Genomic DNA, 57,671 nt, shown 5'->3' with positions numbered 1-57,671 from the left:
GTGGCGGTTGCGCTGGCGATATACACCTGTTCTTCGTTGTGTAACTCAACGCGCGCCACGGCAACTTTATTCCCCGCGCGCAGCAGGCTGCTGGAACAGGTAAAGCGATTTCCGCGCCCCGGGCGAAGGTAGTCGACGCGCAAATCAATGGTGCCCATGCGCGCCAGACGCTGGCGGAGTTCGTCTTCGTTGATGGTGTCATGGCGGGTCAGCGTACTGCCCACGCAGACCAGACCTGCCGCCACATCCAGCGCGGAGGCGATCACGCCGCCGTGCAAAATACTTTGCGCCCAGTTACCCACCATCATCGGCTGGTTGTTGAAGCTCAGTTGGGCGAAGTCTTTCTCGTAACGCTCCAGCTCCAGTCCCAGCGCACGGTTAAACGGCATATGGTAAACAAAAATCTCGCCCACGAGTTTTAACACTTCTTCGGCGGTAAGCATGGCTGACATGAGGCATCACATCCTTATTGTTAACAAAATGTTGATTTTATGCCTCGGCAACAAGGAATTCCACTTTCAGAAACGAGGATGCAGCAGTTGTCGCAGAAGTCTGTAGAATGTCCGCCACATAACTATTCAGCTAATTTTACTCTTTTGCAGGAGAACACCACCGATGCGGACGTATCTGGCCTGGTTACTGGCGGCGGTTGCGCTGCCCCTCACAGCATATGCGCAGGAAGCGACGATCAAAGAGGTGCATGATAAACCTGCCGTTCACGGTAGCATTATCGCGAACCTTCTTCAGGAGCATGACAATCCGTTCACGCTCTACCCGTATGACACCAACTACGTGATTTATACCCAGACCAGCGATCTCAACAAAGAGGCGATAAGCTCCTATAACTGGTCTGATAATGCGCGTAAAGATGAGGTGAAGTTCCAGCTCAGCCTCGCGTTCCCGTTCTGGCGCGGCATTCTGGGGCCGAACTCGGTGCTCGGGGCGTCTTACACGCAGAAATCCTGGTGGCAGCTCTCTAACAGCGGCGAGTCCTCACCGTTTCGTGAAACCAACTATGAGCCGCAGCTGTTCCTCGGTTTTGCAACGGATTATGAGTTTGCGGGCTGGACGCTGCGTGACGTCGAAGTGGGCTTTAACCACGATTCCAACGGTCGCTCTGACCCCACCTCGCGCAGCTGGAACCGTGCCTATACGCGTCTGATGGCGCAGAACGGTAACTGGATGGTGGAAGTGAAGCCGTGGTATGTGGTCGGCAGCACTGACGACAACCCGGATATCACCAAATATATGGGCTACTACCAGCTCAAAGTCGGCTACCAGTTAGGTGATGCCGTGCTCAGCGCCAAAGGTCAGTACAACTGGAACACCGGCTACGGCGGTGCGGAAGTGGGCTTAAGCTATCCAATGACGAAGCATGTTCGTATCTATACTCAGGTGTATAGCGGTTACGGCGAGTCGCTTATCGATTACAACTTCAACCAGACCCGCGTCGGCGTGGGCGTGATGCTGAACGATATTCTCTAGGCTGCTCGAATGTTTTTGCGTTAAACGTTGAAGTTTCTCTCTCAGGCGCTGAAAATAGCGCCTGTTTCATTTCAGGCATATGGGGTTAACGTGGCGCAGGCGGAAGTATTGAATCAGGAGTCGCTGGCTAAACAGGTTTTGCATGAAACCTTTGGCTACCAGCAGTTCCGCCCCGGCCAGGAAACCATCATTGAAACGGTGCTGGAAGGTCGTGATTGCCTGGTGGTGATGCCGACCGGCGGCGGTAAGTCCCTCTGTTATCAGGTGCCCGCGCTGGTGCTTAACGGCCTGACGGTCGTGGTATCCCCTCTCATTTCTCTGATGAAAGACCAGGTTGACCAACTGCTCGCCAACGGCGTGGCGGCAGCCTGTCTTAACTCCACGCAAACCCGGGAGCAGCAGCAAGAGGTGATGGCCGGGTGCCGCACCGGGCAGATCCGCCTGCTGTATATCGCCCCGGAACGCCTGATGCTGGATAACTTCCTCGACCATCTTGCGCACTGGAACCCGGTGCTGCTGGCGGTGGATGAAGCGCACTGTATTTCCCAGTGGGGACACGATTTCCGCCCGGAATACGCCGCCCTCGGCCAGCTGCGTCAGCGCTTCCCCGAGCTGCCGTTTATGGCGCTCACCGCCACCGCAGATGACACCACGCGGCTGGATATCGTTCGTCTGCTGGGGCTGAACGACCCCTATATTCAGGTCAGCAGCTTCGACCGCCCTAACATCCGCTATATGCTGATGGAAAAGTTCAAGCCGCTGGATCAGCTCCTGCGCTACGTCCAGGAGCAGCGCGGCAAGTCCGGCATCATTTACTGCAACAGCCGCGCGAAGGTGGAAGACACCGCCGCGCGTCTGCAAAACCGCGGCTTTAGCGCCGCCGCGTATCATGCCGGGTTAGAGAACCACATCCGCGCCGACGTGCAGGAAAAATTCCAGCGTGACGACCTGCAAATCGTCGTCGCGACGGTGGCGTTCGGAATGGGCATTAACAAGCCGAACGTGCGCTTTGTGGTGCATTTCGACATCCCGCGCAATATCGAATCCTACTATCAGGAAACCGGCCGCGCAGGGCGTGACGGGCTGCCTGCGGAAGCGATGCTGTTTTACGATCCGGCCGATATGGCGTGGCTGCGCCGCTGCCTGGAGGAAAAACCGCAGGGACAGCTGCAGGATATCGAGCGCCACAAGCTCAACGCGATGGGCGCGTTTGCCGAAGCGCAAACCTGCCGCCGTCTGGTGCTGCTCAACTACTTTGGTGAAGGGCGACAGGAGCCGTGCGGCAACTGCGATATCTGCCTGGATCCGCCGAAACAGTACGATGGCCTGATGGACGCGCGTAAGGCGCTCTCGACCATTTACCGTGTGAACCAGCGCTTCGGGATGGGCTACGTGGTGGAAGTGCTGCGCGGCGCGAATAACCAGCGTATCCGCGATATGGGGCATGACAAGCTGCCGGTCTACGGTATTGGCAAGGAGCAGAGCCACGAGCACTGGGTGAGCATTATTCGCCAGCTCATTCACCTCGGCTTCGCCACGCAAAATATTGCCCAGCACTCCGCGCTTCAGCTTACGGAGGCCGCTCGCCCCGTTCTGCGTGGTGAAATTGAACTGAAGCTCGCCGTGCCGCGCGTCATCGCCCTGAAGCCACGCGTGATGCAGAAATCCTACGGCGGCAACTACGACCGCAAGCTGTTTGCCAAACTGCGCAAGCTGCGTAAAGCCATCGCCGACGAAGAAAACATCCCGCCTTACGTGGTGTTCAACGACGCGACGCTGATTGAGATGGCCGAGCAGATGCCGCTCAGCGCCAGCGAGATGCTCAGCGTCAACGGCGTGGGGACGCGCAAGCTGGAGCGCTTCGGTAAAGAGTTTATGGCACTCATCCGCTCTCACGCCGATGGTGATGATGAGGAGTAGTCAGCCGGGCGAAAAAGTGCCAGGATGATGACTCACTGAATTATTTCCCCGCGAGTTAATTATGTTGATGCTATTTCTCACCGTGGCGTTAGTGCACATCGTTGCGCTGATGAGCCCCGGCCCAGACTTTTTCTTCGTATCACAAACGGCCGTTAGCCGCTCCCGCAAAGAGGCGATGATGGGCGTGCTCGGTATCACCATGGGCGTTATGGTCTGGGCGGCCGTTGCGTTGCTCGGTCTGAACCTTATCCTGGCGAAGATGGCCTGGCTGCATAACATCATCATGGTCGGCGGCGGGCTGTACCTGTGCTGGATGGGCTACCAGATGCTGCGCGGGGCGCTGAAGAAAGAAGAGAAAAAGCCGGAAGAGCCAAAGGTTGAGCTGGCAACGGGCGGCCGCAGCTTTGTAAAAGGGCTGCTGACCAATCTGGCAAACCCAAAAGCGATTATCTATTTCGGCTCCGTGTTCTCGCTGTTTGTCGGCGATAGCGTCGGTGCGGGCGCGCGCTGGGGCATCTTCCTGCTGATCGTTGTTGAAACCTTTGCCTGGTTTACCATCGTGGCCAGCCTGTTCGCCTTACCGGCGATGCGCCGCGGCTACCAGCGTATCGCGAAGTGGATTGACGGCTTCGCCGGCGCGCTGTTCGCCGGCTTCGGCATTCATCTCATCATTTCTCGCTAAGCGTGACGCGCTGACGCAAGCAGCGCGCCAACCAGCATAAACAGCGAGCCAAAGACTTTATTCAGGGCCTTCATCTGCTTAGGCCCTTTAATCCACGCCGCAATTCGCTGCGCCAGCGTCGCGTAGCCAATCATCACGATGATATCGACGATAATGGTGGTCGCGCCCAGCACCACGTACTGCATCACCTGGGGCTGGTGCGGCACGATAAACTGCGGGAACAGCGCGGCGAGGAAAACGATGCTCTTCGGGTTGGTCAGGTTGACGAACACCGCGCGCTTAAACAGATGGCCGCGGTTTTGCGTCTGAGCGAGCGTATTCAGGTTGATGGAGCCTGCCGCGCGCCACTGCTGGATACCGAGCCAAATCAGATACGCTGCCCCGGCCCATTTCAGCACCTCAAAGGCCAGCACGGAGCGGGAGAACAGGGTCCCCAGACCAATCCCGACCAGCACAATATGAATGCCCAGCCCGGTCTGCAAACCGGCAATCGACGCCGCCGCACCGCGATAGCCGTGGTTGATGGAGGTGGTCATGGTGTTAATGGCGCCCGAGCCCGGTGAAAGACTAAGGATGATGGATGTCAGCAGGTAAGCGAACCACCACTCGAAGGTCATTTGAAACTCCCGAATCGTCTGTTTTTATGCCACAATACGCTATTGTTGAGTCATTTTGTGACCGGTTACGAAAAAACGATATTCCTTGGCTTAGGTGAGTAGAAACCCGATGTTTCAGCAGAAAAAGGACTGGGAAACACGAGAAAACGCATTTGCTGCTTTCTCCATGGGGCCGCTGACCGATTTCTGGCGCCAGCGTGAGGAAGATGAGTTTACGGGCGTCGGTGAAATTCCGGTACGCTTTGTGCGTTTTCACGATAAGAAAAATGACCGGGTCATTGTGGTCTGCCCCGGGCGTATTGAGAGCTATATCAAATACGCCGAACTGGCCTATGACCTGTTCCATCTGGGCTTCGATGTGTTGATTATCGATCACCGCGGGCAGGGGCTTTCTGGCCGCCTGCTATCGGATACGCATCGCGGCCACGTGGATAACTTCAGCGATTACGTCGACGATCTCGCCGCGTTCTGGCAGCAGGAGGTCGAGCCTGGCCCCTGGCGGAAGCGCTATATTCTGGCGCACTCAATGGGCGGCGCGATTTCAACGCTGTTTTTACAGCGCCACGCGCACCAGTGCGACGCCATTGCGCTCACCGCGCCGATGTATGGCATCGTCATGCGTTTTCCTGACTGGATGGTGCGTCATATTCTTGACTGGGCTGAGGGCCATCAGCGCATTCGAGAAGGCTATGCCATCGGGACGGGGCGCTGGCGTGCACTGCCGTTTGCGATGAACGTGCTGACCCACAGCCGACAGCGCTATCGTCGTAACCTGCGTTTTTATGCCGATGAACCGCGCCTGCGCGTGGGCGGCCCGACCTATCACTGGGTGCGGGAAGGTATTCTTGCCGGTGAGCAGGTGCTGGCTGGCGTCGGCAATGACGACACGCCAACGCTCCTGATTCAGGCTGAAGAAGAGCGTGTGGTGGATAACCGCATGCATGACCGTTATTGCGAACTGCGCGCTGCCGCCGGTCACCCTTGTGAAGGGGGAAAACCGCTGGTCATTAACGGCGCGTACCATGAGATCCTTTTTGAAAAGGACGCTATGCGCTCAGTCGCGCTCAACGCCATTGTTGAATTTTTCAACAGGCATAATTGATTCTTGTTTTCCACCAGAGGTTGAAATCCCTATGTACCAGGTTGTTGCATCTGATTTAGATGGCACGCTGCTTTCCCCCGACCACACCCTCTCGCCTTACGCGAAAGAGACCTTAAAACTCCTGACCGCCCGTGGCGTGAACTTCGTGTTTGCCACCGGTCGCCACCACGTGGACGTGGGGCAGATCCGCGATAATCTGGAAATCAAATCGTACATGATCACCTCCAACGGTGCCCGCGTGCACGATACTGACGGCAACCTGATCTTTACCCACAACCTGGATCGCGATATTGCCGCCGATCTGTTCGGCGTGGTGCACAATAACCCGGATATCGTCACCAACGTCTACCGCGACGACGACTGGTTTATGAACCGCCACCGCCCGGAAGAGATGCGTTTCTTCAAGGAAGCCGTATTCCAGTACTCACTGTACGAGCCGGGTCTGCTGGAGCCGGAAGGGATCAGTAAGGTGTTCTTCACCAGTGTAAACCATGAGGAATTGCTGCCGCTTGAGCAGGCGATCAACGCCCGCTGGGGCGATCGCGTCAACGTGAGCTTCTCAACCCTGACCTGCCTGGAAGTGATGGCAGGGGGCGTCTCTAAAGGTCACGCGCTGGAAGCCGTCGCGAAACGTCTGGGCTTCGAGCTGAAAGACTGTATCGCCTTTGGTGACGGCATGAACGATGCCGAAATGCTTTCGATGGCAGGCAAGGGCTGCATTATGGAAAATGCGCACCAGCGTCTGAAAGACCTGCACCCGGAGCTGGAAGTGATCGGCACCAACGCAGACAACGCGGTGCCGAAGTATCTGCGCAAACTGTTCCTTGAATAATCTTCATTTGGTTGTTTATTGCTCAGATGTCAACTAAAGAGTTCGCTACAATGCCTCTCCTTCTTTTTGAGAGACAAGCATTGTGGCGCTACTCATTATCACCACTATCCTGTGGGCCTTCTCCTTTAGCCTGATTGGCGAATACCTTGCCGGTTCGGTCGACAGCTACTTCTCGGTGCTGATGCGCGTGGGGCTGGCGGCGCTGGTATTCCTGCCGTTTCTGCGCACGCGCGGGCAATCGCTGAAAACGATTGTGCTGTACATGCTGGTGGGGGCGATGCAGCTCGGCATCATGTATCTGTTTAGCTTCCGGGCCTACGTCTACCTGTCTGTCTCCGAGTTCCTGCTCTTTACCGTGCTGACGCCGCTCTATATCACGCTGATTTACGACCTGCTCAGCAGGCGCCGCCTGCGTTGGGGATACCTGCTGAGCGCGGCGCTGGCGGTGATCGGCGCGGCGATTATTCGCTATGACAAAGTCAGCGATCACTTCTGGACCGGGCTGATGTTCGTCCAGCTCGCCAACATCAGTTTTGCCATCGGCATGGTGGGCTACAAACGCCTGATGGAAACCCGTCCGATGCCGCAGCATAACGCATTCGCCTGGTTTTATATGGGCGCCGCGATTGTCGCGGTGGCGGCGTGGTTTATGCTCGGTAACCCGCAAAAACTGCCGACCACCACCGTGCAGTGGGGCGTTCTGGTCTGGCTGGGCGTGGTGGCGTCAGGGCTGGGGTACTTCATGTGGAACTACGGCGCTACGCAGGTAGACGCCGGTACGCTGGGGATCATGAACAACGTGCACGTCCCGGCAGGGCTGCTGGTCAACCTCGCCATCTGGCAGCAACAGCCGCACTGGCCGAGCTTCATTATTGGGGGAGCGGTGATCCTGGCTTCGCTGTGGGTCCATCGCCGATGGGTCGCTCCGCGCTCCGCACAAACGGAAGATGGTCGCACGCGTGGTTCCGCGCTGAGCGAATAAACGCCTCCGTAATCGGCTGACGCTGCTCGCCATCGCGCACGGCGGCGTACAGTCGGCTCCACAGTCCTTCACCCAGGGTTTTGGTCTGCACCAGACCCTGGCGTTCAAAGCTCTCCACCACCCAGTGCGGCAGCGCCGCGATACCCATTCTGGCCGCCACCATCTGAATCAGCAGCAGCGTGTTATCCACGCTTTTCAGCTGCGGGCTAACGCCTGCGGGCTGCAGGAAGTGGCGCCAGATATCCAGACGACTGCGCTGGACCGGATAAATCAGCAGCGTTTCCGTCGCCAGGTCTTCCGGCGTGATGCGCGTTTTGGTCGCCAGCGGATGGTCCGGCGCCAGCACCAGGCGCACTTCATAATCAAACATCGGCGAATAGTGCAGGCCGCTGCGCGGTAGGATGTCAGAGGTCATCACCAGGTCCAGCTCGCCCTGCTGCAGCGACGGCTGCGGGTCAAAGGTCACGCCGGATTTGAAGTCCATCTCCACCTGCGGCCACTTCTGACGGAAGTTCTCAAGCGCGGGGGTCAGCCACTGAATACAGCTGTGGCACTCAATGGCGATACGCAGCTTGGTCTGCTGCGGTTCGTTACACGCCTGCAGCGCGCTGGCGATTTGCGGCAGTACCTGATTAGCCAGCTGAAGAAGAATTTCACCCTGCGGCGTAAAGCGCAGGGGCTGGCTCTTACGCACAAAAAGACGGAAGCCGAGGCGTTGTTCCAGATCGCTGAACTGGTGAGAAAGGGCGGACTGGGTCTGGTGCAGCGTGGCCGCAGCCGCCGCGAGCGAGCCGCAGTTCCGCAACGCTTGTAGCGTTTTCAGGTGTTTTATCTCGATCATGAAAGTCCTTCACTTCGCCATGAACATTTTGCGCTTGAGGAATATACAGTACCTGCCAATTATAGAAGTGTAAACATCTGGACGTCTAAATAACGAATTTCACAAGGGGCATACCATGACAATCCGCAATCACACTCTCGGTTTCCCTCGCGTTGGCCTGCGTCGCGAGCTGAAAAAAGCGCAAGAAAGCTACTGGGCGGGGAACGCCACCCGTGAAGAGCTGCTGGCGGTGGGGCGCGAACTGCGCGCCCGCCACTGGGAGCAGCAAAAACAGGCGGGTATTGACCTGCAGCCGGTGGGCGATTTCGCCTGGTACGACCATGTTCTGACGACCAGCCTGCTGCTTGGCAACGTGCCGGCTCGTCATCAGAACAAAGATGGATCGGTAGATATCGATACCCTGTTCCGCATCGGCCGCGGCCGCGCGCCAACGGGTGAGCCAGCGGCAGCGGCGGAAATGACCAAGTGGTTCAACACCAACTATCACTATATGGTGCCGGAGTTCGTGAAAGGTCAGCAGTTCAGGCTGACCTGGACGCAGCTGCTGGACGAGGTGGACGAAGCGCTGGCGCTGGGCCACCAGGTGAAACCGGTGCTGCTCGGGCCGGTAACCTACCTGTGGCTGGGCAAAGTGAAAGGTGAGCCGTTTGACCGACTCAGCCTGCTGAAGGATATCCTGCCGGTCTACAAACAGGTGCTGATTGAGCTGGGCAAGCGCGGCATTCAGTGGGTACAAATCGACGAACCGGCGCTGGTGCTCGAGCTGCCCCAGGTTTGGCTCGATGCCTTCAAACCGGCGTATGACGCGCTCACCGGGCAGGTGAAGCTGCTGCTCACCACCTATTTCGAAGGCGTGACGCCAAACCTGAAGACCATTAGCGCGCTGCCGGTGCAGGGCCTGCACGTTGACCTCGTACACGGTAAAGATGATGTGGCGGAGCTGCACAAGCGCCTGCCTGCGGACTGGCTGCTCTCCGCCGGGTTGATTAACGGTCGTAACGTCTGGCGCGCCGATCTGACCGAGAAATATGCACAAATCAAAGACATCGTCGGCAAACGTGAGCTTTGGGTGGCCTCTTCCTGTTCCCTGCTGCACAGCCCGATCGATCTGAGCGTGGAGACCCACCTGGATGTCGAGGTGAAAAGCTGGTTTGCCTTTGCCCTGCAAAAATGTGAAGAGCTGACGCTGCTGCGCGACGCGCTCAACAGCGGCGACACGGCGGCGATTACCGAATGGAGCGCCCCGATCCAGGCGCGTCGGCACTCTGCGCGCGTGCACAACCCGGCGGTGGAAAAACGTCTGGCGGCCATCACCGCCCAGGACAGCCAGCGCCAGAGCCCGTACGAGGTGCGCGCCGAAGCCCAGCGCGCCCGTTTCAACCTGCCCGCCTGGCCGACCACGACTATCGGCTCTTTCCCGCAAACCACGGAGATCCGCGGTCTGCGTCTGGACTTCAAAAAGGGCAATCTGGATGCGAATCACTACCGCACCGGCATCGCGGAACACATCAAGCAGGCGATTATCGAGCAGGAACGCCTGGGGCTGGACGTGCTGGTGCACGGCGAGGCCGAGCGTAACGACATGGTGGAATACTTTGGTGAGCATCTGGACGGCTTTGTCTTTACCCAGAACGGCTGGGTGCAGAGCTATGGCTCCCGCTGCGTGAAGCCGCCGGTGGTCATTGGTGACGTCAGCCGCCCGGAAGCGATCACCGTGGAGTGGGCGAAGTATGCCCAGTCCCTGACCGACAAGCCGGTGAAAGGGATGCTCACCGGTCCGGTGACCATTCTCTGCTGGTCGTTCCCGCGTGAAGACGTGACCCGTGAAACCATCGCCAAACAGATTGCCCTGGCGCTGCGTGATGAAGTGGCGGATCTGGAAGCGGCAGGTATTGGCATTATCCAGATTGACGAACCGGCGCTGCGCGAAGGTCTGCCGCTGCGCCGCAGCGACTGGGATGCCTACCTGCAGTGGGGCGTGGAGGCGTTCCGCATCAACGCCGCGGTGGCGAAGGACGACACCCAGATCCACACCCACATGTGCTACTGCGAATTTAACGACATCATGGATTCGATTGCCGCGCTGGACGCCGACGTGATCACCATCGAGACCTCTCGATCGGACATGGAGCTGCTGGAGTCGTTTGAAGAGTTCGACTACCCGAATGAAATCGGGCCGGGCGTGTACGACATTCACTCCCCGAACGTGCCGAGCGTGGAGTGGATAGAAGCCCTGCTGAAAAAAGCGGCCCAGCGGATTCCGGCAGAGCGCCTGTGGGTGAATCCGGACTGCGGACTGAAAACCCGCGGCTGGCCGGAGACGCGTGCGGCGCTCGCCAACATGGTGAAGGCGGCGCAGAATTTGCGTCAGGGTTGATTTATCCCTCTCCCTTTGGAGTGAGGGATCCCCGCAAAACAATGCCAATGTCTGCACCGATGGCCCCCTCTCCCTTGAGGGAGAGGGCTGGGGTGAGGGGGAACATACGGCTCTGGTGGTCATTCCGTTCACTTTATGTTCCTTGTAACTCTGTAACAACATGACCGGTGAACGTGCCAGGGCGGCTCAATCTGCACTGAACCCCGTTTCCTGGACACCTTTATTCTTTTGTTTTTTCTGCCTGAGTCCGGTACGCCACCGGGCTCAGGCCGCCAGTTTTCAGGCTGATTCGTTCAGTGTTGAAGTAACGAATATAAGCCTTAATATCCCGCTCCAGCTCTTTCACGCAACCATACCTCTTGCGGTAGTACATCTCCACTTTCAGATGGCTGAAGAAGTTTTCCATCACTGCATTATCCAGGCAGTTTCCCTTTCGCGACATACTCTGGACTATACCGGCTTTTTCCAGCATTAACCGCCATGCCGGTGTCCTGTAAGCCCAGCCCTGATCGCTGTGTAAGACCAGACCTTCACTATGTCTGTGTGCTTTCAGGGCCTTATGCAGCATCCTGCAGACCAGAGGCTGTGAAGCACTGGTCGACATATTCCAGGCCACGATTTCGTTATTGAACAGATCCTGCAGGGCTGACAGGTAAAGTTTCTGTCCCCCGGCCCGGAACTCCGTCACATCCGTACACCACTTGATCCCGCTTCGTTCAGCGCTAAAGTCCCGGGCCAGCAGATTGGCGGATGACAGACCCGCATCAGGCATATATGAGCGATATCTTTTCCGGCGTAGCTGACAGGTGAGTCCATGCTCCTTCATCAGCCTGCGCACGGTTTTGTGATTAAGCACGAAGCCCTTATCCCGTAGTGCTCTCGTCATTCTCCGGTAGCCATAGCGCTGCGCATGCCGCTGGCTGATGGCCTTCATTGCACCGACTGCATCCGCATAACGCTCAGTCCCGTGCTCAGGGTGCGAGACATGATAATAATATGTGCTGCGTGACAACCGCGCGGCATACAGCAGGCAGGGTAGCCTGTGTGCCGTCAGCAACGACTGCACTAATCTGGTTTTTTCTGCTGCTCCCTGAGTGCATTTTCTTCTCTCAGGGCTTTCAGCTTTTTTAAGTAAGCATTTTCCGCGCGCAGATATTCCAGCTCCCTCTGCAGTTCTTTGGGTGTCATTTCACTGAAGGGCTTGGCGCCGGGAACATATTTTTTCTGTGACATAGCGGGTCCGGGTCTGGCAGTGTGAAGCGCTTTTTCACCTCCCCTCCGGTAACGCTGCGTCCAGTCGAGAATAGGGACTCATTGGGGATGGCGAAGCGCGATGAAGCCTCCGCATAGCTGCACCTGTTTTCAGCGACGTAGCGGACAACGCGGAGCCTGAATTCTGCAGTATAGGTCCGCGCAGGACGGTCCTCCAGACCGGCTTTACCCTGACGACGGTAAGCCCGCAGCCAGCGGGTCAGTGGGGTTCTGCCCACACTGAACAGATGGGCTGTTTCTTTGATACTCGACTGTCCGGCCATGTAATGCAGTACAGCTGCAAGCCTAATATGGAAAGGATATTTCATTGTTCTGAACCTCCAGATTTGGAATCTGGTGTCCAGGATCCGGGGTTCAGTGCAATCGCCGCCGCCCTGGCGACCCGTGCTCCCGGCGGTAAATCGCCGCTTCGCGGTTCCCTCAGCTTATTCCTTCAGGCTATCGGGTCGGGCATGAGCCGGCATCCCTGCAGGCCATGCCCTCTCGGCGCATTCCTGCGCCTCGCCCCGGCCTTACGGAAACGCTTCGGCGATTTACAGCCGGACTAGGGCATCGCTGAAAAACTTCAATAATTCAGAAAGCAGTATTATCGCTTCTGATTACAAATTTATTGCAGATTGCTAAGTGATAAGGGAGAGGAAAATGTCTTGTCATCTTTAGTTTTCTTGATTAGTTTTATTAATTATATTTACGCCATAAATTTTTGATTTAGAACAGTAAACTTCCTTTGCTGATTGCAGGACAGCGCATTGATTGTAATTTTTTAAATGTTCTAAATTATCATCGTAAATAACTAATTGAACTATTTTATCTTTGCTTTTATATGCATCTATAAATTGTTCAGAAATGCCAGGCGGTAATAAGGAAGATAAGCTAACATTGAAAAATCGCAAAAACATCCTTTCATTTATATTTATATCAAAGCCAAATTTTTCTGGTTCGTTTGAAATACTCAACATTCCTCTATCAGATACAGCAATTCCATGATTCTGAGTATAACGAAATAGAGCCATTCCAGTTTGACTTTCTTTATCTTTGAGTAAGTTTATTAGCATGTCATCAAGCATATTTACATTTTTTTGAATATCCACTGCCAATAGCATAAACAGACATCTAAGCCAACGGAAATACTCATCTTCAGTTATTTCAAGTATGGGTAAAATTCTTGCAAGATGTGGCTTAATCCCATCTCTAATGAGTAAATACTCTTTTTTAAGGTCATCAGAGGTTGGATAGTGATCTGCCAGCATCCCGATAGTGTTCAATGTTTTTTTTATAGAAAAGGGGTTTCTGAATGAATTTAGAATCTTCAATGATAATATTTTAAATAGTTCCTCGGAAATATCATCATCATTATTTTCAATTTTTGTCAAAAGCAAAAGAGTAGCTTCTGATAGAGAAGACTCATATTTATGGAAAAGCTTCTCAAAATTCTGTCTGGTTTTATCTGTATTATTTATGGTAAACAAATCATGAAGAAAAAGACTGTTTGCGATTTTTCTATTTTGGGGAGGGGAAACATTTTCTCCATTTGATTGTTTATCAATTTCGAAAACAAAGATTTTTTTGTTTTTATTATGGCAGTCAGGTGTGCTTGTATTAAGTCTAAGTTCTGTTTGAGATATAAAATGTTGTATGATGGTTTTGTCTTCTAGCATTTTCTTCTCTATTTATTAACATTTTTTTAATGAAACAATACTGTTTTTTATACGTAGTACCAATTTTACGTCAGGCTCGCAAGAATCACTATAATTATACTGAAACATCTTAAATTGCTTTTCTCTTCATCAACCGGGGCATATTGTGATGCCGTTACGATCAATTCCGTAACCGGGCGTGGAAACCCGAATAAGCGTATGGCGGCACAGAAGAGATGCCCTGACATCTTTTTTGTGTCGAGCCAGTGGTTATCCTTGTAAAATCAATGATGACACTGGCGGGGCAGCCGCAAGGTTGGCCGGGATCCATACGTCCGGTTTCCACCCTCGCCAGTGTCATCGCCAGATGAGCGTGGAAACTCAGGCGATGACTCCAGTTTAAACGTATGGAGGCTGCCTTATGGCTACGATCCCAACCTTAACTCGTTCCAAAAATGACTCACTACAAGTTGAAGCCGTACTCGCTTCCCCCTTGCCAGGTTCAGCCGATCTTTTCACCGTGGTTGATCATTGCGCTATGTTCGTTTGTGTCCTGGTTGAATGTGAGGAAATCTATTACAGACATGCATTGTGTGGGCGTTTGTCCCATGCACTCACGTTGCTGAGTCAGCGCTGTGAAGAAGATCTTCCTGATTATCTTATCGGTCAACTAACTGCTGAGGCGATACCCGTTTCAAGTGCCCCAGATTGCTGGCAAGACACATGCACGTTACTGGCTCACGCACAGGCATTAACTTTGGCACTGTCTGGCAATACATTGATGGAGAAGAATAGCAAGGAACTTGCCGAGCTATTACATGACATTGTTTATCTTCTCGTGGATCAACTCAAAACACCATTCATTTTGAAATCATAAAGGCCAGAAAATAAGCCGGGCGGCGTCAGCGGCAGCCCGGTCTTATGACTCTCAGCTCAGGTCTGCGCCGTTGCTGGCAATCACTTTTTGGTACCACCAGAAGGAGTCTTTTTTCAGCCGTTTCAACGTACCGCTGCCTTCATCGTCCTGATCGACATAGATAAAACCGTAGCGTTTGGACATCTGCGAGGTGCCCGCGCTGATGATGTCGATACAGCCCCACGTGGTGAACCCCATCACCTCCACGCCTTCATTAATCGCGGCCAGCGTTTGCGCGAAGTGCGCACGGAAATAGTCGATTCGATAGCTATCGTGGATCTTGCCGTTTTCGACCACATCCTTCGCGCCTAGACCGTTTTCAACGATAAACAGCGGCTTCCGGTAACGGTCATACAGCTCCAGCAGCGAGATTTTCAACCCAAGCGGATCAATCTGCCATCCCCATTCGGACGCAGGCAAATACGGGTTTTTCACACCGAGAACGGTATTCCCGGGAATGCGTTCGGCGTCAGGCTGAGTGGATTCGGTCATCGACATGTAATAGCTGAAGGAGACGAAATCGACGGTATGCGCCTTTAAAATACGTCGATCGTCAGGGTGCATTTCAATATGGATATTTCGACGTTCCAGATCGCGCAGGATCAGCGGCGAATAGTCGCCAAATACCTGCACGTCGGCATAAAAATAGTTTTCCAGGTTTTTCTTCAGCGTGGCTTCAACGTCTTCCGGACGGCAGCTGCGCGGATAGGTTGTCAATTTCGTCAGCATGCACCCGACCTGGCTGCCCGGGATTTTGGCGTGGCAGTCTCGGATGACCAGTGCAGACGCGACAAACTGATGGTGCATACCCTGAAAGATATCCTGTTTCGCGTTGCCCGGCGCGCTTTTCTCTTCGCGAATGCCCGCGGTCGTAAAGGGATGGCGGTGAATACTGTCTATTTCATTGAAGGTTAGCCAGTAACGCACCAGCTCTTTGTAGCGGTCGAAACAAACATTGCTGAAGCGAACAAAGGCATCAACCACATTACGATGCACCCAGCCGTTATATTTTTCGCTCAGCGCCAGCGGCATTTCGTAGTGGGAAAGGGTGACCAGCGGCTCGATGTTATGACGACGCAGTTCGCGAAACAGTTCTTCATAAAACTGCAGCCCGGCCTCGTTTGGCGCGGCGTCCTCTCCGGTCGGTAAAATGCGTGACCAGGCAATAGATACGCGCAGCACCTTAAAACCCATCTCAGCAAACAGCGCGACGTCGTCTTTATAGTGGTGATAAAAATCGATGCCGCGGCGTTTCGGATACAGCGCATCATTTTTACCTTCAAACGCGTCGCGGATATTCTCGTCCGTCAGGGCCATATGGCCGCTGTAATCTTTCACGGAGAGGTTGGGTTTCCAGGCGACTGCGTCGGCAACGGACGGCCCTTTGCCGTCCACGTTCCATGCGCCTTCTGCCTGATTTGCGGCAATCGCGCCGCCCCATAAAAAACCGTGTGGAAACGCGAGGAAAGTGTCCATAACACGCACTCCTTATGCGTCATGATGATGGGAAAGGCTTATCCTTTTTTACCACCGTACTGACGGAACCACGTCAGCATCCGCTGCCAGCCATCTTTGGCTGATTCTGCGTGATAGCTCGGACGATAATCGGCATTAAACGCATGCCCGGCATCCGGGTAGACCACAATCTCCGCCTTCGCATTTGCCGCACGGAGCGCATGGCGCATGGTCTCTACCGAATCAAGCGAAATACCGGTGTCCTGACCGCCGTAAAGCCCTAACACGGGGGCATTTAACTCGGTGGCGATATCGACGGGATGTTTCGGTGAATTCAGCGTTTTTTCACCCACCAGTTTGCCGTACCAGGCGACAGCGGCTTTGAGCTGCGGGTTATGCGCGGCATACAGCCAGCTAATGCGTCCGCCCCAGCAGAAACCGGTGACCAGCAGACGATGTGGATCCCCGCCGTTGCGCGCCGCCCAGCTGGCGACGTGGTCGAGATCGGCCAGCACCTGCGCGTCCGGGACTTTGCTGACCAGGTTGCTGAGCAATGTTGGAATATCGCTGTAGTCGTTCGGATCGCCCTGACGGAAGTAGAGCTCTGGCGCAACGGCCAGATACCCTTCCAGCGCCAGCCGACGGCAGAGGTCGCGAATGTGTTCGTGAACACCAAATATCTCCTGAATCACAATCACGATGGGCAGCGGGCCGTCTGCCGATTTTGGCCGTGCGTGATAAGCAGGCATATTCTCCCCCTGCGAGGGAATGGAGGTCTCACCCGCGGTAATTGCCGCTTCTGGCGTCGACACGATGGTTGAAGCATGTGGGGCCGCAGCAGGTGCAAAACCGATTTTTTCAGTCATGGCATTCTCCGTACCAATGAGTTAGCGCAAAGGTAAATATAGACACCAGGTTAACAACTCACAGTGCCTTAAACGGTCTATCTTTTGTGCAGCACCTGGCGATATAACTTGTTAATGTGATTTGAATCACCTTTTTATGGAAATTCAATGTAATCATTTTCATTCATGGTGAGGTGCGTCACGAAAATATGCTTACTGCTTCTGTAAAGTACCGTTTTACTTCTTCTGACTAACCGACCCACAGAGGAGTCACCTATGTCTAAGTCTGATGTTTTTCATCTCGGCCTCACTAAAAACGATTTACAAGGGGCTACGCTCGCTATCGTCCCCGGCGATCCTGAGCGTGTGGAAAAGATCGCCGCGCTGATGGATAAGCCGGTCAAGCTGGCTGCCCATCGTGAGTTCACCACCTGGCGCGCAGAGCTGGATGGCAAAGCGGTGATCGTGTGCTCTACCGGTATCGGTGGTCCGTCTACCTCTATTGCTGTTGAAGAGCTGGCGCAGCTGGGCATTCGTACTTTCCTGCGTATCGGTACCACCGGCGCTATCCAGCCGCACATCAGCGTCGGCGACGTGCTGGTCACGACCGCCTCCGTCCGTCTGGACGGTGCAAGCCTGCACTTTGCGCCGATGGAATTCCCGGCAGTGGCTGATTTCGAATGCACCACCGCGCTGGTTGAAGCCGCGAAGTCCGTAGGCGCAACCACCCACGTGGGCGTAACCGCCTCTTCCGACACCTTCTACCCGGGCCAGGAGCGTTACGACACCTTCTCAGGCCGCGTGGTAAGCCGTTTCAAAGGCTCAATGGAAGAGTGGCAGTCCATGGGCGTGATGAACTACGAAATGGAATCCGCAACGCTGTTGACCATGTGTGCAAGCCAGGGTCTGCGTGCCGGTATGGTGGCGGGCGTTATCGTCAACCGTACCCAGCAGGAGATCCCGAACGCCGAAACCATGAAGCAGACCGAAAGTCATGCAGTGAAAATCGTGGTTGAAGCCGCGCGTCGCCTGATCTAGTCCTCTCCTTTCGAAATCAAAGGCCGACACGTTCGGCCTTTATTTTTTGCGTAGCGCCTCGCAGGAAAACCCTTTCAAACTGGACGTTTGTACAGCACAATCTTATTTTGTGCGGGTAATACGTTGATGCAGGGGGCATTGTGGATATCTCAATCCTGATTTACGCGGTGATTGCGCTGGCGGGCGTGGCGATAGGCTGGCTCATTTCCAGCTATCAGCATGCACAGCAGAAGGCCGACCAGTTGGCAGAGCGCGAAGAGATAGTCGCTGAATTAAGTGCGGCAAAGCAGCAGCTTGCGCTGAGTGACCACTGGCGAGAGGAGTGCGAGCTGCTCAATAACGAGCTGCGCAACCTGCGAGATATCAACACCTCGCTGGAGGCCGATCTCCGCGAAGTGACCACCCGCCTTGAATCCACCCAGCTGCACGCGGAAGACAAAATCCGCCAGATGATCAACAGCGAGCAGCGCCTCAGCGAACAGTTTGAGAACCTCGCCAACCGTATTTTCGAGCACAGCAACCGCCGCGTTGATGAACAGAACCGCCAGAGCTTGAACAGCCTGTTGACGCCCCTGCGCGAACAGCTTGACGGTTTTCGTCGTCAGGTGCAGGACAGCTTTGGGCAGGAGGCGCGCGAGCGTCACACCCTGGCGCATGAGATTCGCAATCTCCAGCAGCTGAATGCCCAGATGGCGCAGGAAGCGGTCAACCTGACCCGCGCGCTGAAAGGGGATAACAAAACCCAGGGCAACTGGGGAGAAGTGGTGCTGACCCGCGTACTGGAAGCCTCTGGACTGCGGGAAGGATATGAATACGAAACGCAGGTGAGTATCGAAAACGACGCCCGCTCTCGTATGCAGCCGGATGTGATTGTGCGGCTGCCGCAGGGTAAAGATGTGGTGATTGACGCCAAAATGACGCTGGTGGCGTATGAACGCTACTTTAATGCGGAAGATGACTACACGCGCGAGTCTGCGCTGCAGGAGCACATTGCCTCCGTGCGTAACCACATTCGCCTGCTCGGCAGAAAAGACTACCAGCAGCTGCCGGGCCTCCGCTCGCTGGACTATGTCCTGATGTTTATCCCGGTAGAACCCGCGTTTCTGCTGGCACTCGACAGACAGCCCGAGCTTATCACCGAAGCGCTCAAAAATAACATTATGCTGGTCAGCCCCACCACGCTGCTGGTGGCGTTACGTACCATTGCGAACCTGTGGCGCTATGAGCACCAGAGCCGCAACGCGCAGCAGATTGCCGATCGTGCCAGCAAGCTTTACGACAAAATGCGCCTCTTCGTGGACGACATGTCATCAGTCGGGCAGAGCCTGGATCGTGCGCAGGATAACTACCGCCAGGCGATGAAAAAACTCGCCTCCGGACGCGGCAATCTGCTGGCACAGGCCGAATCATTCCGCAGCCTGGGGGTAGAGGTTAAACGCGAGATTAATCCGGAATTGGTCGAACAGGCCACCGCCCAGGACGACGAGTTTCGCCTGCGAGAAGGTGCGGACGAACAAAAGACAAACAGTGAAGACAACACGTTAGCGGCGAATTTATCACCAGACGAGACTCCAGCGCGTTTCTTTCGCGGTGGTTGAAACGTAGGGCAAACGCGCCCAATCTGTTACACTTCACGAACATTTTACTGATAAGCAGGCTCTAAGATGGCTGACGATTCACAAGACACAACGCACTTTGGCTTTCAGACTGTCGCCAAAGCGCAGAAAGCTGACATGGTGGCCCACGTATTTCATTCCGTGGCGGCGAAGTACGATGTGATGAATGACCTGATGTCGTTCGGCATTCATCGCTTGTGGAAGCGCTTCACCATTGACTGTAGCGGCGTTCGTCGTGGACAAACGGTCCTGGATTTAGCCGGCGGCACGGGCGATTTAACCGCGAAGTTCTCCCGTCTGGTGGGCGAAACCGGTCGCGTTGTTCTTGCCGATATTAATGACTCCATGCTGAAAATGGGACGCGAAAAGCTGCGTAACATCGGCGTGGTGGGGAATGTGGAATATGTGCAGGCAAACGCCGAAGCGCTGCCATTCCCGGATAACACCTTTGACTGCATCACGATCTCTTTCGGTCTGCGTAACGTGACCGATAAAGAAAAAGCGCTGCGCTCCATGTACCGCGTGCTGAAGCCGGGTGGACGTCTACTGGTGCTCGAGTTCTCTAAACCGATCATTGAGCCGCTGAGCAAAGCCTACGACGCCTATTCCTTCCACGTGCTGCCGCGTATTGGCGAGCTGGTGGCTAATGACGCTGAAAGCTACCGCTATCTGGCGGAATCTATCCGTATGCACCCGGATCAGGACACATTAAAAGCCATGATGCAGGATGCAGAATTTGAGAATGTTGAATATTTCAACCTGACGGCGGGCGTCGTCGCGCTGCATCGCGGTTACAAATTCTGAGTGGAGGTGTCCCGTGCCCTTTAAACCCTTAGTCTCCGCAGGCGTCGAGAATGTACTGAACGCTTTTCTGTATCGCGCTCCGGCGCTGAAAGCTGCACGTCAGCGGCTAAACGGGAAGGTATTGCGCATTGTTTTAAAAGAGTTCTCGGCGCCGCTTGTGCTGGTATTCAGCGAACGTCAGCTTGACGTTCTGGGGGCGTGGGAAGGTGAAGCCGACTGCTCGGTCATCACGCACATGAGCGTGCTGCCAAAACTGCGCGATCGCCAGCAATTAACGGCGCTTATCCGCAGCGGTGAGCTGGAAGTGGAAGGCGACATTCAGGTCGTGCAGAACTTCGTTGCGCTCACCGATCTGGCGGAGTTCGATCCGGCAGAGCTGCTTGCGCCTTTTATCGGCGACATCGCCGCCGAAGGCATCGGGAAAGTCCTTCATGGTGGCGCCTCCTTTGCGCGTAAAAGCCTCCAACGCCAGCAACGCTATGCGGCGGAAGTGCTGACTGAGGAGTGGCGAATGGCGCCCGGGGCACTGGAAGTTGCATGGTTTGCGGAAGAGACCGCTGCTGTTGAACGTGCGGTTGACGCGTTAACCAAACGGCTGGAAAAACTGGAGGGCAAATGACGCCTGGTGAAATTCGGCGCCTCTATTTTATTATTCGCACCTTTTTGAGCTACGGGCTCGACGAGCTTATCCCCAAAATGCGCATCACGCTGCCGCTTCGTATCTGGCGGCGGATGCTGTTCTGGATGCCCAATCGCCATAAAGGTCAACCGCTGGGTGAGCGTCTGCGCCTGGCGCTGCAGGAGCTCGGTCCGGTTTGGATTAAATTCGGACAGATGCTGTCGACCCGCCGCGATCTGTTCCCGCCTCTCATTGCCGATGAGCTCGCGATGCTGCAGGATCGCGTCGCACCGTTTGACGGCGCGCGCGCGAAAAAGCAGATTGAAGAGGCGATGGGGAATGTACCCGTCGAGACCTGGTTCGACGATTTCGACATTAAGCCACTGGCGTCGGCCTCAATCGCGCAGGTGCACACCGCGCGTTTGAAAGAAAACGGCAAAGAAGTCGTTATTAAGGTCATTCGACCGGACATCCTGCCCATCATCAAAGCGGACATGAAGCTGATTTATCGTCTGGCGCGCTGGGTACCACGCTTGCTGCCGGACGGGCGTCGCCTTCGTCCAATGGAAGTTGTGCGGGAATATGAAAAAACGCTGATTGATGAGCTTAACCTGCTGCGTGAATCGGCAAACGCCATTCAGCTGCGTCGCAACTTTGAAAACAGCCCGATGCTCTATGTGCCTGAAGTCTATTCTGACTACTGCAGCCAGGACATGATGGTGATGGAGCGTATCTACGGTATTCCGGTTTCGGATGTGGTGGCCCTGGAGAAACAGGGAACGAACATGAAGCTGTTGGCCGAGCGTGGCGTACAGGTCTTCTTTACCCAGGTGTTCCGCGACAGTTTTTTCCATGCGGACATGCATCCGGGCAATATCTTCGTGAGCTACGAACACCCTGAGGATCCGAAGTATATCGGTATCGACTGCGGGATTGTGGGGTCGCTGAACAAAGAAGATAAACGGTATCTGGCAGAAAATTTCATCGCGTTCTTCAACCGCGACTACCGTAAAGTGGCCGAGCTGCACGTTGATTCCGGCTGGGTGCCGCCTGACACCAACGTCGAAGAGTTCGAGTTCGCGATCCGGACCGTTTGTGAACCGATTTTTGAAAAACCGCTGGCGGAAATCTCCTTCGGACACGTGCTGTTAAACCTGTTCAACACGGCTCGCCGCTTTAATATGGAAGTTCAGCCACAGCTAGTTTTACTTCAGAAAACATTACTTTACGTTGAGGGTGTAGGCCGACAGCTCTATCCTCAGTTAGACTTGTGGAAGACCGCGAAACCTTTCCTTGAATCCTGGATTAAGGATCAGGTTGGCATTCCGGCGCTGGTGCGCTCTCTGAAAGAGAAAGGTCCGTTCTGGATAGAAAAAATGCCTGAAATTCCTGAACTGGTTTATGACAGTTTGCGTCAGAGCAAGAACCTTCAGCACAGCATGGATAAAATCGCCCGCGAGCTTCAGTCCAGCCGTGTTCGCCAGGGACAGTCACGCTATCTCTTTGGGATTGGGGCAACGCTGCTGCTGAGCGGTACGCTGCTGCTGATCAACCGTCCGGACTGGCAGATGATGCCCGCCTGGCTGATGGCTGGCGGGGTGGTAGTCTGGCTGGCAGGCTGGCGAAAAACGCGCTGAGCGTGCGTCGCTATCGACGGGTCGCATACGTATAATGCGATCTGACTCTTTAATCATCTATCCCTGAGGAACATGTATGGGTGGTATCAGTATCTGGCAATTGTTGATCATTGCCGTCATCGTCGTGCTGCTGTTTGGCACCAAAAAGCTCGGTTCTATTGGTTCCGATCTGGGCGCGTCTATCAAAGGCTTCAAGAAAGCGATGAGCGATGATGAGACCAAGCAGGATAAAACCAGCCAGGATGCTGATTTTACTGCTAAATCCATCGCCGACAAGCAAGAAGAAGCCAAAAAGGAAGACGCTAAACGCCACGATAAAGAGCAGGTGTAAGTCGTGTTCGACATTGGTTTTGGTGAACTCCTGCTGGTCTTTGTGATTGGCCTGATTGTGCTGGGGCCGCAGCGTCTGCCGGTGGCAGTGAAAACCGTTGCGGGCTGGGTTCGTGCGTTGAGATCGCTTGCATCGACCGTTCAGAATGAACTGGCGCAGGAGCTTAAGCTGCAGGAATTTCAGGAAAGCCTGAAAAAGGTCGAGAAGGCGAGCATGGATAACCTGACGCCGGAACTGAAAGCGTCAATGGATGAGCTGCGCGAAGCGGCGGAATCGATGAAGCGCTCCTATAGCGTTAACGATCCTGAAAAAGCGAGCGATGAAGCGAACACCATCCATAACCCGGTGGTGAAGGGCAGCGAGGAGCAGCGCGAGGGCGTAACGCCTGCCAGCGCTGAACATCAGGCTGCCGCGCCAGAGCAGACGCCGCAGGAAGCCGAAGTGAAAAAACAGTCGCAGCCGGAAGAGCCGGTGGCAAAAACGGCGGAAGTGAAGCCCGCTGCGTCCGTTTCCGAATCATCCCCCTCGTCGAGTGATAAAGCGTAAACATGGCAGTAGATGATACTCAACCGCTGATTGCGCACCTCATTGAGCTGCGTAAGCGCCTGTTAAACTGCATTATTGCGGTTTTACTCATATTCCTGTGCCTGGTCTATTTTGCCAACGATATCTATCAGGTGGTCTCTGCGCCGCTGATCAAGCAGATGCCGCTGGGTGCAACGATGATTGCAACAGACGTTGCTTCTCCGTTCTTTACCCCCATCAAGCTGACCTTCTGGGTGTCGTTGATTGCCTCTGCACCGGTCATTCTTTATCAGGTGTGGGCGTTTGTGGCGCCAGCGCTGTATAAGCATGAACGCAAGCTGGTGATCCCGCTGCTGGTGTCCAGCTCGCTGCTGTTCTATATCGGCATGGCGTTTGCCTATTTCGTTGTCTTCCCGCTGGCCTTCGGTTTCCTGACGCATACCGCGCCGGAAGGGGTCCAGGTATCGACGGATATCGCCAGCTACCTCAGCTTTGTGATGGCGCTGTTTATGGCGTTTGGCGTGGCATTCGAAGTGCCGGTGGCCATTGTGCTGCTTTGCTGGGTTGGGGTAACCACCCCGGATGACCTGCGTAAGAAGCGTCCATATATTCTGGTGGGCGCCTTTGTGGTCGGCATGCTGCTGACGCCGCCTGACGTGTTCTCGCAGACGCTGCTGGCCATACCGATGTACTGTCTGTTTGAGGTCGGCGTATTCTTCTCGCGTTTCTACGTGGGTAAAGGACGTCGAGCGGATGACGAAGACGATACGTCCGACAAGACCACTGAAGAGTAAAAACAGCCGCCCGTCAGGGCGGTTGTTATATGGGGATTTGCATGTTTGATATCGGACTCAATCTGACCAGCTCGCAGTTTGCGAAAGATCGTGATGAGGTGGTTGCGCGCGCGTTTGCAGCCGGGGTGAAAGGGCTGCTGCTGACAGGCACCAACCTGCATGAGAGCGAGCAGGCGCAGCAGCTGGCGCAACGCTACGATCGTTGTTGGTCTACTGCCGGCGTGCATCCTCACGACAGCAGCCAGTGGACCGCGGAAAGCGGCGACACCCTGTACAGGCTGGCGAAGACGCCAGACGTTGTGGCGATTGGCGAATGCGGTCTCGATTTCAACCGTAACTTTTCCACGCCTGAAGAGCAGGAAAAGGCGTTCACTGCCCAGCTCGCGCTGGCGGTAGAGCTTGGAATGCCCGTATTTATGCACTGCCGCGACGCGCATGAGCGTTTCCTGGCACTTCTGGATCCGTGGCTGGATAAACTGCCCGGCGCGGTGCTGCACTGCTTCACCGGTTCACGGCAGGAAGCGCTGGATTGCCTGAAGCGAGGGCTTTATCTGGGTATTACCGGCTGGGTTTGCGATGAGCGTCGCGGGCTTGAGCTTCGGGAGCTGTTGCCAGCGATCCCGGCTGACCGGTTGCTCCTTGAAACCGATGCGCCTTATCTGCTACCGCGCGATATGAAGCCCAAACCGGCATCGCGGCGAAATGAGCCCGCGTATCTGGGGCACATTGTTGAGAGCGTTGCGAAGTGGCGCGGAGAGGATCCGCACTGGCTTTCGGCGCAGACGGATGACAACGTGCGTAATCTGTTCGGAATAAACGTTTAAAGTTTGCGGAAGTCGGTGTTTTTAACGCTCTGCAGTACCTGCTTGTTCAGCAGATTGAGCAACAGCATAGATCGCGCTTCCCCGTCCGGCTCGGCAAAAATCGCCTGCAGGCCTTCGAAAGCGCCTTCGGTAATCACGACGCTATCGCCGGTGTAAGGGGTTTCGGGGTCGGTGATCCCTTCAGGCTGTTGATAAATCGACAGCTGATGAATGACCGTCGACGGAACCGTTGCCGGGTGGGCGCCAAAACGAACGAAGTGGCTGACGCCACGCGTTGCGCTGATGGTGGTGGTGTGGATAACTTCCGGGTCGAACTCCACGAACAGGTAGTTCGGGAACAACGGCTCACTGACGGTTGTGCGCTTCCCGCGCTGCATTTTTTCAAGCGTGATCACGGGCGTCAGGCAATTTACAGACTGACGTTCAAGATGTTCCTGCGCGCGCTGAAGTTGCCCGCGTTTGCAATACAGTAAATACCAGGCCTGCATAATCACTCTTTCCCTTAGTTCGGGGCGCAAGCATATCAAAACCCTGGCGGGATCGCTAAGTTGATTATAATGGGGGAAAATGGAACAGAACGCATAAGTTCACGCTTATTTAACAAAATTACAGCATCAAGCAGGCATACGCCGTATAATGAAGCGCTTACAGAGAGGCCATGATTAACTGCATGAAATACCACGATCTCCGCGACTTCCTGACGCTGCTGGAAAAGCAGGGTGAACTCAAACGTATTACACTTCCTGTTGATCCTTATCTGGAGATGACAGAAATTGCTGACCGCACCCTGCGTGCCGGTGGTCCCGCATTACTGTTTGAAAATCCAAAAGGTTACTCAATGCCGGTGCTGTGCAACCTGTTTGGTACACCGCGCCGTGTTGCATTGGGGATGGGGCAGGAAGACGTCACGGCGCTGCGTGAAGTCGGTAAACTGCTGGCGTTTCTGAAAGAGCCGGAGCCACCGAAAGGCTTCCGCGATCTGTTCGACAAACTGCCGCAGTTTAAGCAGGTGCTGAACATGCCCACCAAACGCCTGCGCGGCGCGCCGTGCCAGCAGAAAGTGCTGGAAGGCGATGCGGTTGATCTGACTAAAATCCCTATCATGCAGTGCTGGCCTGAAGATGCCGCTCCGCTGATCACCTGGGGGCTGACCGTTACGCGCGGCCCGCACAAAGAGCGGCAAAACCTCGGTATTTACCGCCAGCAGTTGATTGGCAAGAATAAACTCATTATGCGCTGGCTGTCGCATCGCGGCGGCGCGCTGGATTTCCAGGAGTGGTGCGCCGCGCATCCGGGGGAACGTTTCCCGGTGTCTGTCGCCTTAGGTGCCGATCCGGCCACCATTCTGGGAGCCGTCACCCCCGTGCCGGATACCCTTTCTGAATATGCGTTTGCAGGCCTGCTGCGCGGAACGAAAACCGAAGTCGTGAAGTGTATTTCTAACGATCTCGAAGTTCCGGCCAGTGCAGAAATTGTGCTGGAAGGTTATCTTGAGCAGGGTGAAATGGCGCCAGAAGGCCCTTACGGCGACCACACCGGCTATTACAACGAAGTGGATAACTTCCCGGTGTTCACCGTGACGCACATTACGCAGCGTGAAGATGCGATTTATCACTCCACGTATACCGGACGTCCACCGGACGAACCGGCGGTGCTGGGCGTGGCGCTGAACGAAGTGTTTGTGCCAATCCTGCAAAAGCAGTTCCCGGAAATTGTTGATTTTTATCTGCCGCCTGAAGGATGCTCGTATCGCATGGCGGTGGTCACGATGAAGAAGCAGTATCCTGGCCATGCTAAACGCGTGATGATGGGCGTATGGTCTTTCCTGCGCCAGTTTATGTATACCAAATTTGTTATTGTCTGCGATGATGACGTTAACGCCCGCGACTGGAATGACGTAATCTGGGCCATTACCACGCGAATGGATCCGGCGCGTGACACGGTGTTAGTCGAAAACACGCCGATAGATTACCTGGATTTTGCCTCGCCGGTTTCCGGTCTTGGCTCAAAGATGGGACTGGATGCCACAAATAAATGGCCTGGCGAAACCGACCGTGAATGGGGTCGCCCGATCAAAAAAGATCCTGCAGTGACCGCGCGAATTGACGCGATCTGGGACGAGCTGGCCATAATGAATAACGGTAAACCCTGAGCTGACCGTTAAGCCCTATAGACTTCCCGACAGAGAGAGCGAATGACAACCTTAAGCTGTAAAGTGACCTCGGTAGATGCCATCACCGACACCGTATATCGCGTCCGTTTAGTGCCAGAAGCGCCATTCTCTTTCCGCGCGGGTCAGTACCTGATGGTTGTGATGGATGAGCGTGATAAGCGTCCTTTCTCTATGGCCTCAACGCCAGCTGAGCAGGAATTTATTGAGCTTCATATTGGTGCGTCAGAGCTTAACCTGTATGCGATGGCGGTGATGGATCGGATCCTGAAGGAACGTGAAATCGTGGTGGATATTCCGCACGGTGATGCGTGGCTGCGCGATGACGAAGACCGTCCGCTGATCCTGATCGCTGGCGGTACGGGCTTCTCTTATGTGCGCTCTATTCTGTTGACCGCACTGGCGCGTAACCCGGACCGCGACATCACCATTTACTGGGGTGGCCGCGAAGAGAAACATCTGTACGACCTGTCTGAACTGGAAGCGCTGAGCGTAACCCATCCTAACCTGCGCATTGAGCCGGTGGTTGAGCAGCCGGAAGAGGGCTGGCGTGGTCGTAGTGGGACGGTGCTGACGGCGGTGCTGCAGGATCATGGCACGCTGGCAGGGCATGATATCTATATCGCTGGCCGTTTTGAGATGGCGAAAATTGCCCGTGACCTGTTCTGTAATGAACGTGACGCGCGTGAAGACCGCCTGTTTGGCGATGCGTTTGCCTTCATTTAAATAAAAAACCCGCCCCTGACAGGCGGGAAGAACGGCAACTAAACTCTCTCTCTTCGCCAATGACGCCATAACTGCGTTGGCTGCGCTCGTTCACCCGAATCACTTACTTGAGTAAGCTCATCGGGATTCGCTCGCTTGCCGCCTTGTTCTGACGCCATTGGCTTTGAGATACTTTTCCTGATTTACACTCTCTCAAACACCGTCGCGATACCCTGACCCAGCCCGATACACATCGTTGCCAGACCAAACTGGGCATCTTTGCGTTCCATCAGGTTAATCAGCGTTGTGCTGATACGCGCCCCGGAGCAGCCCAGCGGGTGACCGAGGGCGATCGCGCCGCCGTTGAGGTTAATCTTCTCGTCGATCTGCTCCATCAGCCCCAGATCCTTAATGCACGGCAGGATCTGTGCGGCGAACGCTTCGTTCATCTCAAACAGGTCGATGTCGCTGGCGGTTAATCCCGCTTTTTTCAGCGCCAGCTTCGAGGCCGGAACCGGGCCGTAGCCCATGATTGAAGGATCGCAGCCCACGACCGCCATCGAACGTACCCGAGCGCGAGGGGTTAAGCCCAGCTCGCGGGCGCGGCTTTCGCTCATCACCAGCATCGCGGCGGCACCGTCTGACAGCGCCGACGAAGTACCTGCCGTTACCGTACCGGTGACCGGATCAAACGCAGGGCGCAGAGTTGAAAGCGCTTCTACGGTGGTTTCCGGGCGGATGACTTCGTCGTAGCTGAACTGCTTCAGTACGCCGTCTGCGTCGTGACCGCCGGTCGGGATGATCTCATTCTTAAAGGCACCGGACTGCGTCGCCGCCCATGCGCGAGCGTGAGAGCGCGCGGCAAAGGCATCCTGCATTTCACGGCTGATGCCGTGCAGACGAGAGAGCATCTCGGCGGTCAGACCCATCATCCCCGCGGCTTTCGCCACGTTACGGCTCATGCCAGGGTGGAAATCGACCCCGTGGCTCATCGGCACGTGGCCCATGTGCTCAACGCCGCCCACCAGGCAGGCCTGCGCATCGCCGGTCATGATCATACGCGCCGCGTCGTGCAGCGCCTGCATTGATGAACCGCACAGGCGGTTCACGGTGACAGCCGGAACCGAATGCGGGATCTCCGCCAGCAGCGACGCGTTACGGGCGATGTTGAAACCTTGCTCCAGGGTCTGCTGCACGCAGCCCCAGTAGATATCGTCCAGCGCAGCAGTATCCAGCGCCGGGTTACGCGCCAGCAGGCTACGCATCAGATGCGCGGAGAGATCTTCTGCACGCACGTTACGGAATGCACCGCCTTTTGAACGGCCCATCGGGGTGCGAATCGCATCAACAATGACAACCTTTTCCATTGTGACTCCTTAAGCCGTTTTCAGCTCGCCAACCGGACGGGCTGGCTCAACTGCTGGGTAGTAGGGTTCGTTATGGCGCGCTTTGTTACGCAGCCCTTCCGGCACCTCATAAAGCGGGCCGAGGTGCTGATACTGCTGAGCCATATCGAGATAGCGGGCGCTGCCGAGCGTGTCCAGCCAGCGGAACGCGCCGCCGTGGAACGGAGGGAAGCCCAGGCCGTATACCAGCGCCATATCGGCTTCTGCCGGGCTGGCGATGATGCCTTCTTCCAGGCAACGCACCACTTCGTTGACCATCGGGATCATCATCCGGGCGATGATTTCATCGTCGGAGAAGTCGCGTTTTGGCTGACTGACTTCAGCCAGCAGGCCATCCACCGCGGCATCTTCTTCTTTCTTCGGTTTGCCTTTGCTGTCTTCTTTATAGCGCCAGAAGCCCAGGCCGTTTTTCTGGCCGAAGCGGTTGGCGTCAAACAGTGCGTCAATGGCGTCGCGATAATCTTTCTGCATACGCTGCGGGAAGCCTGCCGCCATCACCGCTTGAGCGTGGTGGGCGGTATCAATGCCGACCACGTCCAGCAGATACGCCGGGCCCATCGGCCAGCCGAACTGTTTTTCCATCACTTTGTCGATTTTGCGGAAGTCCGCACCGTCGCGCAGCAGCTGGCTGAAACCGGCGAAGTAAGGGAACAACACGCGGTTGACGAAGAAGCCCGGGCAGTCGTTAACAACGATCGGCGTTTTGCCCATCTTGCTTGCCCATGCCACCACTTTAGCGATGGTTTCGTCAGAGGTTTTTTCCCCACGGATCACTTCGACCAGCGGCATACGGTGTACCGGGTTGAAGAAGTGCATCCCGCAGAAGTTTTCCGGACGCTTCAGCACGCTCGCCAGTTCGCTGATTGGAATGGTGGAGGTGTTAGAGGCCAGCACGGTCTCAGGACGAACCTTGTCTTCCGTTTCCGCCAGCACCGCTTTTTTGACTTTCGGATTCTCGACGACGGCTTCGACCACCACGTCCACACGGTCGAAACCGCTGTATTCCAGCACGGGCTGAATGGTGGAGATCACGCCTGCAAGCTTCAGCCCGTCAATTTTTCCGCGTTCCAGCTGTTTATTCAGCAGTTTGGCCGCTTCGGTCATGCCCAGCGTCAGGGATTTCTCGCTGATGTCTTTCATCACTACCGGCACGCCTTTCCAGGCCGACTGGTAAGCGATGCCGCCACCCATAATGCCGGCGCCGAGTACCGCCGCATGTTTTGGCGTCTCAACGTTTTTAGTCAGCTGTTTGGCTTTACCCTTCACGAACTGATCGTTGAGGAAGATACCGACCAGCGCGCGGGCTTCATTGGTGTGCGCCAGCGGAACAAAGCTCTGATTTTCGAGCTTCAGCGCCTCATCGCGACCGAGACGGGCAGCCGCTTCAATGGTTTTCACCGCCGTGATAGGCGCCGGGTAGTGTTTACCCGCCGTCTGCATCACCATGCCTTTAGCGATGGTGAAGCTCATGGTGGCTTCAATCTTGCTGAGTTTTAACGGCTCCAGCTTCGGCTGGCGTTTGGCTTTCCAGTCGAGGTCGCCATTGATTGCCTGACGCAGAATGGCGACAGCACCTTCAACCAGTTTCTCTGGCTTCACGACGCCGTCGACCAGGCCAATTTTCTGCGCCTGTTCGGCGCCGACGTCTTTACCTGCAGCAATGATCTCCAGGGCGCTGTCGGCACCCAGCATGCGCGGCATACGCACGGAGCCGCCAAAGCCCGGCATGATGCCCAGCTTGGTTTCCGGCAGGCCGATGCGCAGGTCCGGCGTCGCCAGACGGTAGTCGGTCGCCAGCACGCACTCGCAGCCGCCGCCCAGCGCATAGCCGCTAACGGCGGAAATGGTCGGGACAGGCAGATCTTCCAGACGATTAAAGACGCTGTTGGCAAAGTGCAGCCACTGGCTCAGCTGTTCTTCCGGGACCAGGAACAGCGAAAGGAACTCGGTGATATCGGCACCGACAATAAAGGCCGCTTTGTTCGAACGCAGCAGCAGCCCTTTTAATTCAGGTTGTTTTTCAAGAACATCCAGCGCCTGGCCAAGACTGGCCACCGTCGCGGTATCAAGCTTGTTCACTGAGCCGGGGGCATCGAACACCAGTTCGGCAATGCCATCTTCCAGCCAGTTGAGGTACAGGGTGTCGCCTTTGTAGAGCATGTCAGTCTCCTGAATCCAGCAATTGGATCTGGTCATACCAGATGAATCGGAGTGTGGGATTTATGTTAATAAAATGCAAATTACTCATTAAGAAAATGCTGCATTGATCACGGTCGGTGGAAATCACGCAGCCGGAGTGAGGTGTGCTAAGATGCGATGACTTGAGGTCAAAAAAACGAAAGGAAGAATGATGGACTCACTGGCTTCGCTTTATAAAAATCATATCGTTACCCTACAGGAACGTACCCGCGATGTACTGGCCCGCTTTAAGCTGGATGCACTGCTGATCCACTCCGGCGAGCTGATGAATACCTTTCTGGATGACCACGCGTATCCGTTTAAGGTGAACCCGCAGTTTAAAGCCTGGGTACCGGTGACTCAGGTTCCGAATTGCTGGCTGCTGGTGGACGGCGTGAACAAGCCGAAACTGTGGTTCTACCTGCCTGTTGATTACTGGCACAACGTAGAGCCGCTGCCGACCTCTTTCTGGACCGAAGAGATCGACGTGATTGCGCTGCCGAAAGCGGACGGCATTGGCAGCCAGCTGCCTGCGGCGCGTGGCAACATCGGCTACATTGGCCCTGTTCCAGAGCGCGCGCTGGGTCTGGATATTCCGGCAGACAAACTCAATCCGAAAGGGGTGCTGGATTACCTGCACTATTACCGCGCGTATAAAACCGACTACGAACTTTACTGCATGCGTGAAGCGCAAAAAACGGCGGTGAACGGTCACCGTGCGGCGCATGAAGCGTTCCAGTCCGGCATGAGCGAGTTCGATATCAACCAGGCGTACCTGACCGCCACCGGTCATCGCGATACCGACGTGCCGTACAGCAACATTGTCGCGCTGAACGAGCACGCGTCTGTGCTTCACTACACCAAACTGGATCACCATGTTCCGTCGGAAATGCGCAGCTTCCTGCTGGACGCAGGGGCAGAGTATAACGGCTACGCGGCCGACCTGACCCGTACCTGGGCGGCGAATGCGGATACCGATTTCGCGCAGCTGATTAAAGACGTGAACGATGAACAGCTGGCGCTGATTGGCACCATGAAAGCTGGAACCAGCTATGTGGATTACCACATCCAGTTCCATCAGCGCATCGCAAAACTGCTGCGTAAGCATCAGATTGTGAAAGACATGAGCGAAGAGGCGATGGTCGAGAACGATCTGACCGGGCCATTCATGCCGCACGGTATCGGTCACCCGCTGGGCCTGCAGGTTCACGACGTTGCGGGCTTTATGCAGGATGATACCGGTACGCACCTGGCGGCACCGTCTAAATATCCTTACCTGCGCTGCACCCGTATTCTGGAGCCGCGTATGGTGCTGACGATTGAACCGGGGATCTACTTTATCGAATCCCTGCTGGCGCCGTGGCGTGAAGGCCAGTTCAGCAAACACTTCAACTGGGAAAAAATTGACGCGCTGAAGCCGTTTGGCGGTATTCGCATCGAAGATAACGTTGTGGTTCACGAAAACGGTATCGAGAACATGACGCGAGACCTGAAGCTGGCCTGATGGAAAGCTGGCTGATACCGGCTGAACCGGTCACCTTTGTTGAGGAAATCAAGAAAAGCCGCTTTATTACGCTGCTGGCGCATACCGACGGCGTAGAGGCGGCAAAGGCGTTTGTCGAGTCTGTTCGCGCGGAGCATCCTGACGCACGTCACCACTGCGTGGCGTGGGTAGCAGGGCCGCCCGACGATTCGCAACAGCTGGGGTTTTCCGACGACGGTGAACCGGCGGGCACGGCCGGTAAACCTATGCTTTCACAGCTGATGGGCAGCGGCGTGGGTGAAATTACCGCCGTGGTGGTGCGCTACTACGGTGGTATTTTGTTAGGCACGGGTGGGCTGGTTAAAGCGTACGGCGGTGGGGTTCAGCAGGCACTGAATATACTCATAACCACCCGCAAAACGCCGCTTACCGAATATACTTTACTGTGTGATTACGCCCAGTTATCCGGCATCGAGGCGCTGCTGAGGCAGTTTAACGGCGTCATCGCGCACAGTGAATATCAGGCAATGGTGCAATTACGCGTGGCGCTTCCTCAGGCGGAACTGGCTGCTTTTTCAGCAAAACTGGCTGATTTTAGTCGTGGTTCGTTGCAATTGCTGCCGATTGAAGAATAATCCCCACCTCACTTTTGAATACCAAAGGAAGCGGCAGAGATGCATTTTCGTGCCATAACCCGAATCGTTGGACTGCTGGTCATACTCTTTTCCGGGACGATGATTCTCCCTGGACTGGTGGCGCTTATCTACCGGGACGGCGCGGGGCGGGCATTTACCCAGACCTTCTTTGTCGCGCTGGCGATTGGCTCGCTGCTGTGGTGGCCAAACCGTCGTCAGAAAGGTGAACTGAAATCTCGCGAAGGATTTCTGATTGTGGTCCTGTTCTGGACGGTGCTGGGGAGCGTCGGTTCGCTGCCCTTCATCTTCTCTGAACAGCCTAACCTGAGCATCACTGATGCCTTTTTTGAATCGTTCTCCGGTTTAACGACGACCGGGGCGACGACGCTGGTGGGCCTGGATTCGCTTCCGCACGCCATTCTCTTTTATCGCCAGATGCTGCAGTGGTTCGGGGGGATGGGGATCATCGTCCTGGCGGTGGCTATTCTGCCGATTCTGGGCGTCGGGGGGATGCAGCTCTATCGCGCCGAAATGCCCGGACCGCTGAAAGATAATAAGATGCGCCCGCGTATTGCCGAGACGGCGAAAACCCTGTGGCTTATCTATGTCTTGCTGACGGTGGCCTGTGCGCTGGCGCTATGGTTCGCCGGGATGCCCGCGTTCGACGCCATCGGACACAGCTTCGCGACGATTGCTATCGGCGGGTTCTCCACTCACGATGCCAGCGTCGGCTACTTCGACAGCCCAACGATTAACACGATTATTGCCATTTTCCTGTTGATCTCAGGCTGTAACTACGGTCTGCACTTCTCTTTACTGAGCGGGCGTAGCCTGAAGGTGTACTGGCGTGACCCAGAGTTCCGTATGTTCATTGGCGTCCAGCTGACGCTGGTGATCATCTGTACCCTGGTGCTGTGGTTCCATGATGTCTACAACTCCGCGCTGACCACGCTAAATCAGGCGTTCTTCCAGGTGGTATCAATGGCGACGACCGCCGGGTTTACCACGGACAGCATCGCGCGCTGGCCGTTGTTCCTGCCGGTGCTGCTTTTATGCTCTGCATTTATCGGGGGCTGTGCGGGGTCTACCGGCGGTGGCCTGAAGGTGATTCGTATTCTGCTGCTGTTTAAGCAGGGGAACCGCGAGCTGAAGCGTCTGGTCCATCCGAACGCGGTCTACAGCATCAAACTGGGGAACCGCGCGCTGCCGGAACGTATCCTCGAAGCGGTGTGGGGGTTCTTCTCGGCGTATGCGCTGGTCTTTATCGTCAGCATGCTGGCGATTATCGCGACGGGGGTGGATGATTTCTCCGCCTTTGCGTCCGTCGTCGCAACATTGAACAACCTCGGGCCTGGCCTAGGCGTTGTGGCGGATAACTTTGCCAGTATGAACCCGGTCGCGAAATGGATCCTCATTGCCAATATGCTGTTTGGTCGTCTTGAGGTCTTTACGCTGCTGGTGCTGTTCACCCCTACATTCTGGCGCGAGTAAGGAGCCGTTGATGAAAACACTGATTCTTTTCTCTACGCGAGACGGGCAAACGCGTGAGATTGCCGCGTATCTGGCATCGGAATTAAAAGAGCTGGGTATTTACTCGGATGTTGTAAACCTGAATCGTGCGGATCAGATAACCTGGCAGGATTACGATCGCGTGGTAATTGGCGCGTCAATTCGTTACGGGCATTTCCATCCGGCGCTGGACCGCTTTGTGAAAAAGCACACGGCGGTGCTTAACAAATTGCCCGGTGCGTTTTACTCGGTCAATCTTGTCGCGCGTAAAGCCGAGAAGCGTACGCCGCAGACCAACAGCTACACGCGCAAGTTTTTGCTCAGCTCGCCGTGGCAGCCAGACCTGTGCGCCGTCTTTGCCGGCGCGCTGCGCTATCCTCGCTACCGCTGGTATGACCGCTTTATGATCCGCCTGATTATGAAGATGACCGGGGGTGAAACCGATACGCGTAAAGAAGTGGTTTATACCGACTGGTCGCAGGTGGCCAGTTTTGCGCGGGAAATCGCACATTTAACGGGCGATTCGCGACTTAAATAAGCGTTAAGTTTGAAAAGTGAGCGAACGAAAAGTTTTTTGTATTTTGTGCTTGTCACTTCAGAATAACTCCCTATAATGCGCCTCCACTGACACGGAACAACGGCTTACAGGCCGCCGGGTTAGCGGGGTTCAGAGATGAACGCCAGCAGAGAAAAGCGAAAATAAACGCTTGACTCTGAAGCGGGAAAGCGTAATATGCACACCCCGCGCCGCTGCGAAAAGCGAAGCGGCACTGCTCTTTAACAATTTATCAGACAATCTGTGTGGGCACTCAAAGTGACATGGATTCTTAACGTCGCAAGACGAAAAATGAATACCAAGTCTCTGAGTGAACATACGTAATTCATTACGAAGTTTAATTCACGAGCATCAAACTTAAATTGAAGAGTTTGATCATGGCTCAGATTGAACGCTGGCGGCAGGCCTAACACATGCAAGTCGAGCGGTAGCACAGGGAGCTTGCTCCTGGGTGACGAGCGGCGGACGGGTGAGTAATGTCTGGGAAACTGCCTGATGGAGGGGGATAACTACTGGAAACGGTAGCTAATACCGCATAACGTCGCAAGACCAAAGAGGGGGACCTTCGGGCCTCTTGCCATCAGATGTGCCCAGATGGGATTAGCTAGTAGGTGGGGTAACGGCTCACCTAGGCGACGATCCCTAGCTGGTCTGAGAGGATGACCAGCCACACTGGAACTGAGACACGGTCCAGACTCCTACGGGAGGCAGCAGTGGGGAATATTGCACAATGGGCGCAAGCCTGATGCAGCCATGCCGCGTGTATGAAGAAGGCCTTCGGGTTGTAAAGTACTTTCAGCGGGGAGGAAGGCGATAAGGTTAATAACCTTGTCGATTGACGTTACCCGCAGAAGAAGCACCGGCTAACTCCGTGCCAGCAGCCGCGGTAATACGGAGGGTGCAAGCGTTAATCGGAATTACTGGGCGTAAAGCGCACGCAGGCGGTCTGTCAAGTCGGATGTGAAATCCCCGGGCTCAACCTGGGAACTGCATTCGAAACTGGCAGGCTAGAGTCTTGTAGAGGGGGGTAGAATTCCAGGTGTAGCGGTGAAATGCGTAGAGATCTGGAGGAATACCGGTGGCGAAGGCGGCCCCCTGGACAAAGACTGACGCTCAGGTGCGAAAGCGTGGGGAGCAAACAGGATTAGATACCCTGGTAGTCCACGCCGTAAACGATGTCGACTTGGAGGTTGTTCCCTTGAGGAGTGGCTTCCGGAGCTAACGCGTTAAGTCGACCGCCTGGGGAGTACGGCCGCAAGGTTAAAACTCAAATGAATTGACGGGGGCCCGCACAAGCGGTGGAGCATGTGGTTTAATTCGATGCAACGCGAAGAACCTTACCTACTCTTGACATCCAGAGAACTTAGCAGAGATGCTTTGGTGCCTTCGGGAACTCTGAGACAGGTGCTGCATGGCTGTCGTCAGCTCGTGTTGTGAAATGTTGGGTTAAGTCCCGCAACGAGCGCAACCCTTATCCTTTGTTGCCAGCGGTTCGGCCGGGAACTCAAAGGAGACTGCCAGTGATAAACTGGAGGAAGGTGGGGATGACGTCAAGTCATCATGGCCCTTACGAGTAGGGCTACACACGTGCTACAATGGCGCATACAAAGAGAAGCGACCTCGCGAGAGCAAGCGGACCTCATAAAGTGCGTCGTAGTCCGGATTGGAGTCTGCAACTCGACTCCATGAAGTCGGAATCGCTAGTAATCGTAGATCAGAATGCTACGGTGAATACGTTCCCGGGCCTTGTACACACCGCCCGTCACACCATGGGAGTGGGTTGCAAAAGAAGTAGGTAGCTTAACCTTCGGGAGGGCGCTTACCACTTTGTGATTCATGACTGGGGTGAAGTCGTAACAAGGTAACCGTAGGGGAACCTGCGGTTGGATCACCTCCTTACCTTAAAGAACCTGCCTTTGTAGTGCTCACACAGATTGTCTGATGAAAAACAGCAGTAAAAACCTCTACAGGCTTGTAGCTCAGGTGGTTAGAGCGCACCCCTGATAAGGGTGAGGTCGGTGGTTCAAGTCCACTCAGGCCTACCAAATTTGCGAAGCAAATTTGAAGAGGTTGGTAAAACGATGGGGCTATAGCTCAGCTGGGAGAGCGCCTGCTTTGCACGCAGGAGGTCTGCGGTTCGATCCCGCATAGCTCCACCATCTTTTACTGCGAACACAAGAAAACTTCAGAGTGAACCTGAAAAGGTGCACTGCGAAGTTTTGCTCTTTAAAAATCTGGATCAAGCTGAAAATTGAAACGACACACATATTATGTGTGTTCGAGTCTCTCAAATTTTCGCAAGTCGGTGATGAATCGAAAGAAACATCTTCGGGTTGTGAGGTTAAGCGACTAAGCGTACACGGTGGATGCCCTGGCAGTCAGAGGCGATGAAGGACGTGCTAATCTGCGAAAAGCGCCGGCGAGGTGATATGAACCTTTGACCCGGCGATGTCCGAATGGGGAAACCCAGTGTGTTCCGACACACTATCGTTAACTGAATACATAGGTTAACGAGGCGAACCGGGGGAACTGAAACATCTAAGTACCCCGAGGAAAAGAAATCAACCGAGATTCCCCCAGTAGCGGCGAGCGAACGGGGAGCAGCCCAGAGTCTGAATCAGCTTGTGTGTTAGTGGAAGCGTCTGGAAAGTCGCACGGTACAGGGTGATAGTCCCGTACACGAAAATGCACAGGTTGTGAACTCGAAGAGTAGGGCGGGACACGTGGTATCCTGTCTGAATATGGGGGGACCATCCTCCAAGGCTAAATACTCCTGACTGACCGATAGTGAACCAGTACCGTGAGGGAAAGGCGAAAAGAACCCCGGCGAGGGGAGTGAAAAAGAACCTGAAACCGTGTACGTACAAGCAGTGGGAGCACCCTTGTGGTGTGACTGCGTACCTTTTGTATAATGGGTCAGCGACTTATATTCTGTAGCAAGGTTAACCGTATAGGGGAGCCGAAGGGAAACCGAGTCTTAACTGGGCGTTAAGTTGCAGGGTATAGACCCGAAACCCGGTGATCTAGCCATGGGCAGGTTGAAGGTTGGGTAACACTAACTGGAGGACCGAACCGACTAATGTTGAAAAATTAGCGGATGACTTGTGGCTGGGGGTGAAAGGCCAATCAAACCGGGAGATAGCTGGTTCTCCCCGAAAGCTATTTAGGTAGCGCCTCGTGAACTCATCTTCGGGGGTAGAGCACTGTTTCGGCTAGGGGGCCATCCCGGCTTACCAACCCGATGCAAACTACGAATACCGAAGAATGTTATCACGGGAGACACACGGCGGGTGCTAACGTCCGTCGTGAAGAGGGAAACAACCCAGACCGCCAGCTAAGGTCCCAAAGTCATGGTTAAGTGGGAAACGATGTGGGAAGGCACAGACAGCCAGGATGTTGGCTTAGAAGCAGCCATCATTTAAAGAAAGCGTAATAGCTCACTGGTCGAGTCGGCCTGCGCGGAAGATGTAACGGGGCTAAACCATGCACCGAAGCTGCGGCAGCGACGCTTATGCGTTGTTGGGTAGGGGAGCGTTCTGTAAGCCGTTGAAGGTGTCCTGTGAGGGGCGCTGGAGGTATCAGAAGTGCGAATGCTGACATAAGTAACGATAATGCGGGTGAAAAGCCCGCACGCCGGAAGACCAAGGGTTCCTGTCCAACGTTAATCGGGGCAGGGTGAGTCGACCCCTAAGGCGAGGCCGAAAGGCGTAGTCGATGGGAAACAGGTTAATATTCCTGTACTTGGTGTTACTGCGAAGGGGGGACGGAGAAGGCTATGTTAGCCGGGCGACGGTTGTCCCGGTTTAAGCATGTAGGCGGAGGTTCCAGGTAAATCCGGTACCTTATTAACGCTGAGGTGTGATGACGAGGCACTACGGTGCTGAAGTAACAAATGCCCTGCTTCCAGGAAAAGCCTCTAAGCATCAGGTAACATCAAATCGTACCCCAAACCGACACAGGTGGTCAGGTAGAGAATACCAAGGCGCTTGAGAGAACTCGGGTGAAGGAACTAGGCAAAATGGTGCCGTAACTTCGGGAGAAGGCACGCTGATATGTAGGTGAAGCCCCTGCGGGTGGAGCTGAAATCAGTCGAAGATACCAGCTGGCTGCAACTGTTTATTAAAAACACAGCACTGTGCAAACACGAAAGTGGACGTATACGGTGTGACGCCTGCCCGGTGCCGGAAGGTTAATTGATGGGGTTAGCGGCAACGCGAAGCTCTTGATCGAAGCCCCGGTAAACGGCGGCCGTAACTATAACGGTCCTAAGGTAGCGAAATTCCTTGTCGGGTAAGTTCCGACCTGCACGAATGGCGTAATGATGGCCAGGCTGTCTCCACCCGAGACTCAGTGAAATTGAACTCGCTGTGAAGATGCAGTGTACCCGCGGCAAGACGGAAAGACCCCGTGAACCTTTACTATAGCTTGACACTGAACACTGGTCCTTGATGTGTAGGATAGGTGGGAGGCTTTGAAGCGTGGACGCCAGTCTGCGTGGAGCCGACCTTGAAATACCACCCTTTAATGGCTGGTGTTCTAACGTAGACCCGTAATCCGGGTTGCGGACAGTGTCTGGTGGGTAGTTTGACTGGGGCGGTCTCCTCCCAAAGAGTAACGGAGGAGCACGAAGGTTAGCTAATCCTGGTCGGACATCAGGAGGTTAGTGCAATGGCATAAGCTAGCTTGACTGCGAGAGTGACGGCTCGAGCAGGTGCGAAAGCAGGTCATAGTGATCCGGTGGTTCTGAATGGAAGGGCCATCGCTCAACGGATAAAAGGTACTCCGGGGATAACAGGCTGATACCGCCCAAGAGTTCATATCGACGGCGGTGTTTGGCACCTCGATGTCGGCTCATCACATCCTGGGGCTGAAGTAGGTCCCAAGGGTATGGCTGTTCGCCATTTAAAGTGGTACGCGAGCTGGGTTTAGAACGTCGTGAGACAGTTCGGTCCCTATCTGCCGTGGGCGCTGGAGAATTGAGGGGGGCTGCTCCTAGTACGAGAGGACCGGAGTGGACGCATCACTGGTGTTCGGGTTGTCATGCCAATGGCATTGCCCGGTAGCTAAATGCGGAAAAGATAAGTGCTGAAAGCATCTAAGCACGAAACTTGCCCCGAGATGAGTTCTCCCTGACCCTTTAAGGGTCCTGAAGGAACGTTGAAGACTACGACGTTGATAGGTCGGGTGTGTAAGCGCAGCGATGCGTTGAGCTAACCGATACTAATGAACCGTGAGGCTTAACCTTACAACGCCGAAGCTGTTTCGGCGAAGAGACGACACATTCAACTCAGCTTGATACAGATTAACAGAATTTGCCTGGCGGCTTTAGCGCGGTGGTCCCACCTGACCCCATGCCGAACTCAGAAGTGAAACGCCGTAGCGCCGATGGTAGTGTGGGGTCTCCCCATGTGAGAGTAGGGAACTGCCAGGCATCAAATAAGTGAAGAGGCCATCCGGAAGGATGGCCTTTTTGCGTTTATACGCTGCACAAACTAATCCCCCAACGCCCTGCTTATACGGTAAACTACCTGCGTTTTTGCATCAGGATAGCGTCTATGAACCACTCCCTTAAGCCCTGGAATACCTTTGGCATTCAACGCAATGCTAATCAAATTGTACGTGCCGATACTGCACAGCAGCTGCTGGATGCATGGCAAAACGCGACAGAAAATAACGAACCCGTACTGATTCTGGGCGAAGGAAGTAATGTCCTGTTTCTCGATGATTTTGCGGGAACGGTGATCGTTAACCGCATCATGGGCATTGATGTGGAAGAGCGTGCCGACAGCTGGCACGTGCACGTGGGGGCCGGAGAAAACTGGCATCAGCTGGTGCAATTTACCCTCGAAAAAGGGATGCCGGGTCTGGAAAACCTTGCGCTTATTCCAGGCTGCGCCGGATCGTCACCTATTCAAAACATCGGCGCCTACGGCATCGAACTGAAACATGTCTGTGAATATGTCGACTGCATCGAACTGGCGACCGGAACGGCTAAGCGTTTAACGGCAGAACAGTGCCGATTTGGCTATCGTGACAGTATCTTCAAACATGAATATCAGGACCGCTACGTGATTGTCGCCGTGGGTCTGCGCCTGTCGAAGAACTGGCAGCCGGTGCTGACCTACGGGGATTTAACGCGTCTCGATCCGACTACCGTTACCGCCCGCGACGTCTTTGACTCGGTTTGCCATATGCGAATGACCAAACTTCCCGATCCAAAAGTAAACGGAAACGCTGGGAGTTTCTTCAAAAACCCGGTTATCAGCAGCGAAAATGCAAAAGTCTTTCTTGAAGGATGGCCAGCAGCGCCACATTATCCTCAGGCGGGTGGCAGCGTGAAGCTGGCCGCGGGGTGGCTCATCGATCAATGCCAGCTAAAAGGCGCTTCAGTAGGCGGTGCCGCCGTTCACCAACTGCAGGCCCTGGTACTGATTAATCAACGCGATGCGACCAGCGATGATGTCGTACAGCTGGCTCATTATGTTCGTCAGCGTGTGGGCGAAAAGTTTAACGTCTGGCTGGAGCCAGAAGTTCGCTTCATTGGCCGCACAGGTGAAGTCAATGCCGTGGAGGCCATCGCGTGAAAGACAATACTATCCCCTTAACCCTGATTAGCATCCTTGCTGACGGTGAGTTTCATTCTGGCGAGCAGCTGGGTGAACAGCTTGGCATGAGCCGTGCCGCCATTAACAAGCATATTCAGACGCTTCGCGACTGGGGTGTTGATGTGTTCACGGTTCCCGGAAAAGGCTACAGCCTGCCGGAGCCTATTCAATTGCTGAATGAAGAAGCGATCCGCAGCCAGATTGGACACGGCAATGTTGCGGTGCTGCCGGTGATTGATTCGACGAACCAGTACCTTCTGGATCGTCTGCCTGAGCTAAAATCAGGCGATGCCTGCGTTGCTGAATATCAACAGGCCGGTCGTGGCCGTCGCGGACGCAAATGGTTTTCGCCATTTGGCGCTAACCTCTATCTGTCCATGTACTGGCGACTCGATCAGGGCCCGGCCGCTGCCATTGGCCTGAGTCTGGTCATCGGCATCGTCATGGCGGAAGTGCTGCACGATCTGGGAGCAGATAAGGTACGCGTTAAATGGCCTAATGACCTGTACCTCAACGATCGTAAACTTGCCGGTATTCTTGTCGAACTGACGGGAAAAACGGGCGATGCGGCACAGATCGTCATTGGCGCAGGCCTCAATATGGTGATGCGCAATGTACAAAATGATGTGGTGAATCAGGCCTGGACTAATCTCCAGGAGGCGGGGATCGTCATCGATCGTAACACCCTTTCCGTGCGTATGATTAAAGAGTTGCGCAGCTCACTCACGCTTTTTGAACAGGAAGGGCTGGCACCGTTCCTGTCTCGTTGGGAAAAGCTGGATAACTTCATCAACCGCCCGGTGAAATTGCTGATTGGTGATAAAGAGATCTACGGGACTTCCCGCGGTATTGACGCACAGGGCGCGCTGCTCCTGGAGCAGGATGGCGTGATCAAACCCTGGATGGGCGGTGAGATTTCACTGCGAAGTGCCGAATAACCGGATTGAGTTAATTATGCGAAAACCCGTCTGCGCGACGCTGGCCGTCATGATGAGTCTGCTGTTCTCGCCTCTCTCTCATGCGGATCGGGCCTGGGAGAGTTACAAGGCCCGCTTTTTCAAACCGGAAGGTCGCATTGTCGATACCGGCAATGGCGGCGTGTCGCATACGGAAGGCCAGGGTTTTGCCATGCTGATGGCGGTGGCCAACGACGATAAAGCCACGTTCGATAAGCTCTGGCAATGGACAGACAGTCAGCTGAAGAACAAAGAAAATGGTTTATTCTACTGGCGCTATAACCCCGCAGAGTCCAACCCGGTCGCCGACAAAAACAACGCTGCAGATGGTGATGTGCTGATTGCCTGGGCGTTGATCAAAGCCGACGCCCGCTGGCATGACAAGCGCTACAGCGCCGCATCGGATGCCATTACAAAAGCACTGATTGACCACAGCGTGATCCGCTATGCGGGCTACCGCGTGATGCTGCCCGGCGTCCAGGGATTTAAGCTTGAGGGTGAAGTGGTCCTTAATCCTTCCTATTTCGTGTTTCCGGCCTGGCAGGCCTTCGCCGGACGCAGTCATTTGCCGGTCTGGCGCGATTTGATTAAGGACGGGAAACGTCTGCTGGGGAAAATGGGCTCTGGCAAAGCGAATCTGCCCGCTGACTGGGTTTCACTGGCATCTGGCGGCAAGCTGGCCCCGGCTAAAGGCTGGCCGCCGCGGATGAGCTATGACGCGATTCGTATTCCGCTATACCTTGCCTGGTCTGATAAGCAAAGCCCGCTGCTGACGCCGTGGAAGGCCTGGTTCGGTCAGTTCCCCCGGGAACAAACTCCCGCCTGGGTTAACGTCACGACCAACGAATATGCGCCCTACATGATGGAAGGCGGCCTGTTGGCCGTGCGTGATTTAACGATGGGACAGCCTTCTGGAGAACCCGAAATTACCTCTAAAGACGACTACTATTCGGCAAGTCTGAAAATGCTGGTGTGGATCGCCCAGCAATAATGTCGACATTGTCCCTCTCCCCGATGGGGAGAGGGACGTCATACCGTGTTACTGCGGATACGGTACCCAATCCCCGCCGTTCAGGCGAACGTACGGTTTGTTTTGATATTGAATGACGACCGCGTTGGCGTTCTCGGAAACCTCCGCCGTTTGCGGCAGTTTGCTGGTGAGCTGATCCCAGTTCACGCTATCTTCTACAAACAGCTTGCCGTCAACGGCGCGGGCAACCAGTTCTGAGATTGCCAGATAGCTGGTTGGCTGAGCGATCTCAATCGGTGCGCCCTGATGCGGTGCCTTCATACCGAAGAATTTAATGCCTGCAGGTACGTTGGTGATGGACGGGCTTGGGATATCACGCAGGCCTGACACCTGCATTCTGTCGCCTTTCAGCGCACCACCGTGCTCAGGCACCACAACCACCATCACTTTACGGCCTGATTTTTCCAGCTCCGTGAAGAACGCGTCCAGCTCGTCGAAGAGTTTCTGCGCTCGCACTTTATAATCTGCCGTTTTGCTCACGCCCGGGAAATGGTTACCGTCGTGGAGCGGCAGGGTATTAAAGAACGTCGCGCTGCGTGGATTACTGTCTTTTTCGATGGTCTGCAGCCAGCGTTGCAGGACGGCGGTATCGTCATAAACAGGCGAACCGTCGAAGCCCAGCAGAGAGACAGGAAGACCGGTTTGATCCATCAGCGGTGCCTGCATGCCACCCTGTTCGCGCACCTCTTTCAGGAAGCTACCGAACTGGCCGTTATGCCCCAGCATCAGATGCTGCGTAAAGCCCAGTTTTGCGAGGTTATCGAACAGATAACACTGGTTTCCGGCGGGTTGATACAGGTTTTTATGCGATGTCTGACCGCAGCTTGCACGCAGAAGGCGGATCGCCGCCGGGCCGCTGTACGAGGTGGCAGAGTTGAAATCTTTAAACTGAATATCGAAGTGTGACCACAGCGGATGAGACATCAAACCGGCGGCGTCCACGTCGGCCCAGGAGAGAGAGCAGATGTTGATCACCAGCAGTTCAAACGGCTGAGCATCCGCCGGCAGCGCATCCGGGAATTTAGTCTGTCGCTTGTCTTCCGCGGTATAGAAACTGGAGAGCCAGGCGTTCAGGTTGGTTGAGGTCGGCGGTGCGGTCTGGGTTGGGATATCACCCACCACAGGCGTATCGCCTGCCGTGGTGACGGTTGCCGCTGCGCTTCCCCCTGTGGTGGTCACCGTGGTGGTCGGTTGACCGGCAGGCCACAGCGAAAAGCTTGGCCCAGCCAGCGTCAGCACGTTAAGCCAGACCATAATCGCGACGACAAACACCGTGACGCGGATCCACTGTGACAGGAACAGCCAGGCAACCAGCAGCACAAATACCGCGCCAATCATCTGCCAGTTAATAAAGCGCTCGGTCAGATCGAGGACATAGCTGGCGCTAAAGCCCGCCACCTGCGACCCCTGGCTCATAATGCTGTCCGGCCCCGGTAGCCAGGTATCATGCCAGAACAGCGCAAAGCCGAGAGGGATGGCTACCCAGTGACGTAAGCGATGCAGCCTGATATTCGGCAGCGGCATCAGCAGGAAGGCCATAAACACGAGGTTGAGAAGGGGATGGAAATTCAGATAGCCTGCCCACAGCAGACCAAACTTCACCAGAAAGTAGAAGTTCCAGCCGGAAAGGCCGCGCCAGTATTGCCAGAGCGGCGAGGGTGCCGAAGCGGTATAGGTAGAATTAGTCATGTTTTCGGTCTGCCTTGACGTGTGATGCCCGTGTCAGTGTTCCGGCTGGTTTTACGTAGCGAGGTTTGATAAAGAGCACTCTGGCCGTATCACGGATACGGCGTATGGAATGGCGCGCATAGTAGCCAAGCGGGAAAAAGATCAGCGCACAGAATATAACCAGTTGAATGATATCGCTGATATTCATGATGATGCGTTCTCCGCGTTGTCTGTTAATAAGCGAAGGGGTTCCGGAACCCGACGCCAGACGTGTCCATCATGTCTGGCATTGAGGATCGGTTTGGCATCGCTCTTGATAGCGAGCGGCTTAACCCATTGTTCAGGCTGGAGCGCACGCATCTGCACCAGCTCCGCGCCGATCGTATTATCTTCGAACCAAATCATACGGTTCGAGAAAATGTCCCCGGTAGGCAGGGGGAAGATGTGGTTAAGCGCCGTATCGAGATCGTTTACCCGGCAGAAGGACAAAAACAGCACCAGGCGATTGTCGCCGATGGTCATGATGTCCCCTGTACGGTTCGGGCGACATAGGGTGAGAGCCTGTTCAACGCGAATACCCGGTACAGGACGCAGGGCGACCATAACCCCTTTTCCGTCAGCAGGAAGAAGCGTGTTGCTCATCATGTTGCCAACGGCGTCGCAGAAGGTATCCCATTTTTGGTATCCACGCAGCTTCATCGGCTGCGTCATGGAGAGCAGCGTGGAAATATCTTCCGGTACATGGCGGCTAAACTGCTGGCCCTGAACGCTTTCGATAAGCGTCAGGCAGCGTGACAACGGCGCATTCCATGGAATAACCATATTGGCGCCGCAGCCCAGAAGCAGGCGCTCATCGGTGGCGCGCAGGCTGGTATTATTTTCGCGCACGATGATTTTCAACGCACTGCCGCGCTGGCGGCGTAAGGTGTGGATTTGCCTTGCCAGCGTCTCAATCTGGTTATTCTGCATCAGCGAGAAAATAATGGTTGCCGCCTGGGTTGTGCGGGCTTCATGGAAAAGGGCTTCGTTTGATTCAAACAGTGACCAGTTTTCCGACAGGGCAGGTGCTCCCTCTAAAACCGCGATATGGCTCAGGATGCGTTTTTCGTCACTGCGCGGCTGCACCACGGTTTCTTCCTGCTGCGCCAGGTGCCACTCGCCCTCGATATGTTTCAGCGTAAGCTGCTGCCTGGCGCTCACGCCTTTTTCATTACACCAGAAGGCAATATCGTAGAGATAGCTGCCCGCCTGGTCACGAATGCTTGCCAGACCAAACAGGGTGCGATATTCGCCCATTAAAAGTGAAAACAGCTTGTCATTATTACTGCCGGGATTGACTATCAATAGCGTGCAATTTTGAAATTTTGCCCATTTATTGATTTTTTCCAGCCACGGCAGCAGTTTTTCAGCAGGCATATTTTGCAGGACGTTATTTGCACATTTCAGAATCACTAAATAGTGATCCGGATCAATAGAGCACTGAACGTCGCGGGACAAAAAGTATAGACTATCGGCTTCCGATGTCATGGAAAATAATCGCACCGTCTGGGGGCCGCGACCACTTTCAAGCGCGATAATTTTTCTGGGCTCTTCGCCCATGCTAATGACGGCCACGCGGGAATCCTTATCCTGAGCAGCAATTGTCTGGTTTACCAGACTGATAGCATCTTCATTACGGTCCGTATTAATCCACCAGACTCCTCCGACTGGCATGTGGCTCAATTCGTCCCATAATGACTGGATGCCAATAGAAAATATGGAGTCCACGGTGTCCCTCTTTTCGTCTAATTTATCTGTATCTCAGTTTACTAGCGAAAGCGTAGAAATAAACCTAACATTGAAATTAAAGAACATCAGATTTAGCATGTAAATGAAATTTCATAGGGCAGGACGCCTCGCTACTTCTGATCTGGCGATTCTACGCAAAGGGATGGAAAAAGAATGGATAATAACGAACCCGGAACCCCAGTCGACTCGACCCTGGGTTACACATTCCAAAACGATTTTCTGGCGCTGACGCAGGCCTTTTCTTTACCTGAAATAGATTACACCGATATTTCCCAGCGGGAACAGTTGGCCGCGGCTATTAAACGCTGGCCGTTATTAGCTGAATTCGCCAATCAACAATAAGGGAGCCATTGATGGCCATACTCGGATTACAGGGTGTCCGTGGCGGTGTGGGTACCACATCTGTTACCGCGGCGCTGGCGTGGTCATTACAGCTTTTAGGTGAATCGGTGCTGGTTATTGACGCCTGCGCCGATAATTTGCTGCGTATGTCGTTTAACGTCGACTTCACTCGTGAAGAGGGCTGGGCCCGCGCGCTGCTTGATGATAAAGACTGGCAGGATGCAGGGATGCGCTATACCTCCCAGCTCGATCTGCTGCCGTTTGGTCAACTGACCACCACGGAACGCGAGAATGAAGCCGCGTATCAGCGCCTGTTTTCGCAGTTCACGCTGGCGCTGCAGACCCTGAAAGAAAAGGGGCATTACAAGTGGATCCTGCTGGATCTGCCGCACGGCGCCGGCACGCTGACCCGACAGCTTATCGCCCAGTGCGATCATGTGCTCTCGATCGTCAACGTCGATGCGAACTGCCATATCCGCCTGCATCAGCAGGGGCTACCTCAAAATGGCCATATCCTGATTAACGATTTGCGCATTGGCAGCCAGATCCAGGACGATCTGTATCAGGTCTGGCTGCAAAGCCAGCGCCGTCTGCTTCCCATTGTCATCCATCGTGATGAGGGAATGGCGGAATGCCTTGCGTCTAAGCAACCGCTCGGCGAATACCGTAGTGATTCACTGGCGGCAGAAGAGATCCTGACGCTGGCTAACTGGTGTCTGCTGAACTTCGCCAACAGGGCGGAGCATGCAGGGAGTTCTGTATGAGTCGTCTCGCCAGCTGGTTACTCATCCCGCCGGTCAGTTCGCGTTTGAGCGAACGCTATCGGCATTTCCGCCGGCACGGTGCTTCGGCATTTAGCGCCGCGCTCGGCTGTTTCTGGATGATTCTGGCCTGGATGTTTATTCCCCTCGAACACCCGCGCTGGCAGCGCATACGTGCCCGGCACAGTGAGCTCTATCCGCACATTAATCCCGACCGGCCGCGTCCTTTGGATCCGGCGCGTTATCTTATTCAGGCCATCTGGCTGGTGGCCACCTCATCCCGCTCAGAGAGAATAACGCCGCACTGGCGCAGCTTCTCCCGCGTGCAGCAGTTACGTGAACGCTACCACCAATGGCTGGACAGACTGCCCAACAGCGTAAGCGATAAGACCAGCCATCTGGATAACCACAAAGAGCTCGGGCATCTCCACCCGGGCTTGCGGCGTTTTATCCTCGGCGTGATCGTCGTGTTCTCGCTCATTCTGGCGCTGGTCTGTATTACGCAACCTTTCAACCCTCTGGCGCAGTTCACCTTCCTGATCCTGCTGTGGGGCGTGGCGCTGCTGGTCCGCCGTATTCCGGGACGTTTCTCGGCGCTGATGCTGATTGTGTTGTCGTTGACCGTCTCCTGTCGCTACATCTGGTGGCGTTATACCTCAACCCTGAACTGGGACGACCCGGTCAGCCTGGTGTGCGGCCTGGTGCTGCTGTTTGCAGAAACCTACGCCTGGATCGTGCTGGTGCTGGGCTATTTCCAGGTCATTTGGCCGCTCAACCGCCAGCCGGTTCCGCTGCCTAAAAACACCGCGCAGTGGCCGTCTGTTGATCTCTTTGTACCGACCTACAACGAAGATCTGAGCGTGGTGAAAAACACCATTTATGCCGCGCTGGGCATCGACTGGCCGAAAGACAAGCTCAAGGTCTGGATCCTGGATGACGGCAACCGCCCGGCATTCCGCCAGTTTGCAGAGGAGGTCGGCGTCGAGTACATCGCCCGCCCGACTCACGAACATGCGAAAGCCGGGAACATCAACAACGCGTTGAAGTACGCCACAGGGGAGTTTGTCTCGATCTTTGACTGTGACCACGTGCCGACGCGCTCGTTTCTGCAGATGACCATGGGCTGGTTCCTGAAGGAGAAAGAGCTGGCGATGATGCAGACGCCGCACCACTTCTTCTCGCCGGATCCGTTTGAACGTAACCTTGGCCGTTTCCGTAAAACCCCGAACGAAGGCACGCTGTTCTATGGCCTGGTGCAGGACGGAAACGACATGTGGGATGCCACCTTTTTCTGCGGCTCCTGTGCGGTTATCCGCCGCAAACCGCTGGATGAAATTGGCGGAATCGCCGTCGAAACGGTCACTGAAGATGCGCACACCTCTCTGCGCCTGCACCGTCGTGGCTATACCTCAGCCTATATGCGTATTCCGCAGGCTGCCGGTCTGGCAACGGAGTCACTGTCGGCGCACATTGGTCAGCGTATTCGCTGGGCGCGCGGGATGGTGCAGATTTTCCGTCTCGATAACCCACTGATAGGGAAAGGGCTCAAGCTGGCGCAACGTCTCTGCTACGTCAACGCCATGTTCCACTTCTTATCCGGTATCCCGCGGCTAATCTTCCTGACCGCGCCGCTGGCGTTCCTGCTCCTTCACGCTTATATCATTTACGCCCCGGCGCTGATGATTGCGCTGTTTGTTCTGCCGCACATGATCCACGCGAGCCTGACGAACTCGAAGATACAGGGTAAATACCGCCATTCCTTCTGGAGTGAAATCTACGAAACGGTGCTGGCCTGGTACATCGCGCCGCCGACGATGGTGGCGCTGATTAACCCGCATAAAGGGAAATTCAACGTCACCGCGAAGGGCGGCCTGGTGGAAGAAGAGTACGTCGACTGGGTGATCTCCCGTCCGTATATCTTCCTGGTATTGCTGAATATCGTTGGCGTCATCGCCGGTATCTGGCGTTACTTCTACGGCCCGGAAAACGAAATCCTGACCGTCTTCGTCAGTATGGCCTGGGTCTTCTACAACCTGATTATCCTCGGCGGCGCGGTAGCGGTGTCGGTGGAGAGCAAACAGGTTCGTCGCGCGCATCGCGTTGAAATCTGCATGCCTGCGGCGATCGCCCGTGAAGATGGCCACCTCTTCTCCTGTACCGTGCACGACTTCTCTGACGGTGGTCTGGGGATCAAAATCAACGGCCAGGCGAAGGTGCTGGAAGGGCAAAAAGTTAACCTGCTGCTTAAGCGCGGTCAGCAGGAGTATGTCTTCCCGACGCAGGTGGTTCGCGTGGCGGGCAATGAAGTCGGTCTGCAGCTGATGCCGTTGACCAAAAAGCAACATATCGATTTTGTGCAGTGTACGTTTGCCCGCGCGGATACGTGGGCTCTCTGGCAGGACAGCTTCCCGGAAGATAAACCACTGGAAAGCCTGCTGGATATTCTGAAGCTGGGGTTCCGTGGCTATCGTCACCTTGCAGAATTTGCCCCGTCGTCGGTGAAATTAATATTCCGGTCACTTACTTCGCTGGTTTCCTGGGTCGTGTCGTTCATTCCTCGTCGCCCTGAGCGGGATGAGGCGAAGCAGGCGGACCCGGTTATGGCTCAACAATGATGATAACGCGATGAAAACAAAACTTTCCTGGTTATGTGCAGTGGCAATGGGGATGAATGTTATCCCCGCAACAATGGCTAACGCAGCTCCTGGTAACGCAGCGGCAACGCCTGCGCCAACGGTACCTGTCGTCGCGCAAGCAACCGATCCGGTTGTCACCGCGGCACCTGGTCAAACAGAAAATATCACGCCAAACCAGCCAACGGAGGGGAACACCCTGCCAGCAGACGGCCAGGTTATCGGGCAGGTGATGCCGGGCGTCCGGGGGGCGAATGCGCCCGTCGTCGCGGACAATGCGCCGTCACGGGACGTGAAGCTGACCTTCGCGCAAATCGCACCGCCTCCGGGCAGTATGGTGCTGCGCGGCATCAACCCTAACGGCGGCATTGAGTTTGGCATGCGCAGCGATGAGGTCGTCTCTAATGCGGTGCTGAACCTTGAATACACCCCGTCACCGTCTCTGCTGCCGACACAGTCTCAGCTGAAGGTCTACCTGAATGATGAGTTGATGGACGTTCTGCCTGTCACGAAAGAGCAGCTGGGCAAGAAAACCCAGGCTCAGGTGCCGATCAACCCGCTGTTCATCACCGACTTTAACCGCATCCGCCTGGAGTTTGTCGGTCACTACCGCGACGTCTGCGAAAACCCGGCCAGCAACACGCTGTGGATGGACGTCGGGCGTAACTCCTCGCTGCAGATGACCTACCAGTCGCTGGCGCTGAAAAACGATCTCTCGGCATTCCCGGTTCCGTTCTTTGATCCGCGCGATAACCGTCCGCTCACGCTGCCGATGGTGTTTGCATCGTCCCCGGACGTGACCGAGCAGCTGGCGGCCACCATTGTGGCGTCCTGGTTTGGTTCACGTGCCGGCTGGCGTGGTCAGAGCTTCCCGGCGATGTATGACAAGCTGCCGGACAGAAATGCCATTGTGTTTGCGACCAACGCGAAACGTCCGGCCTTCCTGCGCGATCATCCGGACGTCAAAGCGCCGACCGTTGAGATGATAAGCCATCCGGAAAACCCGTACGTGAAGCTGCTGGTGGTGTTTGGCCGCGACGATAAAGATCTGGTGCAGGCAGCAAAAGCCATTGCCCAGGGCAACGTCCTTTTCCGCGGTAACAGCGTGGTGGTGGATGAGGTCAAACCGCTGCTGGCGCGTAAACCTTACGATGCGCCAAACTGGGTGCGTACCGACCGTGCGGTGACATTTGGCGAGCTGAAAACCTATGAAGAACAGCTGCAGGCGACGGGGCTTGAGCCCGCGCCGATTAGCCTGTCACTGAATCTGCCGCCGGATCTGTACCTGCTGCGTACCAACGGCATTGATATCAATCTGAACTACCGTTATACCGCGCCAGCGACCAAAGACAGCTCGCGCATGGATATCAGCCTGAACAACCAGTTCCTGCAATCGTTCAGCCTGCAAAGCACGCAGGATACTAACCGCCTGATGCTTCGCCTGCCGGTGTTGCAGGGGCTGCTGGACGGTAAAACGGATGTCTCCATTCCGGCACTGAAGCTGGGTGCGATAAACCAGCTGCGCTTTGACTTCCAGTACATGAACCCGATGCCTGGCGGCTCGGCGGAAAACTGCATTACCTTCCAGCCCGTACAGAACCACGTTGTGATTGGCGATGAGTCGACCATCGACTTCTCGAAGTACTATCACTTCCTGGCGATGCCTGATCTGCGTGCCTTTGCTAACGCGGGCTTCCCGTTCAGCCGCATGGCCGATCTTTCTGACTCCATTGTGGTGATGCCAAAAGCGCCAAGCGAAGGGCAGGTCACGACCCTGCTGGACACCATGGCGACCGTTGGGGGACAGACGGGATTACCGGCGATTAACGTCACGTTGACGGACGATGGCAGCCAGATTCAGAACAAAGACGCTGACATTCTGGTGATCGGTACCATTCCGGACAAGCTTAAGGATGACAAACGTATCGATCTGCTGGTGAAAGCGGCCCAGTCCTGGGTTAACACGCCGCTGCGCCAGACCGAGTTCCCGAGCATTATGCCAGATGCGAACGATCGTCAGGCCAGCGCGCAGACGACGGTCACGTCTCAGGGGGCAATGGCCGCGGTGGTGGGCTTCCAGTCCCCATACAACGACCAGCGCAGCGTGGTGGCTCTCCTGGCGGACAGCCCGCGCGGGTATGAACTGCTCAATACGGCCATGAACGACAGCGGTAAACGTGCCGCGATGTTTGGCTCCGTGTCGGTGATCCGTGAGTCCGGCGTCAATAGCCTGCGCGTGGGCGATGTGTACTACGTGGGCCATCTGCCGTGGTTTGAACGCCTGTGGTATGCAATGTCTAACCATCCGGTTCTGCTCGCCATCCTGGCGGCGGTCAGCGTGGTCTTGCTGGCATGGGTGCTGTGGCGTCTGCTGCGTATCATCAGCCGTCGTCGCCTGAACCCGGATGAGTAAGATGTGATGAAAGCCTTTCGCTGGTGTGCATTTGCAGCGTTGATGCTGGCGGCGCTTCCTCTTCGCGCCGCCTGTACCTGGCCTGCCTGGGAGCAGTTTAAAAAGGATTACATCAGCGAGGGCGGGCGTGTCGTTGATCCCAGCGACACGCGCAAAATTACGACGTCGGAAGGGCAAAGCTACGCCTTGTTCTTTGCCCTGGCGGCGAACGATCGCAACGCGTTTGACCAGCTGCTGACCTGGACGCGCGATAATCTTGCCAGCGGCAATCTCAACGACCACCTGCCTGCCTGGCTATGGGGTCAGAAAGATAAAGAGACGTGGGCGGTGATTGATACTAACTCCGCCTCTGACGCCGATGTCTGGATCGCCTGGTCACTGCTCGAAGCGGGTCGGTTGTGGAAACATCCGGACTATACCCGCACGGGCAAGGCGCTGCTGAAACGCATTGCCAGCGAGGAAGTGGTGAAAGTGCCGGGGCTCGGCGCAATGCTGCTTCCCGGTAAAGTCGGTTTTGCCGATGAACACGTCTGGCGCTTTAACCCCAGCTATCTTCCTCCGCAGTTAGCGAGTTATTTCACGCGTTTGGGTACCCCGTGGACCCAGCTTCGTGAAACCAATTTGCGTCTGCTGCTGGAGAGCGCGCCGAAAGGTTTTTCGCCGGACTGGGTGCAGTATCAGAAAAACAGAGGCTGGCGGTTACAGCAGGATAAATCGCTTGTGGGCGGTTACGACGCCATCCGCGTTTATCTCTGGGTTGGAATGATGAGTGATAAAGATCCTCAGAAAGCCCGGCTGCTGACGCGCTTCCAGCCGATGGCGGCAAAGACAATGAAACGGGGTGTGCCGCCGGAGAAAGTGGATGTGGCGACCGGTAAACGCACCGGGAATGGCCCGGTCGGGTTTTCTGCCGCCATGCTGCCGTTTTTACAACAACGTGATGCCCAGGCGGTTCAGCGCCAGCGCGTTGCGGACCATTTTCCCGATAACAATGCCTATTACAGCTACGTGCTGACTCTCTTTGGGCAAGGATGGGATCAGCATCGTTTTCGCTTCACCGCAAAAGGTGAATTAATACCGGATTGGGGCCAGGAATGCGCAAGTTCACAGTAAATCTACTCACTTTATCGCTTGGCCTGGCGCTTATGCCGTGGGCCCAGGCCGCCAACTCACCGCAGCAGAAACAGCTGCTGGAGCAGGTTCGGCTGGGCGAATCGACACAGCGTGAGGATTTGGTTCGTCAGTCGCTCTATCGTCTTGAGCTGATTGACCCGAACAACCCTGACGTCATTGCCGCACGCTTTCGCTACCTGCTGCGCCAGGGCGATAACGCTGGCGCACAAAAAGAACTGGATCGTCTGAAAGGGATCGCGCCGGGCTCAAGTGCATACCAGTCATCTCGCAACACGATGCTGCTTTCCACGCCGGATGGCCGCCAGCAGCTCCAGCAGGCGCGACTGCTCGCCACCACGGGACACACCCAGGAGGCGATTGCCGCCTACGACAAGCTGTTTGACGGCAACCCGCCGGGGGGCGACGTGGCGACGGAATACTGGAACGTCGTGGCGAAAGACCCCGCTCGCCGGAATGCAGCCATTAACCAGCTCAAGAAAATAAATACCAGCAGCCCCGGAAATACACAGCTGCAGGCGACGCTGTCCCAGCTTTTGTTCCAGAGCGGACGCCGTGACGAAGGCTTTGCGGTGTTGCAGGAGATGGCCAAATCTACCAATGGCCGTAGCCAGGCGTCTGATATGTGGTATGACCAAATCAAAGGCCAGCCTGCCAGCAGCGCCAGCGTCAGCGCGCTGCAAAAATACCTGAGCGTATTCAGCGACGGTGATAGCGTCGCGGCGGCGCGTGCCCAGCTTGAAGCGCAGCAAAAACAGCTCGCTGACCCGGCGTTCCGCGCGAAAGCGGAAGGGCTGGCGGCGGTGGATGCCGGGCAGGGAAGTAAGGCGGTGGCTGAGCTGCAAAAAGCCGTCAGCGCCAACCATGCCGACAGTGAAGCGGTGGGCGCCCTCGGCCAGGCCTATTCCCAGAAAGGCGACCGCGCACGCGCGGTGGCGCAGTTTGAAAAGGCGATTGCCCTCGATCCCCAGAGCGATAACCGGGGTAAATGGGACAGTTTGCTCAAGGTTAACCGTTACTGGCTGCTGATCCAGCAGGGCGATGCGGCGCTGAAGGCGAATAACCCGGCGCAGGCGGAGCGTTACTATCAGCAGGCTCGCGGTATCGACAATACCGACAGTTATGCCGTGCTGGGGCTGGGCGATGCCGCCGCGGCGCGTAAAGATAACGACGCGGCGGAGCGTTATTATCGCCAGGCGCTGCGTATGGACAGCGGCAACAGCAATGCGGTCCGCGGCCTGGCCAATATCTACCGCGCGCAGTCCCCGGAGAAGGCCTCGCAGTTTATCCAGTCTCTCTCCGCCAGCCAGCGCCGGAGCATTGATGATATTGAACGCAGTCTGACCAACGAGCAGCTCTCCGCCCAGGCAGAACAGCTGGAGAATCAGGGGAAATACGCTCAGGCGGCAGAGATTCAGCGTCGTCGTCTGGCGCTCTCTCCGGGCGACGTGTGGATAACCTATCGTCTCTCGCGCGATCTCTACAGCGCGGGTCAGCGCAGCCAGGCGGATACCCTGATGCGTCAGCTTGCCAGCCAGAAACCGTCCGACCCGGATCAGGTATACGCCAGCGGGCTCTATCTTTCCGGAAACGATCAGGACCGCGCCGCGCTGGCGCATCTGGACACGCTGCCGCGCAGCCAGTGGAACGGCAATATTCAGGAGCTTGCCGACCGTCTGCAAAGCAACCAGGTGCTGGAAACCGCCAACCGTCTGCGCGACAGCGGCAAAGAGCAGGAGGCGGAAAACCTTCTGCGCCAGCAGCCAACCTCCACCCGCATCGACCTGACGCTGGCGGACTGGGCGCAGCAGCGTGGCGATCTGGCGTCGGCGAAAACGGCGTACAACGGCGTTCTGCAGCGTGAGCCGCAGAACGAAGACGCGATCCTCGGCCTGACCGAGATTTATAGTGCGCAGGGTAACAAAGATGCCGCGCGTGCAGAGCTGGCGAAACTGCCCGCCGCGCAAAACGGCCAGCCGCAGTCGCTCAACATGCAGCGCCGGATCGCGATGGCGCAGGCAGGCCTGGGCGATTCCGCTGCCGCAGAACAGACCTTCAATAAAATCATTCCGCAGGCTAAATCGCAGCCCGGCTCCATGGAAAACGCGCTGGTGTTACGTGATGCCGCGCGTTTCCAGGCGCAAAACGGGCAGCCTCAGCAGGCGCTGGAAACCTATAAAGATGCGATGGTGTCTTCCGGCGTCACGACGACCCGTCCGGCCGATAACGACAGTTTCACCCGTCTGACGCGTAACGATGAAAAGGACGACTGGCTGAAGCGCGGCGTGCGCAGTGATGCCGGTGACTTGTACCGTCAGCAGGATGTTAACGTCACGCTGCAGCACGACTACTGGGGCTCCAGCGGCACGGGCGGCTATTCCGACCTGAAAGCGCATACCACCATGCTGCAGGTGGATGCCCCGCTCTCTGACGGACGCATGTTCTTCAGAAGCGATCTGGTCAATATGGATGCCGGTTCGTTTGCGACGAAAGACGGGAAGTACGATCCGAACTGGGGTACCTGTTCTGCAACGCCGTGTAGCGGCAATAC

At 55.5% G+C, this 57,671-nt stretch carries 44 protein-coding genes, 2 tRNA genes, 3 rRNA genes and 1 pseudogene (2 of these 50 running past the window's edge); 37 read left to right on the top strand and 13 right to left on the bottom strand.

Annotated elements, in window-relative coordinates; translation table 11 throughout:
- On the bottom strand, positions 1-452 hold the 5' portion of the coding sequence (gene yigI / locus AC2TE5_RS21980) for an acyl-CoA thioesterase YigI (RefSeq protein WP_032644790.1). The gene continues 16 nt to the left of window position 1, outside the view; the window shows 452 of its 468 coding nt (coding positions 1-452); the start codon lies at positions 450-452; the stop codon falls past the left edge of the window.
- Between the two features lie 163 nt (positions 453-615).
- Between yigI and pldA the strand changes: the two genes are divergently transcribed.
- From pldA to rhtC, 3 genes are all read left to right on the top strand, one after another.
- On the top strand, positions 616-1,485 hold the full coding sequence (pldA, locus tag AC2TE5_RS21975; RefSeq protein WP_045357184.1) for a phospholipase A: 870 nt from the start codon (positions 616-618) through the stop codon (positions 1,483-1,485).
- 90 nt (positions 1,486-1,575) lie between these two features.
- Positions 1,576-3,405, top strand: a complete 1,830-nt coding sequence (recQ, locus tag AC2TE5_RS21970) for an ATP-dependent DNA helicase RecQ (protein WP_370733636.1) — start codon at positions 1,576-1,578, stop codon at positions 3,403-3,405.
- A gap of 61 nt (positions 3,406-3,466) precedes the next feature.
- Entirely contained in the window at positions 3,467-4,087 is a 621-nt protein-coding gene (gene rhtC / locus AC2TE5_RS21965) for a threonine export protein RhtC (protein ID WP_010426287.1), read from the top strand.
- Here rhtC and rhtB read toward each other — a convergent pair.
- Positions 4,084-4,704, bottom strand: a complete 621-nt coding sequence (gene rhtB / locus AC2TE5_RS21960) for a homoserine/homoserine lactone efflux protein (RefSeq protein ID WP_008501533.1) — start codon at positions 4,702-4,704, stop codon at positions 4,084-4,086. The two genes, rhtC and rhtB, sit on opposite strands and share 4 nt — an antisense overlap.
- Positions 4,705-4,813: 109 nt before the next feature.
- Here rhtB and pldB point away from each other — a divergent pair, with 109 nt between their 5' ends.
- The 3 genes from pldB to AC2TE5_RS21945 all read left to right on the top strand — a co-directional run bounded on the left by pldB (position 4,814) and on the right by AC2TE5_RS21945 (position 7,620).
- Positions 4,814-5,806 (top strand): lysophospholipase L2, encoded by a 993-nt coding sequence (gene pldB, locus AC2TE5_RS21955; protein WP_121423319.1) that lies wholly within the window; start codon positions 4,814-4,816, stop codon positions 5,804-5,806.
- Positions 5,807-5,837: 31 nt separating this feature from the next.
- Positions 5,838-6,638 carry a sugar/pyridoxal phosphate phosphatase YigL gene (gene yigL / locus AC2TE5_RS21950; protein WP_484612369.1) on the top strand — a complete coding sequence of 267 codons (801 nt, stop codon included), beginning with the start codon at positions 5,838-5,840 and terminating at the stop codon, positions 6,636-6,638.
- 82 nt (positions 6,639-6,720) lie between these two features.
- Positions 6,721-7,620, top strand: a complete 900-nt coding sequence (locus AC2TE5_RS21945) for a carboxylate/amino acid/amine transporter (RefSeq protein WP_047652229.1) — start codon at positions 6,721-6,723, stop codon at positions 7,618-7,620.
- Here AC2TE5_RS21945 and metR read toward each other — a convergent pair.
- A complete protein-coding gene (metR, locus tag AC2TE5_RS21940; RefSeq protein WP_121423317.1) occupies positions 7,508-8,461 on the bottom strand; it encodes an HTH-type transcriptional regulator MetR in 954 nt (317 codons plus the stop codon). The two genes, AC2TE5_RS21945 and metR, sit on opposite strands and share 113 nt — an antisense overlap.
- Positions 8,462-8,576: 115 nt before the next feature.
- Here metR and metE point away from each other — a divergent pair, with 115 nt between their 5' ends.
- On the top strand, positions 8,577-10,838 hold the full coding sequence (metE, locus tag AC2TE5_RS21935) for a 5-methyltetrahydropteroyltriglutamate--homocysteine S-methyltransferase (RefSeq protein ID WP_484612368.1): 2,262 nt from the start codon (positions 8,577-8,579) through the stop codon (positions 10,836-10,838).
- A gap of 220 nt (positions 10,839-11,058) precedes the next feature.
- Here metE and AC2TE5_RS21930 read toward each other — a convergent pair.
- Both AC2TE5_RS21930 and AC2TE5_RS21925 read right to left on the bottom strand, forming a co-directional pair.
- Positions 11,059-12,418: pseudogene (locus AC2TE5_RS21930) on the bottom strand (IS3 family transposase).
- 348 nt (positions 12,419-12,766) lie between these two features.
- Complete coding sequence (locus tag AC2TE5_RS21925; protein ID WP_484612367.1) at positions 12,767-13,768, bottom strand: hypothetical protein; 1,002 nt, start codon at positions 13,766-13,768, stop codon at positions 12,767-12,769.
- 400 nt (positions 13,769-14,168) lie between these two features.
- On the opposite strand from AC2TE5_RS21925, the gene AC2TE5_RS21920 reads away from it, so the two are divergent.
- On the top strand, positions 14,169-14,624 hold the full coding sequence (locus tag AC2TE5_RS21920) for a hypothetical protein (RefSeq protein ID WP_484612366.1): 456 nt from the start codon (positions 14,169-14,171) through the stop codon (positions 14,622-14,624).
- A gap of 51 nt (positions 14,625-14,675) precedes the next feature.
- Here AC2TE5_RS21920 and AC2TE5_RS21915 read toward each other — a convergent pair whose 3' ends face one another.
- Both AC2TE5_RS21915 and AC2TE5_RS21910 read right to left on the bottom strand, forming a co-directional pair.
- Positions 14,676-16,139 (bottom strand): glycoside hydrolase family 1 protein, encoded by a 1,464-nt coding sequence (locus tag AC2TE5_RS21915; RefSeq protein WP_484612365.1) that lies wholly within the window; start codon positions 16,137-16,139, stop codon positions 14,676-14,678.
- A gap of 38 nt (positions 16,140-16,177) precedes the next feature.
- Complete coding sequence (locus tag AC2TE5_RS21910; RefSeq protein ID WP_484612364.1) at positions 16,178-16,984, bottom strand: dienelactone hydrolase family protein; 807 nt, start codon at positions 16,982-16,984, stop codon at positions 16,178-16,180.
- Positions 16,985-17,239: 255 nt separating this feature from the next.
- Here AC2TE5_RS21910 and udp point away from each other — a divergent pair, with 255 nt between their 5' ends.
- The 9 genes from udp (at position 17,240) to tatD (ending at position 25,151) form a co-directional block, all read left to right on the top strand.
- A complete protein-coding gene (gene udp / locus AC2TE5_RS21905; RefSeq protein WP_484612363.1) occupies positions 17,240-18,001 on the top strand; it encodes a uridine phosphorylase in 762 nt (253 codons plus the stop codon).
- Between the two features lie 140 nt (positions 18,002-18,141).
- Positions 18,142-19,599, top strand: coding sequence for a DNA recombination protein RmuC (gene rmuC, locus AC2TE5_RS21900; RefSeq protein WP_213330372.1), 1,458 nt, complete (start codon positions 18,142-18,144; stop codon positions 19,597-19,599).
- Between the two features lie 66 nt (positions 19,600-19,665).
- Positions 19,666-20,421 carry a bifunctional demethylmenaquinone methyltransferase/2-methoxy-6-polyprenyl-1,4-benzoquinol methylase UbiE gene (gene ubiE, locus AC2TE5_RS21895; protein WP_023309612.1) on the top strand — a complete coding sequence of 252 codons (756 nt, stop codon included), beginning with the start codon at positions 19,666-19,668 and terminating at the stop codon, positions 20,419-20,421.
- Between the two features lie 13 nt (positions 20,422-20,434).
- Positions 20,435-21,040: a ubiquinone biosynthesis protein UbiJ gene (gene ubiJ / locus AC2TE5_RS21890; RefSeq protein WP_484612362.1), complete on the top strand. Its 606-nt coding sequence runs from the start codon at positions 20,435-20,437 to the stop codon at positions 21,038-21,040.
- Entirely contained in the window at positions 21,037-22,677 is a 1,641-nt protein-coding gene (gene ubiB / locus AC2TE5_RS21885) for a ubiquinone biosynthesis regulatory protein kinase UbiB (protein ID WP_121930886.1), read from the top strand. The genes ubiJ and ubiB overlap by 4 nt, the downstream gene beginning before the upstream one ends.
- Before the next feature lie 76 nt (positions 22,678-22,753).
- Positions 22,754-23,008: a Sec-independent protein translocase subunit TatA gene (gene tatA / locus AC2TE5_RS21880; protein ID WP_063145007.1), complete on the top strand. Its 255-nt coding sequence runs from the start codon at positions 22,754-22,756 to the stop codon at positions 23,006-23,008.
- Positions 23,009-23,011: 3 nt separating this feature from the next.
- Positions 23,012-23,554: a Sec-independent protein translocase protein TatB gene (gene tatB / locus AC2TE5_RS21875; protein ID WP_484612361.1), complete on the top strand. Its 543-nt coding sequence runs from the start codon at positions 23,012-23,014 to the stop codon at positions 23,552-23,554.
- Positions 23,555-23,556: 2 nt separating this feature from the next.
- On the top strand, positions 23,557-24,327 hold the full coding sequence (gene tatC / locus AC2TE5_RS21870; protein ID WP_032646063.1) for a Sec-independent protein translocase subunit TatC: 771 nt from the start codon (positions 23,557-23,559) through the stop codon (positions 24,325-24,327).
- 41 nt (positions 24,328-24,368) lie between these two features.
- Positions 24,369-25,151, top strand: coding sequence for a 3'-5' ssDNA/RNA exonuclease TatD (gene tatD, locus AC2TE5_RS21865; RefSeq protein ID WP_484612360.1), 783 nt, complete (start codon positions 24,369-24,371; stop codon positions 25,149-25,151).
- Here tatD and rfaH read toward each other — a convergent pair.
- Positions 25,148-25,639, bottom strand: coding sequence for a transcription/translation regulatory transformer protein RfaH (rfaH, locus tag AC2TE5_RS21860; protein WP_023309605.1), 492 nt, complete (start codon positions 25,637-25,639; stop codon positions 25,148-25,150). The two genes, tatD and rfaH, sit on opposite strands and share 4 nt — an antisense overlap.
- Positions 25,640-25,812: 173 nt before the next feature.
- Here rfaH and ubiD point away from each other — a divergent pair, with 173 nt between their 5' ends.
- Both ubiD and fre read left to right on the top strand, forming a co-directional pair.
- Positions 25,813-27,303, top strand: a complete 1,491-nt coding sequence (ubiD, locus tag AC2TE5_RS21855) for a 4-hydroxy-3-polyprenylbenzoate decarboxylase (RefSeq protein ID WP_162269347.1) — start codon at positions 25,813-25,815, stop codon at positions 27,301-27,303.
- A 42-nt stretch (positions 27,304-27,345) separates the two neighbouring features.
- Entirely contained in the window at positions 27,346-28,047 is a 702-nt protein-coding gene (gene fre, locus AC2TE5_RS21850; RefSeq protein ID WP_008501516.1) for an NAD(P)H-flavin reductase, read from the top strand.
- A 182-nt stretch (positions 28,048-28,229) separates the two neighbouring features.
- On the opposite strand, the gene fadA is transcribed toward fre, so the two are convergent.
- Positions 28,230-29,393 (bottom strand): acetyl-CoA C-acyltransferase FadA, encoded by a 1,164-nt coding sequence (gene fadA / locus AC2TE5_RS21845; RefSeq protein WP_448636967.1) that lies wholly within the window; start codon positions 29,391-29,393, stop codon positions 28,230-28,232.
- Positions 29,394-29,402: 9 nt separating this feature from the next.
- Entirely contained in the window at positions 29,403-31,592 is a 2,190-nt protein-coding gene (gene fadB, locus AC2TE5_RS21840; RefSeq protein WP_484612359.1) for a fatty acid oxidation complex subunit alpha FadB, read from the bottom strand.
- 190 nt (positions 31,593-31,782) lie between these two features.
- On the opposite strand from fadB, the gene pepQ reads away from it, so the two are divergent.
- The 12 genes from pepQ (at position 31,783) to AC2TE5_RS21780 (ending at position 44,345) form a co-directional block, all read left to right on the top strand.
- Positions 31,783-33,114 carry a Xaa-Pro dipeptidase gene (gene pepQ / locus AC2TE5_RS21835; RefSeq protein WP_023333783.1) on the top strand — a complete coding sequence of 444 codons (1,332 nt, stop codon included), beginning with the start codon at positions 31,783-31,785 and terminating at the stop codon, positions 33,112-33,114.
- On the top strand, positions 33,114-33,728 hold the full coding sequence (locus AC2TE5_RS21830) for an IMPACT family protein (RefSeq protein ID WP_395304914.1): 615 nt from the start codon (positions 33,114-33,116) through the stop codon (positions 33,726-33,728). Before pepQ ends, AC2TE5_RS21830 begins: the two co-directional genes overlap by 1 nt.
- 39 nt (positions 33,729-33,767) lie before the next feature.
- Positions 33,768-35,219 (top strand): Trk system potassium transporter TrkH, encoded by a 1,452-nt coding sequence (gene trkH / locus AC2TE5_RS21825; protein WP_023309600.1) that lies wholly within the window; start codon positions 33,768-33,770, stop codon positions 35,217-35,219.
- A 10-nt stretch (positions 35,220-35,229) separates the two neighbouring features.
- Entirely contained in the window at positions 35,230-35,775 is a 546-nt protein-coding gene (gene hemG, locus AC2TE5_RS21820) for a menaquinone-dependent protoporphyrinogen IX dehydrogenase (protein ID WP_213330386.1), read from the top strand.
- A 377-nt stretch (positions 35,776-36,152) separates the two neighbouring features.
- A 16S ribosomal RNA gene (locus AC2TE5_RS21815) occupies positions 36,153-37,692 on the top strand.
- 69 nt (positions 37,693-37,761) lie between these two features.
- A tRNA-Ile gene (locus AC2TE5_RS21810) sits at positions 37,762-37,838 on the top strand.
- A gap of 38 nt (positions 37,839-37,876) precedes the next feature.
- Positions 37,877-37,952, top strand: a tRNA-Ala gene (locus tag AC2TE5_RS21805).
- A gap of 180 nt (positions 37,953-38,132) precedes the next feature.
- A 23S ribosomal RNA gene (locus tag AC2TE5_RS21800) occupies positions 38,133-41,038 on the top strand.
- A gap of 70 nt (positions 41,039-41,108) precedes the next feature.
- A 5S ribosomal RNA gene (gene rrf / locus AC2TE5_RS21795) occupies positions 41,109-41,224 on the top strand.
- Together the 16S, 23S and 5S rRNA genes with 2 tRNA genes alongside form the textbook arrangement of a ribosomal RNA operon.
- Positions 41,225-41,348: 124 nt before the next feature.
- Positions 41,349-42,377, top strand: a complete 1,029-nt coding sequence (murB, locus tag AC2TE5_RS21790) for a UDP-N-acetylmuramate dehydrogenase (RefSeq protein WP_484612358.1) — start codon at positions 41,349-41,351, stop codon at positions 42,375-42,377.
- Complete coding sequence (birA, locus tag AC2TE5_RS21785) at positions 42,374-43,336, top strand: bifunctional biotin--[acetyl-CoA-carboxylase] ligase/biotin operon repressor BirA (RefSeq protein WP_032662113.1); 963 nt, start codon at positions 42,374-42,376, stop codon at positions 43,334-43,336. Before murB ends, birA begins: the two co-directional genes overlap by 4 nt.
- A gap of 16 nt (positions 43,337-43,352) precedes the next feature.
- Positions 43,353-44,345 (top strand): family 8 glycosyl hydrolase, encoded by a 993-nt coding sequence (locus tag AC2TE5_RS21780; protein WP_484612357.1) that lies wholly within the window; start codon positions 43,353-43,355, stop codon positions 44,343-44,345.
- A 48-nt stretch (positions 44,346-44,393) separates the two neighbouring features.
- On the opposite strand, the gene bcsG is transcribed toward AC2TE5_RS21780, so the two are convergent.
- The 3 genes from bcsG to bcsE are packed head-to-tail and all read right to left on the bottom strand — an operon-like array spanning position 44,394 to position 47,819.
- Positions 44,394-46,073, bottom strand: coding sequence for a cellulose biosynthesis protein BcsG (gene bcsG / locus AC2TE5_RS21775; protein ID WP_484612356.1), 1,680 nt, complete (start codon positions 46,071-46,073; stop codon positions 44,394-44,396).
- On the bottom strand, positions 46,066-46,263 hold the full coding sequence (gene bcsF / locus AC2TE5_RS21770; RefSeq protein ID WP_024908822.1) for a cellulose biosynthesis protein BcsF: 198 nt from the start codon (positions 46,261-46,263) through the stop codon (positions 46,066-46,068). Before bcsF ends, bcsG begins: the two co-directional genes overlap by 8 nt.
- The gene (gene bcsE / locus AC2TE5_RS21765) at positions 46,257-47,819 is read right to left on the bottom strand and encodes a cellulose biosynthesis c-di-GMP-binding protein BcsE (RefSeq protein ID WP_484612355.1); all 1,563 of its coding nucleotides are present in this window, start codon (positions 47,817-47,819) and stop codon (positions 46,257-46,259) included. Before bcsE ends, bcsF begins: the two co-directional genes overlap by 7 nt.
- A 174-nt stretch (positions 47,820-47,993) precedes the next feature.
- On the opposite strand from bcsE, the gene bcsR reads away from it, so the two are divergent.
- The 6 genes in view from bcsR to bcsC are tightly spaced (at most 11 nt apart) and all read left to right on the top strand, a layout consistent with a single transcriptional unit that may run on beyond the window.
- Entirely contained in the window at positions 47,994-48,182 is a 189-nt protein-coding gene (gene bcsR / locus AC2TE5_RS21760) for a cellulose biosynthesis protein BcsR (RefSeq protein ID WP_121426188.1), read from the top strand.
- Between the two features lie 11 nt (positions 48,183-48,193).
- A complete protein-coding gene (gene bcsQ, locus AC2TE5_RS21755; RefSeq protein WP_213329065.1) occupies positions 48,194-48,946 on the top strand; it encodes a cellulose biosynthesis protein BcsQ in 753 nt (250 codons plus the stop codon).
- Positions 48,943-51,558, top strand: a complete 2,616-nt coding sequence (gene bcsA / locus AC2TE5_RS21750; RefSeq protein WP_213329066.1) for a UDP-forming cellulose synthase catalytic subunit — start codon at positions 48,943-48,945, stop codon at positions 51,556-51,558. The genes bcsQ and bcsA overlap by 4 nt, the downstream gene beginning before the upstream one ends.
- 10 nt (positions 51,559-51,568) lie before the next feature.
- Positions 51,569-53,989 (top strand): cellulose biosynthesis cyclic di-GMP-binding regulatory protein BcsB, encoded by a 2,421-nt coding sequence (gene bcsB, locus AC2TE5_RS21745; RefSeq protein ID WP_484612354.1) that lies wholly within the window; start codon positions 51,569-51,571, stop codon positions 53,987-53,989.
- A gap of 6 nt (positions 53,990-53,995) precedes the next feature.
- Positions 53,996-55,102 (top strand): cellulose synthase complex periplasmic endoglucanase BcsZ, encoded by a 1,107-nt coding sequence (bcsZ, locus tag AC2TE5_RS21740; protein WP_213329138.1) that lies wholly within the window; start codon positions 53,996-53,998, stop codon positions 55,100-55,102.
- Positions 55,084-57,671, top strand: the 5' portion of a protein-coding gene (gene bcsC, locus AC2TE5_RS21735; RefSeq protein WP_484612353.1) for a cellulose synthase complex outer membrane protein BcsC. Its footprint extends 895 nt past the window's final position; 2,588 of the gene's 3,483 nt are visible here — the first part of the coding sequence; the start codon lies at positions 55,084-55,086; the stop codon falls past the right edge of the window. Before bcsZ ends, bcsC begins: the two co-directional genes overlap by 19 nt.

This window comes from Enterobacter sp. N5-15 (assembly GCF_057221635.1).
This window is presented reverse-complemented; position numbering and strand designations above follow the sequence as displayed.

Coding starts and splice junctions, on each gene's coding strand:
- tatD (WP_484612360.1), top strand. CDS start 24,369: ATGTTTGATATCGGACTCAATCTGACCAGCTCGCAGTTTGCGAAAGAT.
- AC2TE5_RS21915 (WP_484612365.1), bottom strand. CDS start 16,139: ATGGACACTTTCCTCGCGTTTCCACACGGTTTTTTATGGGGCGGCGCG.
- metE (WP_484612368.1), top strand. CDS start 8,577: ATGACAATCCGCAATCACACTCTCGGTTTCCCTCGCGTTGGCCTGCGT.
- AC2TE5_RS21925 (WP_484612367.1), bottom strand. CDS start 13,768: ATGCTAGAAGACAAAACCATCATACAACATTTTATATCTCAAACAGAA.
- bcsR (WP_121426188.1), top strand. CDS start 47,994: ATGGATAATAACGAACCCGGAACCCCAGTCGACTCGACCCTGGGTTAC.
- tatC (WP_032646063.1), top strand. CDS start 23,557: ATGGCAGTAGATGATACTCAACCGCTGATTGCGCACCTCATTGAGCTG.
- fre (WP_008501516.1), top strand. CDS start 27,346: ATGACAACCTTAAGCTGTAAAGTGACCTCGGTAGATGCCATCACCGAC.
- ubiE (WP_023309612.1), top strand. CDS start 19,666: ATGGCTGACGATTCACAAGACACAACGCACTTTGGCTTTCAGACTGTC.
- metR (WP_121423317.1), bottom strand. CDS start 8,461: ATGATCGAGATAAAACACCTGAAAACGCTACAAGCGTTGCGGAACTGC.
- bcsQ (WP_213329065.1), top strand. CDS start 48,194: ATGGCCATACTCGGATTACAGGGTGTCCGTGGCGGTGTGGGTACCACA.
- bcsG (WP_484612356.1), bottom strand. CDS start 46,073: ATGACTAATTCTACCTATACCGCTTCGGCACCCTCGCCGCTCTGGCAA.
- tatA (WP_063145007.1), top strand. CDS start 22,754: ATGGGTGGTATCAGTATCTGGCAATTGTTGATCATTGCCGTCATCGTC.
- AC2TE5_RS21910 (WP_484612364.1), bottom strand. CDS start 16,984: ATGACTGAAAAAATCGGTTTTGCACCTGCTGCGGCCCCACATGCTTCA.
- rhtB (WP_008501533.1), bottom strand. CDS start 4,704: ATGACCTTCGAGTGGTGGTTCGCTTACCTGCTGACATCCATCATCCTT.
- fadA (WP_448636967.1), bottom strand. CDS start 29,393: ATGGAAAAGGTTGTCATTGTTGATGCGATTCGCACCCCGATGGGCCGT.
- fadB (WP_484612359.1), bottom strand. CDS start 31,592: ATGCTCTACAAAGGCGACACCCTGTACCTCAACTGGCTGGAAGATGGC.
- AC2TE5_RS21780 (WP_484612357.1), top strand. CDS start 43,353: ATGCGAAAACCCGTCTGCGCGACGCTGGCCGTCATGATGAGTCTGCTG.
- rhtC (WP_010426287.1), top strand. CDS start 3,467: ATGTTGATGCTATTTCTCACCGTGGCGTTAGTGCACATCGTTGCGCTG.
- pldB (WP_121423319.1), top strand. CDS start 4,814: ATGTTTCAGCAGAAAAAGGACTGGGAAACACGAGAAAACGCATTTGCT.
- AC2TE5_RS21830 (WP_395304914.1), top strand. CDS start 33,114: ATGGAAAGCTGGCTGATACCGGCTGAACCGGTCACCTTTGTTGAGGAA.
- hemG (WP_213330386.1), top strand. CDS start 35,230: ATGAAAACACTGATTCTTTTCTCTACGCGAGACGGGCAAACGCGTGAG.
- yigL (WP_484612369.1), top strand. CDS start 5,838: ATGTACCAGGTTGTTGCATCTGATTTAGATGGCACGCTGCTTTCCCCC.
- bcsA (WP_213329066.1), top strand. CDS start 48,943: ATGAGTCGTCTCGCCAGCTGGTTACTCATCCCGCCGGTCAGTTCGCGT.
- rfaH (WP_023309605.1), bottom strand. CDS start 25,639: ATGCAGGCCTGGTATTTACTGTATTGCAAACGCGGGCAACTTCAGCGC.
- bcsZ (WP_213329138.1), top strand. CDS start 53,996: ATGAAAGCCTTTCGCTGGTGTGCATTTGCAGCGTTGATGCTGGCGGCG.
- pldA (WP_045357184.1), top strand. CDS start 616: ATGCGGACGTATCTGGCCTGGTTACTGGCGGCGGTTGCGCTGCCCCTC.
- pepQ (WP_023333783.1), top strand. CDS start 31,783: ATGGACTCACTGGCTTCGCTTTATAAAAATCATATCGTTACCCTACAG.
- ubiB (WP_121930886.1), top strand. CDS start 21,037: ATGACGCCTGGTGAAATTCGGCGCCTCTATTTTATTATTCGCACCTTT.
- trkH (WP_023309600.1), top strand. CDS start 33,768: ATGCATTTTCGTGCCATAACCCGAATCGTTGGACTGCTGGTCATACTC.
- AC2TE5_RS21920 (WP_484612366.1), top strand. CDS start 14,169: ATGGCTACGATCCCAACCTTAACTCGTTCCAAAAATGACTCACTACAA.
- murB (WP_484612358.1), top strand. CDS start 41,349: ATGAACCACTCCCTTAAGCCCTGGAATACCTTTGGCATTCAACGCAAT.
- udp (WP_484612363.1), top strand. CDS start 17,240: ATGTCTAAGTCTGATGTTTTTCATCTCGGCCTCACTAAAAACGATTTA.
- bcsB (WP_484612354.1), top strand. CDS start 51,569: ATGAAAACAAAACTTTCCTGGTTATGTGCAGTGGCAATGGGGATGAAT.